This window comes from Pseudomonas sp. R4-35-07 (assembly GCF_003852235.1).
Taxonomy (GTDB): domain Bacteria; phylum Pseudomonadota; class Gammaproteobacteria; order Pseudomonadales; family Pseudomonadaceae; genus Aquipseudomonas.
Window position 1 is genome coordinate 2,851,743 of sequence record NZ_CP027732.1, and the last position, 55,571, is coordinate 2,907,313.

General features: G+C 60.8%; 54 protein-coding genes and 4 pseudogenes (2 of these 58 cut by a window edge). 19 read left to right on the forward strand and 39 right to left on the reverse strand.

Features of this window, described 5'->3' with window-relative positions:
- Window positions 1-98, forward strand: partial view of a PQQ-dependent sugar dehydrogenase gene (locus tag C4J89_RS12990; RefSeq protein ID WP_124407122.1) — the final stretch only. It extends 1,060 nt beyond the left edge of the window; only the last 98 of its 1,158 coding nucleotides appear in the window; the start codon falls outside the window, past its left edge; its stop codon occupies window positions 96-98.
- A gap of 132 nt (window positions 99-230) precedes the next feature.
- Here C4J89_RS12990 and C4J89_RS12995 read toward each other — a convergent pair whose 3' ends face one another.
- Window positions 231-710 (reverse strand): nuclear transport factor 2 family protein, encoded by a 480-nt coding sequence (locus C4J89_RS12995; protein WP_124414637.1) that lies wholly within the window; start codon window positions 708-710, stop codon window positions 231-233.
- Between the two features lie 42 nt (window positions 711-752).
- Window positions 753-1,316, reverse strand: a complete 564-nt coding sequence (locus C4J89_RS13000; RefSeq protein ID WP_124414638.1) for a TetR/AcrR family transcriptional regulator — start codon at window positions 1,314-1,316, stop codon at window positions 753-755.
- Between the two features lie 125 nt (window positions 1,317-1,441).
- Between C4J89_RS13000 and pssA the strand changes: the two genes are divergently transcribed.
- Window positions 1,442-2,785: a CDP-diacylglycerol--serine O-phosphatidyltransferase gene (gene pssA / locus C4J89_RS13005; protein WP_124362748.1), complete on the forward strand. Its 1,344-nt coding sequence runs from the start codon at window positions 1,442-1,444 to the stop codon at window positions 2,783-2,785.
- 182 nt (window positions 2,786-2,967) lie between these two features.
- Here the strand turns inward: pssA and efeO (C4J89_RS13010) are convergent, their stop codons facing one another.
- The 4 genes from efeO (C4J89_RS13010) to efeU are packed head-to-tail and all read right to left on the reverse strand — an operon-like array spanning window position 2,968 to window position 7,189.
- Entirely contained in the window at window positions 2,968-3,786 is an 819-nt protein-coding gene (gene efeO, locus C4J89_RS13010; protein ID WP_124414639.1) for an iron uptake system protein EfeO, read from the reverse strand.
- A gap of 26 nt (window positions 3,787-3,812) precedes the next feature.
- Window positions 3,813-5,117, reverse strand: a complete 1,305-nt coding sequence (gene efeB, locus C4J89_RS13015; protein WP_124414640.1) for an iron uptake transporter deferrochelatase/peroxidase subunit — start codon at window positions 5,115-5,117, stop codon at window positions 3,813-3,815.
- A 13-nt stretch (window positions 5,118-5,130) separates the two neighbouring features.
- The gene (efeO, locus tag C4J89_RS13020) at window positions 5,131-6,333 is read right to left on the reverse strand and encodes an iron uptake system protein EfeO (RefSeq protein WP_124414641.1); all 1,203 of its coding nucleotides are present in this window, start codon (window positions 6,331-6,333) and stop codon (window positions 5,131-5,133) included.
- Between the two features lie 10 nt (window positions 6,334-6,343).
- Window positions 6,344-7,189 carry an iron uptake transporter permease EfeU gene (efeU, locus tag C4J89_RS13025; RefSeq protein ID WP_124414642.1) on the reverse strand — a complete coding sequence of 282 codons (846 nt, stop codon included), beginning with the start codon at window positions 7,187-7,189 and terminating at the stop codon, window positions 6,344-6,346.
- Between the two features lie 168 nt (window positions 7,190-7,357).
- Here efeU and C4J89_RS13030 point away from each other — a divergent pair, with 168 nt between their 5' ends.
- On the forward strand, window positions 7,358-8,374 hold the full coding sequence (locus C4J89_RS13030; protein WP_124362753.1) for an AraC family transcriptional regulator: 1,017 nt from the start codon (window positions 7,358-7,360) through the stop codon (window positions 8,372-8,374).
- Window positions 8,375-8,605: 231 nt separating this feature from the next.
- On the opposite strand, the gene C4J89_RS13040 is transcribed toward C4J89_RS13030, so the two are convergent.
- From C4J89_RS13040 to C4J89_RS13055, 4 genes are all read right to left on the reverse strand, one after another.
- Window positions 8,606-10,021, reverse strand: a complete 1,416-nt coding sequence (locus C4J89_RS13040; protein ID WP_124362754.1) for an efflux transporter outer membrane subunit — start codon at window positions 10,019-10,021, stop codon at window positions 8,606-8,608.
- Window positions 10,018-13,197 (reverse strand): efflux RND transporter permease subunit, encoded by a 3,180-nt coding sequence (locus C4J89_RS13045; protein ID WP_124362755.1) that lies wholly within the window; start codon window positions 13,195-13,197, stop codon window positions 10,018-10,020. The genes C4J89_RS13040 and C4J89_RS13045 overlap by 4 nt, the downstream gene beginning before the upstream one ends.
- 15 nt (window positions 13,198-13,212) lie before the next feature.
- A complete protein-coding gene (mexE, locus tag C4J89_RS13050) occupies window positions 13,213-14,454 on the reverse strand; it encodes a multidrug efflux RND transporter periplasmic adaptor subunit MexE (protein ID WP_124414643.1) in 1,242 nt (413 codons plus the stop codon).
- A gap of 209 nt (window positions 14,455-14,663) precedes the next feature.
- Window positions 14,664-15,539 carry a LysR family transcriptional regulator gene (locus C4J89_RS13055; RefSeq protein ID WP_124414644.1) on the reverse strand — a complete coding sequence of 292 codons (876 nt, stop codon included), beginning with the start codon at window positions 15,537-15,539 and terminating at the stop codon, window positions 14,664-14,666.
- Window positions 15,540-15,679: 140 nt separating this feature from the next.
- On the opposite strand from C4J89_RS13055, the gene C4J89_RS13060 reads away from it, so the two are divergent.
- Window positions 15,680-16,564, forward strand: a complete 885-nt coding sequence (locus tag C4J89_RS13060) for an NmrA/HSCARG family protein (protein ID WP_124414645.1) — start codon at window positions 15,680-15,682, stop codon at window positions 16,562-16,564.
- Here C4J89_RS13060 and C4J89_RS13065 read toward each other — a convergent pair.
- From C4J89_RS13065 to C4J89_RS13080, 4 genes are read right to left on the reverse strand one after another with little or no spacing between them, the layout of a single operon-like run.
- The gene (locus tag C4J89_RS13065; protein WP_124414646.1) at window positions 16,561-17,031 is read right to left on the reverse strand and encodes a response regulator; all 471 of its coding nucleotides are present in this window, start codon (window positions 17,029-17,031) and stop codon (window positions 16,561-16,563) included. The two genes, C4J89_RS13060 and C4J89_RS13065, sit on opposite strands and share 4 nt — an antisense overlap.
- On the reverse strand, window positions 17,028-19,343 hold the full coding sequence (locus C4J89_RS13070; protein ID WP_124414647.1) for an ATP-binding protein: 2,316 nt from the start codon (window positions 19,341-19,343) through the stop codon (window positions 17,028-17,030). The genes C4J89_RS13065 and C4J89_RS13070 overlap by 4 nt, the downstream gene beginning before the upstream one ends.
- Before the next feature lie 10 nt (window positions 19,344-19,353).
- On the reverse strand, window positions 19,354-20,007 hold the full coding sequence (locus tag C4J89_RS13075; RefSeq protein ID WP_124414648.1) for a response regulator transcription factor: 654 nt from the start codon (window positions 20,005-20,007) through the stop codon (window positions 19,354-19,356).
- Window positions 20,004-21,182, reverse strand: coding sequence for a sensor histidine kinase (locus C4J89_RS13080; protein ID WP_124414649.1), 1,179 nt, complete (start codon window positions 21,180-21,182; stop codon window positions 20,004-20,006). Before C4J89_RS13080 ends, C4J89_RS13075 begins: the two co-directional genes overlap by 4 nt.
- Before the next feature lie 166 nt (window positions 21,183-21,348).
- On the opposite strand from C4J89_RS13080, the gene C4J89_RS13085 reads away from it, so the two are divergent.
- The 3 genes from C4J89_RS13085 to C4J89_RS13095 all read left to right on the forward strand — a co-directional run bounded on the left by C4J89_RS13085 (window position 21,349) and on the right by C4J89_RS13095 (window position 23,766).
- Window positions 21,349-21,867 carry an SgcJ/EcaC family oxidoreductase gene (locus C4J89_RS13085; RefSeq protein WP_124362763.1) on the forward strand — a complete coding sequence of 173 codons (519 nt, stop codon included), beginning with the start codon at window positions 21,349-21,351 and terminating at the stop codon, window positions 21,865-21,867.
- A 263-nt stretch (window positions 21,868-22,130) separates the two neighbouring features.
- Window positions 22,131-22,448: a helix-turn-helix domain-containing protein gene (locus C4J89_RS13090; RefSeq protein WP_124366960.1), complete on the forward strand. Its 318-nt coding sequence runs from the start codon at window positions 22,131-22,133 to the stop codon at window positions 22,446-22,448.
- Window positions 22,441-23,766 (forward strand): type II toxin-antitoxin system HipA family toxin, encoded by a 1,326-nt coding sequence (locus C4J89_RS13095; RefSeq protein WP_256681798.1) that lies wholly within the window; start codon window positions 22,441-22,443, stop codon window positions 23,764-23,766. The genes C4J89_RS13090 and C4J89_RS13095 overlap by 8 nt, the downstream gene beginning before the upstream one ends.
- Here the strand turns inward: C4J89_RS13095 and C4J89_RS13100 are convergent.
- The gene (locus C4J89_RS13100; RefSeq protein ID WP_124362766.1) at window positions 23,722-24,282 is read right to left on the reverse strand and encodes a TetR/AcrR family transcriptional regulator; all 561 of its coding nucleotides are present in this window, start codon (window positions 24,280-24,282) and stop codon (window positions 23,722-23,724) included. The two genes, C4J89_RS13095 and C4J89_RS13100, sit on opposite strands and share 45 nt — an antisense overlap.
- 124 nt (window positions 24,283-24,406) lie before the next feature.
- Here C4J89_RS13100 and C4J89_RS13105 point away from each other — a divergent pair, with 124 nt between their 5' ends.
- Window positions 24,407-25,027 (forward strand): DJ-1/PfpI family protein, encoded by a 621-nt coding sequence (locus tag C4J89_RS13105; RefSeq protein WP_124362767.1) that lies wholly within the window; start codon window positions 24,407-24,409, stop codon window positions 25,025-25,027.
- Window positions 25,028-25,068: 41 nt separating this feature from the next.
- Window positions 25,069-25,599: a DUF2867 domain-containing protein gene (locus C4J89_RS13110; RefSeq protein WP_124362768.1), complete on the forward strand. Its 531-nt coding sequence runs from the start codon at window positions 25,069-25,071 to the stop codon at window positions 25,597-25,599.
- Window positions 25,600-25,632: 33 nt separating this feature from the next.
- On the opposite strand, the gene C4J89_RS13115 is transcribed toward C4J89_RS13110, so the two are convergent.
- The 16 genes from C4J89_RS13115 to C4J89_RS13190 form a co-directional block, all read right to left on the reverse strand.
- Window positions 25,633-26,976 carry a TolC family outer membrane protein gene (locus C4J89_RS13115; RefSeq protein ID WP_124414650.1) on the reverse strand — a complete coding sequence of 448 codons (1,344 nt, stop codon included), beginning with the start codon at window positions 26,974-26,976 and terminating at the stop codon, window positions 25,633-25,635.
- 22 nt (window positions 26,977-26,998) lie between these two features.
- Complete coding sequence (locus C4J89_RS13120) at window positions 26,999-28,516, reverse strand: DHA2 family efflux MFS transporter permease subunit (protein ID WP_124414651.1); 1,518 nt, start codon at window positions 28,514-28,516, stop codon at window positions 26,999-27,001.
- Entirely contained in the window at window positions 28,513-29,580 is a 1,068-nt protein-coding gene (locus C4J89_RS13125; protein WP_124414652.1) for an HlyD family secretion protein, read from the reverse strand. Before C4J89_RS13125 ends, C4J89_RS13120 begins: the two co-directional genes overlap by 4 nt.
- A 29-nt stretch (window positions 29,581-29,609) precedes the next feature.
- Window positions 29,610-30,425 (reverse strand): DUF3050 domain-containing protein, encoded by an 816-nt coding sequence (locus tag C4J89_RS13130; protein ID WP_124362772.1) that lies wholly within the window; start codon window positions 30,423-30,425, stop codon window positions 29,610-29,612.
- A gap of 47 nt (window positions 30,426-30,472) precedes the next feature.
- Window positions 30,473-31,357 (reverse strand): fatty acid desaturase, encoded by an 885-nt coding sequence (locus tag C4J89_RS13135; RefSeq protein ID WP_256658969.1) that lies wholly within the window; start codon window positions 31,355-31,357, stop codon window positions 30,473-30,475.
- An 85-nt stretch (window positions 31,358-31,442) separates the two neighbouring features.
- The gene (locus C4J89_RS13140) at window positions 31,443-32,270 is read right to left on the reverse strand and encodes an SDR family oxidoreductase (RefSeq protein ID WP_124362774.1); all 828 of its coding nucleotides are present in this window, start codon (window positions 32,268-32,270) and stop codon (window positions 31,443-31,445) included.
- Window positions 32,267-33,409: an acyl-CoA dehydrogenase family protein gene (locus tag C4J89_RS13145; RefSeq protein WP_124362775.1), complete on the reverse strand. Its 1,143-nt coding sequence runs from the start codon at window positions 33,407-33,409 to the stop codon at window positions 32,267-32,269. Before C4J89_RS13145 ends, C4J89_RS13140 begins: the two co-directional genes overlap by 4 nt.
- A gap of 3 nt (window positions 33,410-33,412) precedes the next feature.
- Window positions 33,413-33,856, reverse strand: coding sequence for a type II toxin-antitoxin system RatA family toxin (locus tag C4J89_RS13150; protein WP_124362776.1), 444 nt, complete (start codon window positions 33,854-33,856; stop codon window positions 33,413-33,415).
- A gap of 14 nt (window positions 33,857-33,870) precedes the next feature.
- A complete protein-coding gene (locus C4J89_RS13155; RefSeq protein WP_124414653.1) occupies window positions 33,871-35,130 on the reverse strand; it encodes an aspartate aminotransferase family protein in 1,260 nt (419 codons plus the stop codon).
- Entirely contained in the window at window positions 35,127-36,191 is a 1,065-nt protein-coding gene (locus C4J89_RS13160) for an SDR family oxidoreductase (protein ID WP_124362778.1), read from the reverse strand. The genes C4J89_RS13155 and C4J89_RS13160 overlap by 4 nt, the downstream gene beginning before the upstream one ends.
- Before the next feature lie 182 nt (window positions 36,192-36,373).
- The gene (locus tag C4J89_RS13165) at window positions 36,374-37,102 is read right to left on the reverse strand and encodes an AraC family transcriptional regulator (RefSeq protein WP_124362779.1); all 729 of its coding nucleotides are present in this window, start codon (window positions 37,100-37,102) and stop codon (window positions 36,374-36,376) included.
- 179 nt (window positions 37,103-37,281) lie between these two features.
- The gene (locus C4J89_RS13170) at window positions 37,282-38,613 is read right to left on the reverse strand and encodes an ABC transporter substrate-binding protein (protein ID WP_124414654.1); all 1,332 of its coding nucleotides are present in this window, start codon (window positions 38,611-38,613) and stop codon (window positions 37,282-37,284) included.
- 28 nt (window positions 38,614-38,641) lie between these two features.
- Window positions 38,642-39,709, reverse strand: a complete 1,068-nt coding sequence (locus tag C4J89_RS13175) for a branched-chain amino acid ABC transporter permease (RefSeq protein ID WP_124414655.1) — start codon at window positions 39,707-39,709, stop codon at window positions 38,642-38,644.
- A 22-nt stretch (window positions 39,710-39,731) separates the two neighbouring features.
- Window positions 39,732-40,613 carry a branched-chain amino acid ABC transporter permease gene (locus tag C4J89_RS13180; protein ID WP_124414656.1) on the reverse strand — a complete coding sequence of 294 codons (882 nt, stop codon included), beginning with the start codon at window positions 40,611-40,613 and terminating at the stop codon, window positions 39,732-39,734.
- 2 nt (window positions 40,614-40,615) lie between these two features.
- Window positions 40,616-41,392, reverse strand: a complete 777-nt coding sequence (locus C4J89_RS13185; protein WP_124362783.1) for an ABC transporter ATP-binding protein — start codon at window positions 41,390-41,392, stop codon at window positions 40,616-40,618.
- Between the two features lie 10 nt (window positions 41,393-41,402).
- Entirely contained in the window at window positions 41,403-42,458 is a 1,056-nt protein-coding gene (locus C4J89_RS13190) for an AMP-binding protein (protein WP_124414657.1), read from the reverse strand.
- A gap of 1,092 nt (window positions 42,459-43,550) precedes the next feature.
- On the opposite strand from C4J89_RS13190, the pseudogene C4J89_RS27445 reads away from it, so the two are divergent.
- The 3 genes and pseudogenes from C4J89_RS27445 to C4J89_RS13200 all read left to right on the forward strand — a co-directional run.
- Window positions 43,551-43,922: pseudogene (locus C4J89_RS27445) on the forward strand (methyl-accepting chemotaxis protein); the annotation flags it as partial.
- Window positions 43,923-44,123: 201 nt separating this feature from the next.
- Window positions 44,124-44,828, forward strand: coding sequence for a methyl-accepting chemotaxis protein (locus C4J89_RS27450; protein ID WP_372238985.1), 705 nt, complete (start codon window positions 44,124-44,126; stop codon window positions 44,826-44,828).
- A 17-nt stretch (window positions 44,829-44,845) separates the two neighbouring features.
- Window positions 44,846-45,766, forward strand: coding sequence for a substrate-binding domain-containing protein (locus C4J89_RS13200; RefSeq protein ID WP_124414659.1), 921 nt, complete (start codon window positions 44,846-44,848; stop codon window positions 45,764-45,766).
- A gap of 149 nt (window positions 45,767-45,915) precedes the next feature.
- Here C4J89_RS13200 and C4J89_RS13205 read toward each other — a convergent pair whose 3' ends face one another.
- A complete protein-coding gene (locus C4J89_RS13205) occupies window positions 45,916-46,269 on the reverse strand; it encodes an MmcQ/YjbR family DNA-binding protein (protein WP_124362787.1) in 354 nt (117 codons plus the stop codon).
- 10 nt (window positions 46,270-46,279) lie between these two features.
- Window positions 46,280-47,170 (reverse strand): AraC family transcriptional regulator, encoded by an 891-nt coding sequence (locus tag C4J89_RS13210; protein WP_124362788.1) that lies wholly within the window; start codon window positions 47,168-47,170, stop codon window positions 46,280-46,282.
- 136 nt (window positions 47,171-47,306) lie between these two features.
- On the opposite strand from C4J89_RS13210, the gene C4J89_RS13215 reads away from it, so the two are divergent.
- The 3 genes and pseudogenes from C4J89_RS13215 to C4J89_RS13225 all read left to right on the forward strand — a co-directional run.
- Window positions 47,307-48,050: an SDR family NAD(P)-dependent oxidoreductase gene (locus C4J89_RS13215; RefSeq protein ID WP_124362789.1), complete on the forward strand. Its 744-nt coding sequence runs from the start codon at window positions 47,307-47,309 to the stop codon at window positions 48,048-48,050.
- Between the two features lie 17 nt (window positions 48,051-48,067).
- Window positions 48,068-48,469 (forward strand): VOC family protein, encoded by a 402-nt coding sequence (locus tag C4J89_RS13220; protein ID WP_124414660.1) that lies wholly within the window; start codon window positions 48,068-48,070, stop codon window positions 48,467-48,469.
- Between the two features lie 21 nt (window positions 48,470-48,490).
- Window positions 48,491-48,610 (forward strand): annotated as a pseudogene (locus C4J89_RS13225) (hypothetical protein); the annotation flags it as partial.
- Window positions 48,611-48,718: 108 nt separating this feature from the next.
- On the opposite strand, the pseudogene C4J89_RS27165 reads toward C4J89_RS13225, so the two are convergent.
- Window positions 48,719-48,823, reverse strand: a pseudogene (locus tag C4J89_RS27165) (hypothetical protein); the annotation flags it as partial.
- A gap of 145 nt (window positions 48,824-48,968) precedes the next feature.
- Window positions 48,969-49,424: pseudogene (locus C4J89_RS13235) on the reverse strand (aromatic alcohol reductase); the annotation flags it as partial.
- Between C4J89_RS13235 and C4J89_RS13240 the strand changes: the two are divergent.
- Complete coding sequence (locus C4J89_RS13240; RefSeq protein ID WP_124416020.1) at window positions 49,411-49,830, forward strand: helix-turn-helix domain-containing protein; 420 nt, start codon at window positions 49,411-49,413, stop codon at window positions 49,828-49,830. The pseudogene C4J89_RS13235 and the gene C4J89_RS13240 overlap by 14 nt on opposite strands.
- A 220-nt stretch (window positions 49,831-50,050) precedes the next feature.
- On the opposite strand, the gene C4J89_RS13245 is transcribed toward C4J89_RS13240, so the two are convergent.
- The 4 genes from C4J89_RS13245 to C4J89_RS13260 all read right to left on the reverse strand — a co-directional run bounded on the left by C4J89_RS13245 (window position 50,051) and on the right by C4J89_RS13260 (window position 53,559).
- A complete protein-coding gene (locus tag C4J89_RS13245; RefSeq protein ID WP_124414661.1) occupies window positions 50,051-50,683 on the reverse strand; it encodes a LysE family translocator in 633 nt (210 codons plus the stop codon).
- 62 nt (window positions 50,684-50,745) lie between these two features.
- On the reverse strand, window positions 50,746-51,573 hold the full coding sequence (locus tag C4J89_RS13250) for a hypothetical protein (RefSeq protein WP_256681799.1): 828 nt from the start codon (window positions 51,571-51,573) through the stop codon (window positions 50,746-50,748).
- Between the two features lie 414 nt (window positions 51,574-51,987).
- The gene (locus tag C4J89_RS13255) at window positions 51,988-52,527 is read right to left on the reverse strand and encodes an AAA family ATPase (RefSeq protein ID WP_124414662.1); all 540 of its coding nucleotides are present in this window, start codon (window positions 52,525-52,527) and stop codon (window positions 51,988-51,990) included.
- Window positions 52,528-52,662: 135 nt separating this feature from the next.
- Window positions 52,663-53,559 carry a LysR family transcriptional regulator gene (locus C4J89_RS13260; protein ID WP_124414663.1) on the reverse strand — a complete coding sequence of 299 codons (897 nt, stop codon included), beginning with the start codon at window positions 53,557-53,559 and terminating at the stop codon, window positions 52,663-52,665.
- 152 nt (window positions 53,560-53,711) lie between these two features.
- Between C4J89_RS13260 and C4J89_RS13265 the strand changes: the two genes are divergently transcribed.
- The 3 genes from C4J89_RS13265 to C4J89_RS13275 form a co-directional block, all read left to right on the forward strand.
- Window positions 53,712-54,365 carry a hydrolase gene (locus C4J89_RS13265; RefSeq protein WP_124414664.1) on the forward strand — a complete coding sequence of 218 codons (654 nt, stop codon included), beginning with the start codon at window positions 53,712-53,714 and terminating at the stop codon, window positions 54,363-54,365.
- A 168-nt stretch (window positions 54,366-54,533) separates the two neighbouring features.
- Window positions 54,534-54,836 (forward strand): helix-turn-helix transcriptional regulator, encoded by a 303-nt coding sequence (locus C4J89_RS13270; RefSeq protein ID WP_101209484.1) that lies wholly within the window; start codon window positions 54,534-54,536, stop codon window positions 54,834-54,836.
- A 62-nt stretch (window positions 54,837-54,898) separates the two neighbouring features.
- Window positions 54,899-55,571: the 5' portion of a zinc-dependent alcohol dehydrogenase family protein gene (locus tag C4J89_RS13275; RefSeq protein WP_124416022.1), read on the forward strand. Its footprint extends 302 nt past the window's final position; 673 of the gene's 975 nt are visible here — the first part of the coding sequence; it begins with the start codon at window positions 54,899-54,901; its stop codon lies beyond the right edge, outside the window.

The window sequence follows — 55,571 nt, forward strand, 5'->3', positions numbered from 1 at the left end:
GGATTCGCGATGTGCGGCAGGGGCCGGATGGCTATCTGTATGTGCTCACGGATGAGGATGATGGGGTGCTGTATCGAGTTGGGCTGAATCAGGACTGAGTAACAGCCGCGCGGATCGTTCCCACGCTCCCGCGTGGGAATGCAGCCCCTGACGCTCCGCGTCACCTGTGTGTATTAGGGACGCGGAGCGTCCCGGGAGGCATTCCCACGCGGAGCGTGGGAACGATCGGGCTACAGACTTAATTCGGACAACCCCGGATGATCATCCGGACGCCGCCCCAGCGGCCAGTGGAACTTGCGTTCACTTTCCTTGATCGGCAAATCGTTGATGCAGGCAAAGCGATTGGTCATCAGGCCGTTTTCGTCAAACTCCCAGTTTTCATTACCGTACGAACGAAACCAGTTACCGGAGTCATCGTGCCACTCATAGGCATAGCGCACGGCGATGCGGTTGCCGGTGAAGGCCCATAGTTCTTTGATCAGTCGGTAATCCAGCTCTTTGGCCCATTTGCGCGTGAGGAAGCCCTTGGCCTCTTCGCGGTTATGGGCGAACTCGGCGCGGTTGCGCCACTGGGTGTCCAATGTGTAAGCCAGCGACACCCGTTGCGGGTCGCGTGAGTTCCAGCCGTCTTCGGCCAGGCGCACTTTTTCAATCGCCGACTCGCGGGTAAAGGGCGGTAGTGGTGGGCGGACTTCTGGGTTAGAGGACATGGAACGGCTCCTGAAAAGTTATGAAAGTGCATCGACAGTAGTTCAAAGCCCCAATAGGGTCCGCGCCATCGCTTGCGCAGTATCGGCAGCCGTTGAATCGCCCATCACCAGGGCAACGGTAATGGCGCCATCGATCAGGATCAGCAGCTGCGCGGCCTGCCGCTTCGGATCGGGGGTGCCATGGGCTTGACACAGTTCAAGCGCGTACTCGAACAGTTTCTGTTTGTGAGCCTTGGCCAGCAGGCGTACCGGGGCTTGCGCGTTGCCGGTTTCGCCACTGGTATTGATAAAGGCGCAGCCGCGAAAATCCGCCGAGTCGAACCAGATTTTCAGCGCGCTGAACAGCGCCAGCAGGCGCTCGCCGCTGTCTTCATGGCGCTCGACTTGCGTGCGCAGCCAGCGCATCCAGCGTTCGTCGCGGCGCTGCAGGGCGGCAATCACCAGTTCATCCTTGTTGCTGAAGTAGCGATAAATGCTTTTTCTCGAGACGCCGGCGGTTTTCACCAGCAAGTCCATGCCGGTGGCGGCGATGCCGTGGCGATAAATCAACTTCTCGGTGACGTCGAGAATAATATCGCGGGTTTCATTAAGAGTCATATCGTTCATGCCTCAGACAGTAGAACGATCGTTCTTCTTGGTCAATGGATATTTTTCCCTGTGCGCCGACGAGACCTGAGCACCCCCATGGTGTAAGCTTTGGGCCTCTTCGGATTCGACCCATTGCGAGCCTTATGCCGTCGTTCTTCAAACGCTCCCTGTTGCCTAAACTGCGCGGTTTCCCGCTGTCCACCGATGCCATCGAGGTGCTGCCCAGCGCCGATGCCTATCGGCGTTGCCTGTTGGAGAAAATCCCCCAGGCCACCCGGCGCATCTACATCGTTGCGTTGTACTTGCAGCAGGATGAGGCGGGGCAGGAGATCTACGACGCGTTGCACGCCGCCAAAGCCGCACGGCCGGCGTTGGACATCGTCGTGGTGGTCGACTGGCTGCGCGCCCAGCGTGGCCTGATCGGCGCCGGTAAGCAGCCGGGCAATAGCGCCTGGTACCAAGCCATGACCCAGGGTCACGCCAGTGAAGTGCCGGTGTACGGCGTGCCGGTGCAAACCCGCGAGCTGTTCGGCGTGCTGCACCTCAAGGGTTTTGTGATCGACGACACGGTGCTGTACAGCGGCGCCAGCCTGAACAACGTGTACTTGCACAAATTCGACAAGTACCGCTTCGACCGTTATCACCTGATCCACAGCCAGGCGCTGGCCGACTCCATGCAGCACCTGGTGGAACATGGCCTGGTCGCGTCCAAGGCGGTGCATCGCCTCGACCTGCCCAACCCGCCCACCACCCGCAGCCTGCGCAATGACATCGGCGACCTGCGCAGCCGCCTCAAGCATGCGGCGTATGACACCAGTGCCGGGCAGTTGCCCAATGGGCACTTGCAGGTCAGCCCCTTACTCGGTGTCGGCAAAAACAACCCGCTCAGCCGGGTGATCCTCGAGCTGATCGCCAGCGCCCAGCAGCAACTGACTATCTGCACGCCGTACTTCAACCTGCCGCTGCCGGTGACGCGCGAGATCAACCGGGCCCTGGCGCGCGGGGTGAAGATCGACATCATCGTCGGCGACAAGACCGCCAACGACTTCTACATTCCGCCCAGCGAACCCTTCAAGGTGATCGCGGCGTTGCCGTATCTGTATGAAATCAGCCTGCGTCGCTTTGCCAAGCGCCATCAGCCGATGATCGACAGCGGCCAGTTGAACCTGCACCTGTGGCACGACGGTGACAACAGCTACCACCTCAAAGGCCTGTGGGTCGACCAGCGCTACACCCTGCTGACCGGCAATAACCTCAACCCCAGGGCTTTCCGGCTCGACCTGGAAAACGCCTTGCTGATCGACGACCCCCAGGGCCAGTGGTTGGCACCGCGTGCGCAAGAGCTTGCGCATATTTTCCAACACACCACGCGCATCGCCGGCTACCAACAACTGCAGACGCTGGTGGATTACCCGGTGGCGGTGGGCAAGTTCCTGCGCCGGGTCAGCCGGGTGCGCATCGAGCGGTTGCTCTACCGGATTCTGTAAAAACACCTGACCAAAAACACTCAGGCGCCGAAAGGGATTCATTGTAGGAGCGAGCTTGCTCGCGAAAAACGTCCAGGCAACGCGTTCATTCTGGATAAGCGCGGGGGCCTGAGTTCTTCGCGAGCAAGCTCGCTCCTACAAAAGGCATTAGCTGACTGGCATTAGGGCCTGGGTGTTCGGGCTTAGTTCAGGCCCAATTTACCGCGCAGCATCGACAGGTCTTCAGCCAAGGTATTGACCGGACCCACCAAGGCCTTGCGGTCGTTATCCTTGACCTTGTCGTAGGTCTGAAAACCGCCGTCCGGGGTCTTGTACTTGGCCAGGATCTTGTCCACGGTGGCGAAGTTCTTGTCGACCTTGGCCAAGAATACCTTGTCTTGTTTCTCGATCTGGCCACGGAACAGGTCAACGATCTTCTTCGCGCCGTCGATGTTGCCCTGGAAGTCGTACAGGTCGGTATGGCTGTAGCGGTCTTCTTCGCCGGAAATCTTGGTGGCGGCAACTTCTTCGAGCAACGCCGCGGCGCCGCCGACAACTTTTTCCGGTGGGAAGGTCAGGCCGTCTACCCGGGTTTTCAGGTCGAGCACGTCGCTGTTGAGCTTGTCGGCGAGGGCGTCGAGACCCTGGGTGGTGTTTTCGGCGAACAGGCTGTATTCGATGCGGTGAAAGCCGGTGAAGTCTTCGGCCTTCACGCCTTTTTCGTGATCGTCGACCCGTGAGTCGATGGAGGCGTCGAGGTCACTGAATAGCTCGGCGATCGGCTCGATGGATTCATAATGCACGCGGGTCGGCGCATAGAGTTTCCGGGCGGTGGCCAGGTCGCCTTTTTTCACGGCGTCGGTGAAGGCCTGGGTTTGGGTGACCAATTCACCGATTTCCTCGGTGACATAAATTTTGTAGTCCGACACCGGACCGACCAGGTCCAGCGGCGCCGTGGCGGCCAAGGCGGACAGTGGCGAAAGGGTCATCAGCAACGACAACGCGAGGGTCGACTTCTTCATGGGACGGTATCCGCTCTGAGTGTGTTTTAGGTAACGGCAGTGGTTCGAGGGTGCGTTGCTGCAAGCAGTGTGCGCCCGATGAAATCGTCGGGCCCCGTGACCCCCGGCAAGGTGAAGAAATAGCCGCCGCCGACGGGCTTGAGGTATTCCTCCAGGGGCTCGCCGTTGAGCCGGGTTTGCACGCTGATAAAGCCTTTCTCCAGGTCAGCCTGGTAACAGATGAACAACAGCCCCATGTCCAGCTGACCGTTTTTATTGACGCCGTTGGAGTAGTTGAACGGCCGCCGCAGGATCAGGTTGGCTTGGGTCTGCGGAGTGCGCGGGTTGGCCAGGCGGATGTGGGCATCGAGCTTGGTCAGCTTGCCTTCCGGGTCCTTGCTGTAGTCCGGGACCTGGGATTCCTTGTGGCCATCCATCGGCGCGCCGGTGGGCTTGATGCGGCCGATGATGCTTTCCTGTTCCTGCAGTGGGGTGCGGTCCCAGCGCTCGACGAAGTTACGGATGATGCGCACGGCCTGGTAGCTGCCGTTGGCCGCCCAGGCCGGTTCGTCACTGCCTGGCTGCACCCACACGATCTGGTCCATGGCCTTGGCGTCGTTGGAATTGGGGTTGGCCGAACCATCGCGAAAGCCCAGGAAGTTACGCGCACTCTGCGCCGGCTCGCCGGGTTTGGCCGGCGCCTGGGGCGGTACGCTGCCTTCCTGTTTCCAGCGCACCAGCAGCAGGTCGGGCAGGTTCTTTACGATGTCGCGCAGGGCGTGGATGTTGGTGTCCGGGGTGTTGGAGCTGAACTGCAGGCTCAGGTCGCCGTGGCACTGCGAAGGTTCCAGCGCATCGTTGGGGAAGCCGACCATGCGCGTCAGGCGCTTGGGCTTGGCCGCGCCGAGGCCGAAGCGTTCATCGAACAACGACTCACCGACCGAGACCGTGATGGTCAGGTTATCCGGTGTCACCACCGGGCCGAGGATGCCGGAGTCGGTGGGCGGCAGTTTCGGGTCGACTTGCGGCACGGTGCCGCCGGTCATCAGGAAGGCGATGCGCTCGTTCAAGGTGCGGAACAGGCGCTCCAGGTCTTCACGGTCACTGGCCAGTACGTCGAATGCCACGAGCATGCCGCAGGCGGGACGCGGGGTGACGATGCCGCTCTGGTGCTTGCCGAAGAACGCGTGGTGGTCTTGGGTCTTGTCACTGCGTGGCGCGGTGGTGACTTGCTCGGCGGCCGCCGCCATGGCCGGACAGGTCAGGGTGCTACCGGCAATCGCGGCGCCGGTGGCGGCCATGCCGAGCAGGACACGGCGGCGTTGGAGGTCAAATTGTGCTGAATCACTCATGTATGCGTTCGTCTCACTGCAGGCCGGAAAGGCCAAGGGCGGGGTCGATTCCATCGAGTGCGGCGGCCAGGGCCTTGGCCTTGTCGGCGATCTGCTTGCGCTGATCGGCGTTCACGCTGTCATAGGTGGCGTAGCCGTTGTCGACCTTGAAGCCTTGGAGTTCGGCATCAAAGGCGGCAAGGGCGCTGTCGACGTTGGGGAGCAGCTCGGCGGCGGACTTGGCCAACAGCGGCCGCATCAGCGCGACGATCTTGTGGGCAACCTCCAGGTTGGCGGCAAAACCGTTGAGGTCGATGTGGCTGTAGCGTTCCTCCTCACCGCTGTTGGCGCGTACATCCGCTAGGCTATTGAGGTTGCGCACCACAATGCTCACCAGTTGCTCCGGTGGCAGGGACTGGGCCAGCAGTTGCTGCTTGAGGGTGCTGACGTCGTTGGCCAACCGTTGCGCGACGGGTGCCAGGCCATCGAGGCTGCGCTGTTGGAACAGGCTGTATTCCAGGCGATGGAAGCCACTGAAGGCCGGGTCCTGTTCGCGCTTTTCAAAATAATCGGCGCGGGCGTTGATCGCGTTGTCCAGCTCGGCCAGGCGTTGCGATGCCGGCGCCAACCGTTGGTAGGCTTCGCGGGCCGGTACATACAGGGCTTGGGCCTGGGCGAGGTCGCCGGCATCGATCGCGTGTTGCAACGCGGTGACCGCCTTCACCAGTGCAGTGCCCTGGCCGCTCAGGTAAACGCGGAATTCCGACAGCGGCCCGATAAACGCCACCATCGACGGCTTGGCCTTGGCCTGGGCCTCGGATTGCGCAGTCGGCGTGACATGCAAGGTGCCGCGGGGATTGCTCAGCAGACCGCAGGTGATCGCGTAGTCGCCGGGCTGCAGATTGGCATTGATCACCTGGCTCAGGCCGGGGGCAATATTTTCCCGCTCTTCGACGACCAGGACGCCATCGAGGATTTCCCATTCCACCGCGCGGTCGGAGCGGTTGATGATGCGAAAACTCGCACGCCCGGCGGGCACCGTCAGGGCGTTGGGCTCGCAAGCGTGGCCGTGGATGGTCACCGCGATCTCATTCTGGTTGGCCTGGCGCTTGCTGGCAGCCAACTGCGCGGCGTAATAGAACAGGCCACCGGCGGCGATCATCACGACCACCGAGCCGGCCACGGCCCAGCGCAGCGCGCGGGACGACGGAGCCGGTTGAGGGGTTGGGTTGGACAAGAGACGGTCCTTACTGGCTGGAGACGGAAGAAGTGGAGGTGACAGGCTTGGCCGAAGGCGACGGCAGGAAGAACATCACCAGCGCCACCACCAGGTAAATCAGATAGGCGCCGAGGGTGCTGACGGTCGGCGCTTCCTGATAACCGAACATACCGGCAAGCACTGAGCCCAGCGGGCTGTCCATGGGCAGCGCGGCGCTGAAATCGAACAGCACGGTCTGCAGGTGATTCCACACGCCCGCTTCGTGCAAGGCTTGCACCGAGTTGGCGAGAATGCCGGCCGCCACCACGAGGATGAACAGGCCGGTCCAGCGGAAAAACGCACCGAGGTTCAGGCGCATGCTGCCGGTGTAGATCAGGAAACCGACGATGATCGCCAGGATCAGGCCGAGCAGGGCGCCGACAGGTGCACCCGGGCCCTCGCTCTGCTGGAACACGGCGAGCAGGAAGAACACCGTTTCCAGCCCTTCGCGGGCCACGGCGAAAAACACCATGGCGATCAGCGCGAAGACTTGGTTTTGGGAGCCGGCCAATGCGTGGTCGAGGGACGCATGCAGCGAATGCTTGATCGAGCGCGCCACCTTGCGCATCCAGAACACCATGGAACTGAGAATGCCCACCGCGACCAGTCCGACGATGCCTTCGAACAATTCCTGCTGTTTCTGCGGGAATTCGGCACTGACCAGTTCCAGCCCGCCGCCCACCAGCAACGCCAGCGCAGCCGCGAGAAATACGCCGATCCACACAGCGGGCATCCACTGGCCGCGCCCGGTCTGTTGCAGGTAGCTGGCGATGATGCCGACGATCAACGCCGCTTCAATGCCTTCGCGCAGCATGATTAAAAAAGGAACGAGCATCGGGCACCAGGGCGTAACTAGATAGGAGGCTAAGTTGTAACATAATGATACTCATTGCCAAACAAGAAATATTGACCTTTGCTGAACGTGGGCTGAACGGTGGTGGCGAAGCGCAACCGCCCTTATCATGCAGGCCACCCGAACCGCAGCCGGATTGCCCAACAGCCCATGTCGGAAAAAGACACCATCTCCATCCACCTCGTGCGCGAAGCCCTGCTGCAGAGCTGTGCGCCGGGCGCGGCCACCGTCGAGGCGTTAAGCAAAGTCGGGATTGACCCGGTGCTGCTGGAACAGCCCGGCGCACGCGTGGCCGCCACCGCCTATGCGCGCTTGTGGCGTTTGCTCGCACGGCGCAGTGATGACGAGTTTTTTGGCATGGACCCGCGCAAGCTTAAAACCGGCAGCCTGGCGTTCCTGTGTCGTGCCGCTATGGCACAACCGAGCCTGGTGGCCGGCCTGGAAACCGGCCTGGATTTTCTTTCACTGATGTTTGAGCGCTTGCCTGCCCAGTTGGTGCGCCAACAAAGCCTGGCGGAAATCGTGTTGCTCGAACCGGAGCCCGAGCCCAAGCGCGCGTTCACCTATTTCACTTACTGGATGATCGTCCACGGCGTCGCCTGCTGGCTGGCGGGGCGGCGCATCCCGATTCTGGCCATCGAATTGCGCTGCGCACGGCCGGACTTTTGTGATGATTACCAAGTGATGTTTTCCGACAACTTGCGCTTTGATCGGCCACGCACCCGCATGATCTTTTCCGCCGAGTGCCTGGACCTGCCGATCAAACGAACCCCACAGGAATTGCAGCGTTTCCTCAGCCACGCGCCGGCCAATATCCTGGTCAAATACCGCGACCCGCAAAGCCTTGCCAGCCGCATCAAGCATGACCTGCGCCACATGCCCCCACACACCTGGCCGGAGACCGACGGCCTTGCCGCCACCCTGTGCATCTCCGCGTCCACCCTGCGCCGCCGCCTGGCAGAGGAAGGCCAGACCTACCAGGGCCTCAAGGACAGCGTACGCAAGGAACTGGCGATTGTGTGGCTGGCTGAGCCGCAGATCAGCTTCGCCCAGATTGCCGAGCGATTGGGGTTTGCCGATACGAGTTCGTTTTATAAGGCGTTTCGTAAGTGGAGCGGGTCGAATCCGGGGCATTATCGGAGTTTGATTCTTAACGACGCAACGTAGAACAATGATCGTTCCCACGCTCTGCGTGGGGATGCCACCCGGGACGCTCCGCGTCCGCTTTCAGCGAAAACTCAGGCACTTGCGCAATGGTGATGCGGAGCGTCACGGGATGCATTGCCACGCGGAGCGTGGGAACGATCAGGACGCTCCAAGCAAAAAAAAGCCCCGCGACCGAATCGATCGCAGGGCTAAAAATTGGCTGGATGCGACCAACCAAAGGAGCTCTTTACATCACTTGGCGGTAGCGACCACCGTGTCCGGCTGCCAGCCACCTCCCAGTGCCTTGTAGATCGCAACGATGCCGCGATACAGATCCACTTCGGCCTGGGCCTGGGAGTCTTCGGCGGCCAGGCGTTCGCGTTGGGCGTCGAGCAGGACCAGGAAGTCCACGGTGCCTTCGCGGTAGCGGATCGCGGCCAGGTCGGCGGCGGCGCGGCTGGATTCGCTTTGGCGGATCAGCGAGACCAGGCGTTGCTGACGCTTGCCGTAGTCACTGAAGGCATTTTCGGATTCTTCCAGGGCCAACAGCACTTGCTGCTCGTAGTTCGCCAGGGCGCCATCGGCTTCGGCGTCCGCACCGCGCAAGCGGGCGCGTACGCTGCCCAGGTCGAAGGCGGCCCAGGTAATGCTTGGGCCAAGGGCCCAGGCATTGGCGGCGGACGAGCCGATCTGCGAGCCGCGCCCGGCGGTGAAGCCGAGGAAGCCGCTGAGGCTGACCCGTGGGAACAGGTCGGCCTTGGCCACGCCGATGCGTGCGGTGGCGGCCGCCAGTTTGCGCTCGGCGCTGAGGATGTCCGGGCGCCGTTGCAGCAGTTGCCCCGGGTCGCCGATCGGCAGCGCCTTGGCAATCGCTGGCAGGTCTTTCGGGCTCAGGTCCACGCTCAGTTTGTCGGGGCGTTGGCCGAGGAGGGTGGCGATGCGGTTACGCTCGCGCACTTGCTCGGCCTGCAGTTGCGGCACGCTGGCTTCCACCGACGCAAGGCGCGCATCGGCGCGTTCCACGTCGAGTTGGTCGCCCACGCCGGCATCGCGCAGGCTGACGGTGATGCCGCGGGAGTCCTGCTGGTTTTTCAGGTTGTCCAGGGCAATGCGTTCACGCAGTTGCGCGCCACGCAGTTGACCGTAGGCATCCACCAGTTCAGCGATCATGGTGACTTGCAGTTGGTACAAGTCAGCCTCAGCGGCCTGCTGGTCGGCGTCGGTGGCTTCCAGGTTGCGCTGGATGCGACCGAACAGGTCCAGTTCCCAGGCCATGTCCAGGCCGAGGTCGTAGCGCTCGGTCTTGACGCGGCGGGTGGTCTGGCCGGGAATCTGGCCCTTGCCCTGGTCACTGCTGACGCGGCTGGTGATGGTCGGCATGGCGTCGTTGCTGGCGTCATCGCGGATCGCACGAGACGCCCGCAGACGGGCAAAGGCGACGCGCAGGTCGCGGTTGCCCTGCAGCGACTGGGTGACCAACTGGTTGAGGGTCGGGTCCTCGAACTGCTGCCACCAGATGCCTTCGAACCTGGCATGGTCATATTGCTTGGCATCGGCGGCGGCCGTGATGTTGGCCGCTTCCGGGGTCTGGGCTTTGTAGTCCGGGCCCACGGCACAGGCGCTCAGCGCCAGTACCAGCAAGCTCGGCAGGAATACTTTCACGCTCATTGCTGTGTCTCCAGCTTCAAGGCCTTGGCCGCTTTGCGTGCTTCGCTGCGCTCCACATAGCGACGGATCAGTACGTAGAACACCGGCGTCAGCAATAGACCGAAGAAGGTCACCCCGATCATCCCGGAGAACACCGCCACGCCCATGGCATGCCGCATCTCGGCACCGGCACCGCTGGACAACACCAGTGGCACCACACCCATGATGAAGGCGAACGAGGTCATCAGGATCGGCCGCAGACGCAAGCGGCAGGCTTCCAGTACCGCAGCGAGCGGGTCGAGGCCTTCCTGCTGTTTATCCTTGGCGAACTCGACGATCAGGATCGCGTTCTTGCAGGCCAGGCCCACCAGTACGATCAGGCCGATCTGGGTGAAGATGTTGTTGTCGCCGCCGGAGATGATCACCCCGGTGATGGCCGACAGCAGCGTCATCGGTACGATCAGGATCACCGCCAGTGGCAGGCTCCAGCTTTCGTACTGGGCGGCCAGTACCAGGAACGCCAGCAGTACGCAGAGCGGGAACACGAACAGCGCGGTGTTGCCCGAGAGGATTTGCTGATAGGTCAGGTCGGTCCACTCGTAGGTCATGCCGTTGGGCAGTTCATCCTTGAGCAGTTTTTCAATCGCGGCCTGGGCCTGGCCGGAGCTGTAGCCCGGTGCGGCGTTGCCGTTGATTTCAGCGGTGATAAAGCCGTTGTAGTGCATCACGCGGTCCGGCCCCGAGGTGTCACTGACCTTGATGAAGGTCGCCAGGGGGATCATCTCGCCTTTGTTGTTACGCACTTTCAGCTGGCCGATCTGGTCGGAGTCCTGGCGGAACTGTTGCTCGGCCTGCACGTTGACCTGGTAGGTACGCCCGAAGCGGTTGAAGTCGTTGGCGTACAACGAACCCAGGTAGACCTGCAGCGTGTCGAAGATGTCGCTGATTGCCACGCCGTGGGTCTTGGCCTTTTCACGGTCGATGGCGGCATCGACTTGCGGCACGTTGACCGTGTAGCTGGTGAACAGGCCGAACAGCTCAGGCACGCCGTGGCTTTTGGTGATGACGTTCTGCACTTCTTTATACAGCTCGTCATAGCCGAGGTTGCCACGGTCTTCGATCTGCAGGCGGAACCCGCCGATCGTGCCCAGGCCTTGTACCGGTGGCGGCGGGAAGATCGCCATATAGGCTTCTTCGATACTGGCGTACTGGCCGTTCAGCGCACCGGCAATCGCACCCGCCGACATGCTCGCGTCTTTACGCTCGTCGAACGGTTTCAGGGTCACGAACACGATGCCGCTGTTCGGGCTGTTGGTGAAACCGTTGATCGAAAGGCCGGGGAACGCAATCGCGCTTTCCACGCCAGGTTGCTTCAGGGCGATGTCCGACATGCGCTTCATCACGCTTTCGGTACGGTCCAGGCTCGCGGCGTCGGGCAGTTGGGCGAAGGCCACCAGGTATTGCTTGTCCTGGGCCGGTACGAAACCGGTCGGCGTGTGGGCAAACCCGAAGAATGTCAGCACCATCAGGCCGGCGTACACGAACAGCGCGATACCCGTGCCGCGAATCACCCGGCGCACGGTACCGACGTAGCCATGGCTGGCCTTTTCGAAAAAGCGGTTGAAGGGACGGAACAGCCAGCCGCCGAAGATTTTGTCGAGGAACCTGGAGAAACGATCCTTCGGTGCGTCGTGGGCGCGCAGCAACACGGCCGCCAGGGCAGGGGACAGCGTCAGCGAGTTGAATGCCGAGATCACCGTCGAGATGGCAATGGTCAAGGCAAACTGTTTGTAGAACTGCCCGGTCAAGCCACTGATAAAGGCGGCCGGAATGAACACCGCACACAGCACCAGCGCCGTGGCGACGATCGGGCCGGTCACTTCGCGCATGGCTTTTTCGGTGGCCGGGAACGGCTCCAGGCCCAGTTCGATATTACGTTCGACGTTCTCCACCACCACGATGGCGTCGTCGACCACGATGCCGATGGCCAGTACCAAGCCGAACAGCGACAAGGCATTGAGTGAGAACCCGAACAGGTGCATCACCGCAAACGTACCGATCAACGACACCGGCACCGCCACCAAGGGAATGATCGAGGCGCGCCAGGTCTGCAGGAACAGGATCACCACCAGCACCACGAGGATCAGCGCTTCGAACAGGGTGTGCACCACCGCTTCGATGGAGCCGCGTACAAAGATCGTCGGGTCATAGGCGATGCGGTAATCCATGCCGGCCGGGAAGCCTTTTTTCAGCTCGGCCATCTTGGCGCGCACATCGTTGGAAATATCGATGGCGTTGGAGCCCGGACGCTGGAAAATCGGAATCGCGACGGCAGGCTGGTTATCGATCAACGAGCGCAGCGCGTATTGGCTGGAGCCCAGCTCGACCCGGGCGATGTCCTTCAGACGGGTGATCTCACCGTTGGCGCCGGCGCGAATCACAATGTTCTCGAACTCCTCCTCGGTGACCAGGCGGCCCTGAGTATTCACCGACAACTGGAAGCTGGTGTCACTCGGCGCCGGCTGGGCGCCCAGGGCACCGGCGGCCACTTGACGGTTCTGTTCGCGGATCGCGTTGACCACATCGGTTGCGGTCAGGTTGCGCGAAGCGGTCTTGTTCGGGTCCAGCCAGACGCGCAGCGAGTAGTCGCCCATGCCGAACAACTGCACGTCGCCGACGCCGCCCAGGCGGGCCAGCTCATCCTTGATATTGAGGATCGCGTAGTTGGACAGGTACAGCATGTCGTAACGCTGATCCGGGGAGGTCAAGTGCACCACCATGGTCAGGTCGGGAGAGGCCTTGTCCACGGTGATACCGATGCGCGTTACTTCCTCAGGCAGTTTTGGCTGAGTTCGCGTTACCCGGTTTTGCACCTGCACCTGCGCGTTGTCCAGGTCGGTGCCCAGGGCGAAGGTGATGGTCAGGGTCAGCTTGCCGTCGGCGGTCGATTGCGAGGACATGTACAACATGTTCTCGACGCCGGTAATGGCTTGCTCCAGCGGAGCCGCCACGGTTTCGCCGATGACTTTAGGGTTGGCGCCGGGGAAGTTGGCGCGTACCACCACGGTCGGCGGCACCACTTCCGGGTACTCACTGATGGGCAGTTGGAACAGCGAGATGGCACCGGCGATCAGGATCAACAGCGACAGCACCGCTGCGAAGATCGGCCGCGAAATGAAGAACTTGGAAAAATTCATCTTGAGTCGTATCCCTTAACCGCGTGGAGTCGCGCTGCTGGCGAGCTTGGGCGCGGGTTTTTCCGGCGCCACTTGCTCCAGGTTGCTGGCTTCAAGCGCTTGTCGTTGTTGGGCCAAGGCGGCGAGGGTTTCCTGGCTGGCCATCGGAATGGTTTCCGGTGCGACCGGCGAACCTGGGCGTGCGCGCTGCAGGCCCTTGACGATAATGGTGTCGTCCTTGTTCAAGCCGCTGCGCACGATGCGCAGGCCTTCGATCTTCGGCCCCAGTTCCACCGCGCGATAGGCGGGCTTGTCGCCTTCCATCACCAGCACGAACTTCTTGCCCAGGTCGGTGCCCACGGCTTCGTCGTTGATCAGCACGGCGGAGTAGGTGCCGCTGCCCACCAGCTTCAAGCGCGCATACAGGCCAGGGGTGTATTCGCCCTTGCTGTTATCGAACACCGCGCGCCCACGGATGGTGCCGGTGGCCGGGTTGACCTGGTTGTCGACGAAGTTCATCTGGCCCAGGTGCGGGTTGCCGGTTTCATTCGACAGGCCCAGGTACACCGGGGTGGTCGCGCCGCGACGGCCTTGGCGGGCCAGCTCGGTGTACTTGAGGAACACACGCTCATCGGCGTCGAAGTAGGCGTAGACCTTGTCGGTGGAGACCACGCTGGTCAGCGCGGTGGTGTCGGCGGTCACCAGGTTGCCGGCGGTGATCTCGGCGCGGCTGACGCGGCCGCTGATCGGCGACGTGACGCGGGTAAAGCTCAAGTTCAACTTGGCCAGGTCCAACTGCGCCTGGATCCCGGCAACAGCGGCGCGGGCTTCCTGGGCGGCGGTGGTGCGCGAGTCGGCCAGTTCGGCGGAGATCGCATTGCTCTGGCGCAGGCGGTCGCCGCGTTGCGCTTCGTTATCGCTGCGGGTGGCGGCGGCTTTCGTTTGCGCAAGCTGGGCTTCGAGGCGGCGTACCTCGGCCTGGAACGGACGTGGATCGATCTGGAACAGCAGGTCGCCTTTCTTGACCAAAGCGCCTTCGGTGAAAGCGACTTGGTCAATCTGGCCCGACACGCGTGGACGAATCTGTACGGTTTCCGGTGCTTCCAGGCGCCCGGTGAATTCATCCCACTCGTTGACCGGCTGCTCAAGTACCTTGGCCACGCTGACTTTCGCCGCTGGCATGGCGGCCGCTTGGTCCGGGGGCTTGCCGCATGCGCTCATCACCACCACGGCCAGGATCGCCAGGGGGAAGCGCAAATGTTTGAGTGACTGTTCCATGAGGTGCATCCGCCAATGTATTGAGATGGGCGGATCATGCGCGGGGAGACGGTATGTCACGAATCGAATGAAGCAAAGGTAACTATCATTCGGAATGATATAAGCGCGCGGACAGCCGACTAGCATGGGGGTTTCGTTAGGGTGCTATCAATGCCCTTGATGGCAATAGTCTATTGCGCAGGCTGCAAGAGACTCACGCGAGAGCGCCGTTATCCCTTCAACACTAACGACATGCCCGAATAGTGGGCGCAGATGAACTCAACAAACGCGCGAACCTTCGGCGCCGCAAGGCGCCTGGATGTATGCAGCACCCACAGCGCGGGTTCCATTCCGTGCACCGTACCCCACTGGACCAACTCACCACGGGCAAGCTGGCTCCCGGCAATGGACTGTGGAATCAGGGCGGCGCCGGCGCCGGCTACAGCTGCATCCCGAACCATCAATAACGAAGAGAACCGTAGCTTCGGGTTGGGCTCCAGCACCAGCTCCCCGCCATCGAGATGCCAGTGGGTGGGCTCGAAACTCGACGTCACGATAGCGGCAACGGGCCGGACCGCGCCGGGCATCGGCTTGAGCACCTCCGGCGCCGCCACCACGATCAGTCGGTCTTTGGCGAAGCAGCGGCCAACCAGGCTGCTGTCCGGGCTGGGGTTGATGCGGATGGCAACGTCAAAGCGTTCCTCTACAAGGTCAACCAGGCGATCCTCGGCGACGACTTCGATCTCCACGTCAGGGTAGGCGGCGCAGAACTCGGCGCCAATGCGCCCCATCGCAAGCTGGGAAAACAGCACCGGGGCAGCCACGCGCAAGCGTCCGCGCGGTGTTGAGATGCCCTCACGAGCCGCCGTCAAGGCTTCGATCACCTCGCCCAGCGGACCTTCCGTGCGCGTCATCAGCACTTCACCGGCTTCGGTGAGTTTCAAGCCGCGTGCGCTGCGCTCGATCAGCCTGACGCCCAGTTGCTCTTCCAGGTCAGCGATGCGGCGCGACAAGGTCGCCTTGGCTATACCGCTCGCACGGCTGGCCTTTCCGAGCCCTTCATTGGTGGCGACGAGGGCAAAATCGATCAGCGCGTTCAGGTTCATGGTGTTCCACTTTTGAAACGAAGTGTCTGGATTTTGGCGTCTGTGCTCCGCCTGCGCAACAGCATATCGTTGAACACATCGCAGCGAGCGTTGCGGATTTCACTCACTAACTTATCTAAACCCACTGCAGGAGTTTCACCATGAGCATTCTGGTTATTGGCGCCACCGGCACGATTGGTTCACTCGTCACCCAAGGCCTTGCCGAGGCGGGCGCCGAGGTCAAGGCCCTGGTTCGCCAGGCGGGCAAGCGCGATTTCCCCAAAGGCGTCACCGAGGTTGTTGCGGACCTTACCGATGTCGTCTCCCTGCGCGCCGCGCTGTCGTCGGTGCGCACGCTGTTCCTGCTCAATGCCGTGACGCCCGACGAGGTCACCCAAGCCCTCATCACCTTGAACCTCGCGCGTGAGGCGGGGATCGAGCGCATCGTTTACCTGTCGGTGATTCATGCCGACACCTTCACCCATGTGCCGCATTTCACCGGCAAGCACACGGTTGAGCGCATGCTCGAAAGCCTCGACATGCCCGCGACGATCCTGCGTCCCGCTTACTTTATGCAAAACGACCTGATGGTCCGGCAGACCATCCAGGACTACGCGGTGTACCCGATGCCCATTGGCTCGGCCGGGGTTTCAATGGTTGATACACGCGACATTGCCGATGTGGCCGTGGCAGAACTGCTGCGACGCGATAAAGCACCTTGCGCGCTTGAGCGCGTAACGCTGGAGTTGGTCGGGCCAACCGCACTGACGGGTGCTTCCGTGGCGAAGATCTGGAGTGCAGCCCTGGGCCGCGAGATCGCCTACGGCGGTGACGATGTGGTGGCCTTCGAAGGGCAATTGGCTGCCTACGGCCCCGCTTGGTTGGCGTACGACATGCGCCTGATGATGGCCGGTATCCAGACGTTCGGCATGCACGCCGCCGAAGGTACCGTGGAACGGTTGGAGGCGATCATCGGGCATCCGTTGCGTGCCTATGAGGACTTCGTGCGTGAAGCGACGGCCGGCTTCGTCAGCCAACCGCACTAGCAGCGCCGTATCGCCGTCGAACCGCAGCGCTGCAGCAGTTCAATCTGTTCCGCCGGCACCAGCGTCCGCAGGGTCTTGTACAGCACCCGGGTTTCCAGCAGGTTCCACACCCGCAGCATGGTCTCCAATGCGTCGAGGGGTTTGCTGATGAAATCCCGGGCGCCCAGGGCCAGGGCGCGCAGGCGCGTGTCGCGGGTTGCGTCGGCGGTGAGTACCAGGATCGGCAGGTATTCGCCTTGAGGGATGCGCCGGTTGAGTTGTTCCAGCACGGCAAAGCCGTCGAACTCCGGCATGTGCAGGTCGAGGATCACCAGGTCCGGCACGAAGCTGTTGAACAACTCCAGGGTGCGCAGCGGCTGGGTGCTGCTCAGCACGTTGGTGAGCCCCTCGCGCGCCAGCAGTTGCTCCACCAGGTCGAGGTTCGGGCGTTGGTCGTCGATGATCAGGATACGCAGGTCGAGGTTCACGCAGGCTCCGGAAAAGCTTGGTCGAGGTGGGCAAGAAACCCAGGCACGTTGATCGGTTTGTTCAATACGGCGGTGGCGCCTGCCTGCAGCAATGCTTGGCGGGTCAGGTCGCTGGCGTCGGCGGTGAGCATCAGCACCGGTGTGTCGCGGCTGATTGGTGACTGGCGCAAGCGTTGCAGCACCTTCAAGCCATCGATGTCGGGCAGCGCCACATCCAGCAGGATCAGCTGTGGCGCATGCTGCGCGGCGAGGTCCAGCCCCAGCTGGCCCTGCATGCTCGACAGCAGGCGAATGCCGGGCCGGCGTTGCAGCAGGGTCTCGATCAGCGCCAGGCTGGAGAGGTTGTGTTCGATGCACAACACCTTGCCTTGGAACGTGCTGGCGACGGGGGCAGGGCGCTTTAATTCGGGCTCGATGCCAGGTGTGGCGCCACTGTGGGCGTGGGCCAAACGCACGAAGGGCAGTTCCAGGGTGAAGCGCGAACCGATGCCGGGCTGGCTCTGCACCTTGAGTTGGCCATCCATGTTTTCCAGCAGGCTTTTACTCAGCGCCAGGCCCAGGCCGCTGCCTTCCACATTCGGGTCGGCCCCCAGGCGTTCGAACGGCTTGAACAGTTGCCCGATGTGATCGGCGGCGATGCCGTTGCCGGTATCGCACACTGACACGCTGATCCGCTGACCGTGAATACTGATCTCAAGGCTCACCTGGCCCTCGCGGCGGTTGTATTTGATCGCATTGGACAGCAGGTTCAGCAGCACCTGGGTCAGGCGTTGGCGGTCGGCGACGATGCCCGTATCCGCCGCCAGTGCCGGCAGCGGCTGGAGCTGCACGCCCGCGTCGGCGGCCATCGGCGACACCAGCGTCAACGCCTCTTGCAGGGCACTCGCCAGCGGGAGCGGTGCGATGTTCAACGCCAGGCTGCCGGCCTCGATCTTGGCGATGTCCAACACTTCGTTGATCAGCGTAAGCAGATGCTGGCCGGCGCGCAGAATGTGCCCGACATTGGCCTGTTGCGTCTTGGGCACGTCCATGTCCAACAACTGTGCGAAGCCCAGGATCGAGTTGAGCGGGGTGCGCAGCTCATGGCTCATGCGCGAGAGGAATTCACTTTTGGCACGGCTGGCGCGTTCGGCTTCCTCGCGGGCGGTGCGCAGGGCGATCTCCGCCGCTCGGCGGTCGGTAATGTCGCGGGTGATCTTGGAGAACCCGCGCAGCGCCCCGGTAGCATCGTGTTGCGCGGTGATCACCACGCTGGCCCAGAACCGCGTGCCGTCCTTGCGGCAGCGCCAGCCTTCTTCGGTGTAATCGCCGTTGCGTGTGGCTTCGCGCAATGCCAGGTCGGGGTGCTGCGGACATTCCTCGGGCAGGTAGAAGAGTGAAAAATGCTGACCGATGATCTCCTGTTCGGTATAGCCCTTGATCCGCTGCGCGCCGTTGTTCCAACTGGTGACATGGCCCGCTGTGTCGAGGGCGAAGATCCCGTAGTCCTTGACCCCGTCGATGATCAGCCGCAGGCGCTCTTCGTTGTCGCGCAATGCGCGTTCGCGTTCGGCCAGCAATAACCCGGCCTCCACCAGGCGGGTGCCCAACTGGCCGATTTCGTCTTTTTCCGGGGGCTGTGGCAGCAGCGGCGAGCCCTGGGCCAGGCGCTGGGCATTGCGCTGCACATTCTGCACCCGGGCCACAATGCCCTTGGACAGAAACAACACCGCGACAATCGCCCCGAACAGCCCGCAGATCGCCGCCAGCCAGGTGGACAGCAACAGTCTTTGGCGGGTATCGGATGCCGCAGCGCTGCGCTCGGCCAGCAGCGAGTCTTCAAGGGTGAGCATGGTGCTGATGTGTTGGCGCAGGGCATCGAGGATGTGTTTGTTGCTGATCAGGATGGCACTGATGGCTTGCGGTGTGGCCTTGCTGTCCTTGAGCATCTGCTCCAGCCCGTCGACCTTGGCCTCGATCAGCGGTTTGATCGCGCTGAGCTGCTCGCGCACGCGTTGATCGCGCACATTGCGGTCGAGCCGGCGCAGGGCTGACTCGATCTGCGGCTTGGCGTTCAGGTAGGTGGGCAGGAAGTCTTCGCGGTGGGTGAGCAGGTAACCGCGCACGCTGGCGGCGGCTTCGGCGAGCAGGGTATGCACGGCCTGGATATCGCCTTGCACGCGTAACACGCGGCGCACATCTTCTTCGGCGCGGGCGGTCTGGCGCTCCGTGGTGTAGATCAGCACCAGGGACAGCAACAGCACCACCAGGGGCAGCGAAATGACCACCAGCGCTTTGCCGCGTAACGGCAGGTCGGCCCAATATTTTTTCATCGGCGTCGCTTCATGGTGGCGTCACCAGGCCCAGGGCGATGCCCCGCACGGCGGCCTGGGTGCGGTCGGCCGCGCCGAGTTTGCCGATCACCCGCTCCACATGGGCCTTGGCCGTGCCGGTGGTGATGCCCAACTGTTCGCCGATGGCCCGGTTGCTCATGCCGTTGGCGACCAGGCCGAGCACCTGGCGCTCCCGTGGGGTCAGTGGCTCGCCGGGAGCGGCGCCGCTGGCCTGGCGTTCGGTCATGCGCCGCAACAGCCGGGCGCTGACCGCCGTGTTAAGCGCTTCGCCGCCGGCGGCCACCAGTTGCAACGCCTGGATCACCTCGGCGCGGCTGGCATCTTTGAGCAGGTAGCCCACTGCACCGGCTTGCATGGCCGCCTCGAGGTACTCGGGGCTGTCGTCCATGGTGAACATCACCACCTTCACCTCCGGCAGGCGTTGTTGCAGCAAGCGGGCGGCGCCCAAACCGTTGAGGCCGGGCATGCGGATGTCGAGGATGACGATGTCTGGCAGCAGTCGCTCACACAGCTCCACCGCTTGCAGGCCATCGCTGGCTTGGCCGACCACCTCAAACTGCGGGTGGCCGGCCAGCAGGGAGACGAAGCCGGTGCGCGTGACTTCATGATCGTCCGCCAACACCAGGCGCAAGACATGGGTCATTGAGGGACTCCGTTCCAGTGGGCTGGCACGCGAGCGTGCAGTCGGGTACCGCCGTCGGTGGCGCTGGCGCAGGTGAAGCTGCCGCCCAGCAGGCTGGCGCGCTCCTGCATGGTGGCGAGGCCCAGGTGCTGGGTGTCATCGAGTGACGGCTCCGACGTGAAGCCCTTGCCATTGTCATCAACCCGCAGCGACGCGTGACCGTCACGCAGTGCCAGGGTCAATTGCACCCGGCTGGCGCGCGCATGCTTGAGCACATTGTTGATGGCTTCCTGGCCGATCCGAAACAAGGCGATCTCCACCTGGCTGGGTAAGCGCGTGTCACAGTGCGCCCGCCAGAGCACGTTGATGCCGGCGTCACGCAGGCGGTCGGCTTCTTTATCGAGGGCTTTGAACAGACCGAAATCATCCAGCACCGTGGGGCGCAGGCCCGCGATCAGTTGCCGGCCCTCGCCGACCGAGTGTTGGGCCAGGGTCAGTATCGCCTGCAGGTCGGCGGCCAATGCGTCCGGCAGCGGCGGGCAACGCCCGGCGAAGCCTTGCAGCCGTTGGTGCAGACCCGCGAGGGTTTGCGCCAGGCCATCGTGCAGGTCGTAGGCCACACGCTTGCGTTCATCCTCCTGGGCGCGGAGCAAGCGGTTGACCAGGTCGGACAGGGTTTTGTCGCGCGTCTTGAGGGTGCTCAGCAGCCGCTCGTTTTCAAGGTGGGCAGCCAGCAAGGTGGCGAGCAGTTGCAGCGATTCGCTGTCCTCATGCTCCGGCGTGCGCAGGCTGACGCTATTGCCCAGCACCAGTACGCCAATGGCAGGGCCGTCGCCGGCGCGCAACGGCACTTGCAACACACTGGGCAAGTCCTCTGATGGCCGTTCCTGCCAACACGGCGTGCGCAGGCTGCGGTCGCCGAGGTCGGCGAGGCTGCTCAATCGCGCCGGGTTGCCATGGCGGGCGCTGGTGTGTGCGATGCCGTCGGCGTCCCACTCCTGCAGCAGCCCGTGGTCCATCGCCAGAAACCCACAGGCCCGCGCGAGTACGCGTTCGCGCATGGCGTCGGGGGCCAGTTCGCGCAATTGCTGCCCGGTATCCACCAACAGGCGCAGGCGCGCCGTACGACTTTCCGACTGGCGGAAATGCGCGCGCATGGCCAAGGCGCTGGCGGGGTCATGGGGGTTGTCATGCACGGATAATGCTCCAGTGGACGGCGGGCGCGAGGGGGATGTATTAAACATCGTTGAACACCTTGGGCGCTATCTGCCAAATGGCATAGGTAAACACCTCCGGTTGGCCGATGGCGGGCGCCGGGGAGGAGGGCAAAGTGGGCTCAACGACGACCACTGGAGTAACGCCATGACATTCAAGATCGCGCCGCTTGCCCTGATATTTGCCCTGAGCGCACCGATTGTTCACGCTGCCGAGACAGCCCCCTATGTCTACCGTGAGGTGGCCCAGGCGCCGGCCAATGTGAAAGACCGCGAGATTGCCGGGCTGTTCGACCGCTGGAACAGCGCCTTGCAGACCGGCAACGTTAAATCGGTAGTGGACCTCTACGCACCGGGCGCCGTGTTGCAGCCGACCGTGTCGAACCAGGTGCGCACCACGCCGGAGCAGATCACCGACTACTTCGACCACTTCCTGATGCTCAAGCCGGTGGGCCAGATCAACTACCGCGAGATCCGCCAACTGGGCAGCAACGTCGCCATGGACAGCGGCGTGTACACCTTCACCCTGACCGAATCGGACGGCAAGGTACGCCAGGTGCAGGCACGCTATACCTTTGTCTATGAGCAGGTGGGCGGGCAGTGGAAAATTCTTAACCATCACTCTTCGGCGATGCCGGAGGTGCAGGCCAAACACGCCGGGAAGTAACCGCTGGAACAAAAATGCCCATGCCTGTGCCGGTGTGGGCTTTTTTGCGTTCAGCGCCGTTGAAGGTCGGGGGTTATACGGCTGTAGCGCACGAATGGCGATTTCCTGCGCCCATTCTGTGCTCTATAAATCCAATAAATCGCGGGTAATCCCATAGTTTCTGAAGTTAACACCCAAAATACTGGATTTACCAAGCTTGTTAGTCACTGTGGTTAATTCTATAGTGGGGAATTAACTGGCAGAGCATGGGCTGGGTACACATTATGTTGGATTTAAGCTTCAGCAAGCCGAGCGAGGTCGTCAAGCGCCTCTGCGATCGCTTGCGCACAGAGCGCCTGGCGCTGGACATGACACAAGCCGACCTGGCCGGACGTGCCGGCATCGGCACCAACACCGTGTCCAACCTTGAAGCCGGGCGCAATGTCGGGTTCGAGAACCTGGTCCGGGTGGCGATGGCCCTTGGCCGGACCAAGGAACTCGAAGGCCTGTTCCTGCCTAAGCTGGACAGCATCGAGGATATTCGACGCTACGAAAACAGCGCCAATCGTCTGCGTACCAAGAGGAAGCCCGGCAATGCTTGAGCAGGTGAATGTCTTCTACGAGGGCTGGGGCGAGCGGTGGCAATGGGGCACGCTGGTGTCCACGACCGCCTTGACCGGTCGCCCATTGATCCTGTTCGAGTACAGCCATCAAGCCAGGCAAAGGGGTTTGGAACTGTCCTCCTATACGCTGCCGTTGGAGGGGGCTCAACTGCGCCGCGACTTTCCAGACCACCAACTGTACTTGCCAGGGCCTGTTTACGACGCGTTGCCGGATGGGTGGGGCATGATGCTGATGGACCGACTGTTCAGGCGTCGCGGGCTCACCACCGCGCGCATCGGCCCACTGGAACGGCTGGCCTACGTCGGCAGCAGCGCGATGGGCGCCATGACGTTCGAGCCCGTGGTACCCGAAGGGCTGGAATCCACTGTCCACATTTCGCTGGAGCAGCTTGCCAGCGAAGTGCACCAAGTGCTCCATGGCGATGGGGGCGAGTTCCTGCAGACGTTGATGCTGGTGGGCGGCTCGCCTCAAGGCGCCAGGCCCAAGGCCCTCGTCTATCGCGATCCGGAAACGGGAAGGTTCACCACCGCCGTCACGCCGGGTTTTGAAGCGTGGTTGATCAAGTTCCCGGCCAAAGAAGAACAGGCCGAGGTGTGCGCCATCGAAATGGTGTATGCCCAATGCCTGCGCCTGTGCGGTATCGAGACCGCTGACACGCAGTATTTCAGTCTGCCCGGTGGGTTGGCAGCGTTTGCCAGCAAGCGATTTGACCGCCGGGACGGCGTGCGCATCCCCATGCAAAGCCTTGCGGCCTTTACGGGGGCCAATTACCGGTCTCCTGGGGTGCTGGACTATGTCAACTTCTTGCGGGCAACGCAGATGTGTACCAATGATGTGCGAGAAATGGCGGTGGCCTTCGAGCGTGCCGTCTTCAATGTTGCGTTCAACAACAGAGACGATCATCCCAAGAATTTTGCCTATGTCATGTCCAAAGGCGGTCAGTGGAGACTGTCCCCGGCTTATGACGTGACCTTCTGCGAGGGGCCAGGCGGTTACCACCAGATGGACGTGATGGGCGAAGCCCTGTCGATTTCTCGCGCACACATGCTCAGGCTTGCCGAGGAAGCCGAGCTGCCCCCGGAGGTTGCAGGCCGAGTGATTGACGGCATTTGTGAGGTAGCGAGCCGGTTTGCAAGCATCGCCGAAGACCTGTACCCACAGGCGATTACCCGAGACACCTTGCGCATGATCCAAGGCCGCATCGATCAGAACGTAGCCCTGCTACAACCCGATCAAAAGGGGACGCTCAGCTCAGGATCGAAGCCGCCACGGAGAAAGAGCCCGTTCAAAAAGTGAAACGGCTCGGTGCAGGAAACGGTTGAAGCGCGCGGCATCACGGCGCAGCCCTGCCTGTTGGCCGCCAATCAGGCACAGATGGGCCATCTGGCCCATCACTTCGGCTTCGCCGGGCCCGTGCACCACGCTGCGGCAAGTGCGTATGGCGAAGTCCAGGCGCCTTGCGTCCACGCGTTGCTGGAACTCGCCCACCAACGGGTCGTGCAGCGACCAGGCGCGGATCGAAATTTCACGCCCGGGTTGTTTCTCAGCGGCAATACTCAAGTAGCGTTTCAAGGTTTCGCCCGCGCCACGACCCTGCGCGGCATAAGCGAGCATGCGCTCCGTGTAGTCTTCCTCCCAGGCGGCCAGCAAGGCGCGGACAAAATCTTCGCGATTGCGGAAATGGTGGTAGAAGGATCCACGGGTCACATTCAGTCGGCGCGACAGACTCTCGGCCGACACGCCAGGATGCCCCACTTGATCGAGCGCCTCAAAACCCGCCGCGATCCAATGGTGCCGCGTTAGTGTGCTCACCCGTTATTCACTCCCTATTTAGCGCCATACAGGCTGTGTATGGTGCGCAAACGATGGATAGGCTACGAACACCCGCATAGATGGCCGCTGCGTTTTGCAGGCCTGCCTGTTCATGGAGTTCGCCTTGAAGAAAATCGTCCTGGTTGCTTTCGACCATTTCACCGATATCGACCTGTTCCTGATGTGGGACATTCTAGGCCGCAATACGGAGGACTGGCACGTGCGAATAGTGGGTGCCAGCCCCATCGTGCGATCAGCGCACGGCTTGCCTGTTTCGGTGCACGGTCCGCTTCGCGAGGCCAATAGCGCAGACGCGGTATTGTTCGTCAGCGGTAAGCAAGGCATACCCGCTGCACTTGCCGCCCCGGATTTCCTGCCGGTGTTTGAACTTGACCCCAAACGCCAGCGCATCGGCGCCATCTGCGCCGGCGCTTTCATTCTTGAACGGCTCGGGCTGCTCAACGGCCTGGCCACGACGCACCCGGATGCACGATCACACCTGCAGGCTCTGGGAATTGAGTGCATGGACCGGCCGCTTGTCTTCCAGGGAAACGTTGCAACCGCTGGCGGATGCCTTTCGGCGCTCTATCTGGTGGGATGGCTGGTGGAGTCCTGGTTCGATGTCGACAAGCGCCGTGCGACGTTGCTCCCGGTACTGCCAACCGGCCAGCAAGCGCTCTATGATGCCTTGATCGGGCTCAGTATTCGGCAAGGAGAAGTGGGCACCTTAACGACATCCCGTTGATCCATGCTCATGCCCCTTAGCACCCAAAAGAGATTCCCCCGATGCCCCGAGAATGCGAGCTCGTTACGTCCGTGCCTGTTCCCTCAAGGTCCAGTATCACCCACCTTTATCAATCGATGCACCTGGCGGACGCTTTTGCGATTCGGCTCCCGGCAGGTACATCCGCTGACGCGGATGTGCTGGTGCGATTCATCCTTTCCCACCAGCCAGCGTGGATCGGCTGGCTCATGACGGTGCGCGACACGATCGTTGCCTGTTTTGGTCTCAAGACCGCCAGGTACCTGGCATCACTGGCTGATCGGGTTGGCGTCTTCAAGGTCTACAGCACCCACCGCACCGAAATTGTGTTGGGCGAAGACGACAAGCACCTGGACTTTCGCATATCGCTCCTGTGTGCGGATGAGGCCGAGCCAGATGGCAGTCGCCAACTGGTTTTTTCAACCGTGGTGCACTGCCACAACCGCCTGGGCCGGGCCTACATCATGGTTATCGCGCCGTTCCACCGCTTGGTTGTCAAGGCCAGCCTGGTTCGGGCGGCGCGCGTCGGTTGGCCGCTGGCTAACCGCCCCTGAGGCCCAGGGCGCAGCGCTCCATTCATCAGCACTTCAGTTCAGCGAACGGCTGACATCACGCAGGCGCACGTCGTTCAGGTTGCCAGTGGAGGCCAACAGGTGCAACTGAGCCATCAGAATGGCATAGCGCTGTTGGACCAGACGTTGCTGGGTATCGGTGACCACCTGTTGGGCGTCCAGCACATCGGTGTTGATACGCGAGCCGGCTTCGAAGCCGTGGGTCACGGCGGCGAGGTTGATCTGGCTGGAGTTCAGCACCTGCTTGAGTGCCCGGTATTGGCTTATGCCGTTCGTGACTTGCAGGTAGGCCTGACGCGCCATCAGCCCGGCGTTGCGGCGCGCCTCTTCCACTTCATCCGCCGCCTTGCTTTGCAGTGCGTGAGCTTCGCGCACGCGGCTGCTGGTGCGACCGCCGCTGTAAAGTGGAACGCTCAACTTGACCCCTACCACGGTCTGGTTATAGCGATTTTGCGGCAATGTGACGTCGTACACATCACCGCCGACCGAAGCGAAGCGGCCATGGGCGGCGATCAGGTCAAGGGTCGGCAAGTGGCCGGCCCGTTCCTTGTCGATGTCCATTTCAGCCAGGCGCTGGGCAATCTGTGCCGACTGCACGGCCAGGTTGCCTTGTTGCGCGGTGCTGTCCCAATCACCTATGGCGGCGGGCATTGGGGCACTGAACTGCGGCTCTTTGCTTGACCACGGGCGCGCCTGTGTGGCGGTCAATTGGGTGAGTGTTTCGTTGGCAATGTCCAATGCGCCACGCGCGCCAATCTGTTCGGCAAATGCCTGGTCATACTTGGCCTGCACCTGTGCGAGCGTGTTGGCGGTGGTGGCGCCATCGGCCAGCAGTCGTTGGCTGCGGTCCAGACGCTCACGCAGCGTTTGCAGTTGTTGCGTGCGTGTATTCAACAGTTCCTGGTTGAGCAGTACATCGAAATAAGCGCGGGCAACGCGCAGCATCAGGTCCTGGCGCGCCTGTTCCGTGTGGACTTCACTGGCGCTGATCAAGAGCTTGCTCTGATCGTGGGCAATCACGTTCTGCCAGCGCAGCAGTGGTTGTGTAAGGACCACCGCGTAGGCGTTGGTGTTATTGCGATTGCGGTGGTAGTCGGATGAATCCTCGGCATCGACCCAGGCCGCGCCGCCGGTGACAGACAGGTCCGGCAGCAGGTCGGCGCGGCTTTGCGGTTCCTTTTCCGCCGTGGCCAATTGCTGGGCCTGTGCAGCGGCGAACTGCATGTCATGGGTCAGCGCCTTTTGGTAGAGGTGATACAGGTCATCTGCCGACACCTGTGCGGGCGCGCAGGTCAGGGCCAGCAAGCACAGGGGCGTGAGCAGTGTGGTGGTGTCGAGACGCAGGCCTGGAATACGCAAGGGGTGTGCTCCACTGAAAAATTTATCGACTGACGAGGCTTCTACGCATCATCAGCACCATTGGAATACCGATGGCCATCACGGCTCCCAAGGTGCCGAACAACATGCTGAACGCCAGCATTTGCCCCTGCTCGCGCGCTTGCAGGTAAGGCATCAGGGCTATGGCTTGCTGATGGCTGGCCAGGCCCAGGGAGAGAAACAACGGGTCGGTCTCCACGCCTGCCCAGCCGCTCGCGACGAGACTGGATTCGGTGACGTGTTCGGAGAGCAGGCGATAACGCTCCCACGAGAATCGCGTGAGCAGCGTGGCGGCGATGGCGATGCCGACACTGCCGCCCAGCTGGCGCATCAGATTCAGGACCCCCGAGGCGCCGGAGATCAATGTCAGCGGCAGGCGGCGCATCGCCAAGTTGGTCAGCGGTACGAAGATCATGCCCAGGCCCAGGCCACGGATCACCAGGGGCCAGTAAAGCGTGTCCGGGTTACTGTCGAGGGTGAACTGGGTGTGCAGGAACATGGCATAGCAGTACATCACGATGCCCAAGGTCACGAACACGCGCTCGTCGATCCTGTTTTCCTGGGACAGCTTGCCGATCACCAGGGTGCTGATGGCGCTGGCCACCGCACCTGGAAAAATCACCAGTCCGCTCTGGTAGGCGCTTTGTGCCAATAAGGTCTGCAGGAACAGCGGCACCATGAACAGGGTGCTGTACAGCCCGAAACCCACGCAAAAGGCACAAATGCATCCCATCAGGAATTCACGGTTCTGAAACAGCGCGACATTGACGATGGGGTTGGTCACCCGCCGTTCCCACCAGAAGAAGCCCACCAGGCTGAAGCTGCTGAGCAACAGGCAGGCGACGGTCCAGTTGGACGCCATCCAGTCCCAATGTTCGCCGCGCTCGAGCAGGATCTGCAGGCTACCGACCCCCAGAGCCAGCAAGCAGAAGCCGCTGTAGTCGACGCTGCTGGGTTTTTGCTCGTTAGGCGAGTCGCTGATACACAGCCAGCACAGCAGCAGGGCCACGGCGCCGATCGGCAGGTTGATCAGGAAGATCCAATGCCACGACAACGTGTCGATCAGGTAGCCGCCGACGGTCGGGCCCAGAGTCGGCCCCATCATCACGCCCACGCCGTACAACGCCATGCCGCTGCTGACCTTTTCCTTGGGGAACACGTCGTAGATGATTGCCTGGGAAATACCCAGCAACCCGCCGCCTGCCAGGCCTTGCAACACCCGGAACGCGACCAGTTGCCACAGTTCGGCCGACAGTGCGCAACCCAGGGATGCCAGCACGAATACTGCAGTTGATACCAGGTAATAGGTACGCCGCCCAAACCACGCCGACAGCCAGCCACTGACCGGCAGAATGACCACGTTGGCCACGACGTAACCGGTGGAGACCCAGGAAATTTCATCGACCGAGGCACCGTAGGTGCCCATCAGGCTGGGAATCGCCACGTTGACGATGGTGACATCCAGCAACTCCATCATCGACACCAGCGTGACGGTGAACGCAATCAGGTAGGGCGACCTCATAGCGTCTGGCTGCCGTTGTGGTGTGTGGCGACTTCAACAAAGGCACTCATGCCCGGGCTCAACAGCGCCTTGTAGTTATCCGGTACACCGGTAAGCACGATGCGCACCTGCACACGCTGAACCACCTTGGTGAAGTTGCCCGTGGCGTTTTCCTGGGGCAGCAAGGAGAATTTCGCCCCGGTGGCCGGTGCCAGGCTTTCGACGACGCCGTCGAAGGTGTGCCCGGGGAACGCATCTACGGTGACCCGGGCATTCTGGCCGACGCGTACGCGGCCCACCTGGGTCTCCTTGAAGTTGGCGGTGATCCACAGCGGGTCGGTTGCAATCAGGCTCATGAGCTTTTGGCCGGCAACCACGAACTGGCCGGGCTCCACCTCTTTTTTCGAGACAATGCTGCGCATCGGCGCGGTCTGGCGGGCGTCGTTCAGCTTGATCCTGGCTTGTTCCATTTCGGCTTGCGCGGCGGCGATCCGGTAGTCCTGCACCTTGAGTTCAGCCTTGTTGGCCAAGGTGCTTTGAGCGGCGGCCTGAGTATTACTGCGCGCCACTTCCTGAGCATGACGAAGGGCGTCGAAACGCGCCTTGGCCACTTCCTGGTCCTGGGTGCTCAGCGCGCCTTGAGCACCCAGGCGACGGGCACGTTGGTAGTCATTGCGCGCCTGCTCAAGGTTGGCACTCGACTGCGCCAGGGCCGCCTGCGCGGCTTCACGCAGGGCAACCGCACCGAGGACCTGGCTGTCCAGCGCACCCGGCCCTCCGGCGCGCCCGGCGGCGGCAAGCAACGCTTGCCATTGTGCTTCGCGCTGCTGCAGCTGGTAGTGATATTCACTGTCGCGGATCTGAAACAGCAAGTCACCGCTTTGTACTGTGACGTTGTCCGTCACCGGCACACTGATCACTACGCCCGATAGCTTGGCCCGCACCGGGATAATCACCCCATCGAGTTCTGCATTGTCGGTACTCACGTAGGTGCTGGAATACTGCCAGCGCTGCCAGCCCAACATCAGCAGCCCGCCCACCACGACGCCGCACAGCGTCAGTTTTACCAGCTTGCCTTTGGTCATGAGGTACTCCCTGTAATTGCGCGTCTGTGTCAAGCAGGCTCAGAAACGGTTTCGACCTCACGCACAGGGCGGTCCGCAGTGGAATGGGCCTTGTCCAGCAGGAACTGGTGCACGCTGTTCCACAGCTCGATCCGTGAATTGATCGCGGTCTTGGCACTCTCGACCATATGCAGGTGTTGCGCGGGTGTGGTGACGATCTCGGCGATGATGCGCTTGGCTGCCGGACCGTGGTCGTCGCCGTCCATTTCGATGTGGCGCTTCAAGTAGTACGTGAGCATCGGTACATCATGTTCACTGACCGACCATTGCGACAGCAGTCGGCCAAACATATCGGGGATGATGTCTTCACGACCAAAGAAAAAGTACGCCAGCACCGCTTCGGTCGTGCCGTGTTGTGCAATGTCGAGGGTTTGGCACATGAACACTTTCGCCGCCGTTGGGATAGCCGGGTCGTTGAGCGCCTTTGCCAGGGGAACCTGGGCCTTGATCGCTGCCAGGAAGCGGCGGAATACCGTGCTGTCGGCACCGATTTCATCCATGGCGGTGAGGTACAGGTCCAAGTGGCTGATAAAACCGCCATTGGGGTGCTCGTCGGTTTCTTCGCCGACCACGATTTCATTGATCAGACGGGCGGCGGTGATGTGTACCGGCGGCACCCAGGGCAACTCCACACAGGTAAGGTCGCGCTGGATGCGCTTGAGCAAGGTCATGAAGTCCCATACGGCGAACACATGAAACTCCATCAGCGTGCGCACGTCTTCGAGGGTGCGGATGTTTGCAAACAGCGGATGGCTGAACAGCTGTTCGCGTTCGGTTTCAATGTGGCTATCGATGTTAAAAGGCATAGGTGCTCCTGCGGCCTGAGGGTTCAGGCGGAAAATCCATGGGGAAATTAAGGGTGTTTGTCGTTCAGCGTGTTTCCACGATAGGGGTGGCGACTGCAGGCGTATCGGAAGGACCGAACGAAGTGCTTTTCAAGCAGGTATTGCCGGCCTGCATACCATCCCGCGTCCAACAGGTGGCGGTGTACCTGGGGCAGTCGCCAGCACGGCACTGCGGGATAAAAATGATGCTCCAGGTGAAAATTCGAGCCGGCGTGCAGCCAGGTGTTGAAGCGCGAAGTGCGTGAGCGCGCTGGCGGCTGTTGATGGCCCGCTTCGAAAGCATGTTCCTGATAGGCATTGACCGCCGAGATCAGGAACGCCACCGCCAGGCTCAAGGAAAACCCCAGAAGCAGCCCGTCGATGCGCCAGATAGCCAGCCCGTAAAGGCTGAGCCATCCAGCCTGGCAGGCAATATTGCAGCGAGCCAGCCGTTGCACCTCGATCGCACTCAGCGGCAGTGGCGAGGGCGTGTTCAGTGGGCCGAAGGCCAGGCGCCAAGTGGCCTGCAGATAGCGCAGGGTGGCGACCAGGCGCGACAGCATGATGCGGCTTGCCAGCGTGTGGTAACGCGAAAAGAGCCGGTAGTCCGGGTCCTTCTCGCTGTTGCTGTAACGATGGTGTTGCCAATGGTCCACGAAATAACCGGTCACACAGAACCCTGGCAGCAACGAACTGGTGGCAATGCCCAAGTAGCAACTGTGCAAGGGGTTCGCACTCAAGTTGAAGTGAAAACCTTCATGCCCAAGGATCGCTTGCAGAAACAACCCATATCCGGCCAATACCACCAACGGCGAGCACACCAGCACCCAAAAAACGGAGGAGGTGCTCACCACCCACACAAACAGTGCGAGAGGTAACAGGTAGAGACTCAAGGCGTAGGCAATGATCAGCAAGGATTCTCCTGATCGGGCCCTGAACAAGGCACGGTCGAGGCGGACCTGGGGTTTGGGATGCGGGTGGCTGGCCATTGGCTACGGCTTACTCGATCAGTTCAGGTTTGAGTGCCAGGTGGCCGCCACGCGTGAGCGTGCGCAGGCGCAGGGCGATAAAAGTATCAATCACGCTTGGCATGCAGCGCGCGGTGTACATGGCCAGCGTGCCCATGAACGTCAGCCCACGGTTGCGCAGGCCATTTTTCTGGCAGGCGCGCACCAGGCCGGCAGCGGCTGCCTCCAGTTTTTCTTCCAGCGACAGCAGGGTCTTGTCACCCCACTTGAACGTCACCAGGCGCTTGACCGACAGGCCCACACGCTGCGCCGGCAAGTGGATTGCAGTGTCAATGAACCCCGGGTACACCGTGACCACGTCGAGTTCGCCGCGGTACTGCATGCGCAACACATCCGAATAAGCGCTCAGTGCACGTTTGCTGGCAGCGTAGGCGGCCACGTAGGGCGCGTTCACCAGCGCGAACAGTGACGACACGTTGACCACTTTGCCGCGTTTGCGCAGCAACCCCGGCAGGAACCCCGAGACCAATTGCCATGGTGCGAACAGATTCACATCGACCGCGCGGGTCACTTCATCGGTAACGCCGGTTTCGCCGCGTTCCAGGGTCAGGATGCCGGCGTTATTGACCAAAATGTCGATGTCACCGAAATCGGTGCTGATGGCACTGATTGCGGCGGCCAGAGCGTGACGGTCGCACAGGTCGACTTGATAAAACGCGTCCAGCAGGCTGCCCTCCTGCGGCGTAAGTATGTCTAGACCAATCACCGTGGCGCCCTGTTGCTTGAGCTTGCTGGCGGTCGCCAAGCCCAGGCCGCGCGCGGTACCGGTGATTACGATGATTTTTCCGAGCAGGTTCATGGGTGCGCTCCGGTCATGCTGAAGGTTGAGTCGGTCAAGTAGGTGTCGAGGTTGGTCGCCATCGAGATCTTTGCCGGGGGATGGAATTGCAGGCCGCGGCAGGCCAGTAAGCCGTTGGAACTCTGGTTGCTGGTGATGAACGCCATCCCCCCCAACATGGCGTGGGCCTGGTCGGAGAGCTGGGCAAGCCGCCGTTCGATGCCGTAGCGCACCAACAGCAGGCGGGCCAGCACATTCGGCAAGTCCTGCGGGTTGCGCTCGATATCCAGGGCTGCGCCTTCCAGTGCACTGATCGCCAATTGCAGGTCGGCTGCCAGATCCACGCGGTGATGGGCTGTCCAGCGTGCGGCGTCGGTCACTGACTCGACCAGACCCGCGCAGGCGCCTACATAAGACGCGCAAATCAGCAGTTCGAACCAGATAAACCCCACGGTCTGCACGTCACCCAGCAGGTGGGTGTAGCCGGCGGAAAACAGCATGCGCTCAGGCACCAGCACGTCGTTCAGGCGCACTTCGATGCTTTCAGCAGCGGCCAGGGCGCTGTTCTGCCAGAAGGCACTGCGGCTGATGCCCGATGCAGTGGCGGGAATCAAAGCGACCATCAGTTCTTCACCCGCCGGGGTTTGGCGGATGTAGCTGGCAGTGAGCAGGTCCATCGACTGGCCGAGGCAGCAGGGCTTTTTGCTGCCGCTGAGCAGTACCCCTTCCGGGGTGTGCACCGCCTGCATGGCCGAATCGAGGATCCCGGCGCCCGAAGTGCCCTCGGCAAAACCCGACGACAGCAGCAGGCGGTTTTGTGCGACGGCGGCCAGCAACAGACCTTCGGCGCCGCCGCCGTTTTGTGTGAGTGCCAACAAGCTCGCCACGGAAAACTGGTGCATGGTGCTGGCCACCGCCAGTGAGGGCGACCGCGCGCCAATGGCGATCTGCACATGCATTGCGTCGAGGATGTCCGCACCCAGCCCGCCTGCTGCGCGGTTGACCAACAAGCCCACCGGACCATGTTGCTTGAACAGGGCGATGACGTCGCTTTGGGGGGCTTCGCGCTCGCCGGCCGGTATCGCCGCCAGACGCTCGTCAAAACCCGGGGCGTAGCGTTGAAGCAGGGCGCGCGAGCGATTCAGCAATGACAGTGACATGGTTCACGCCTTCAAGTAGCTCGCCGGAAACAGGCCGGTGATGATTGAGTGGATGTTTTCCCGAATGGCCTGTGTGGCCACCGGGTCGAGCATGTCCGCAAGCATCGGAAGGCCCAGGTCGAAGCGTGATTCAAAGGTGATGATCGCGTCTTTGCCGTCCGGTAAAACCTGCCAGGTGCCGGAGAAGTGATCGACATCGCCGGCCATTTGCTCGAAATGAATCTCCCGGGTCTGAGCATTGAACGTGTCGCGCTCCTGCCACTTGAGGATGCCGCTGTGGAAGTTGACCTCCCAGGAGGTGAACGAGACCTGGTCGCTGACTTTGTTGATGGTGATGTTACGCACCGATTTACACAGCTCGACGTACTTGCTGAAATCGCTGATCACGGCAAATACTTCATCAGCGCAGGCATGGGGAATGTGGGCCTGCACGTTGACTTCTTGCATGGGGGAAACTCCATTCAAAGGGATGGCATTGAGGTGGTCAGCGCCTGCGCGAAGCCTTCGAGCAACCAGTTGCAATCCTGGGCGGTCAACAGCGGCGATGGCGTGAGCCTCAGCACCCGATGATCATTGAGCGAGTGGCACACAATGATTCGTTGCTCGATAAGGGCCATGACCATGTTTGCTGCGATCGACGCGTCGGCAAATTCAAAGCCGAACAGCAAACCTGCGCTACGCAGCTCGACTCGCTCGGTCCAGCCCCGTTGTTGCAACAGCGCGCTGAAGCGGGCATGCAGGTCCTGCCCAAGCAGCCGGGCACGCGCTACCAGGTCTTCTTGCACCATCACTTGCAGCGTGGCCTGTACCGCCGCCATGGCCAGCGGATTGGCGCCGAAGGTCGAGGTATGAACCGTGGGGTTGCGGTTGAAAGGCGCATAGATCGTAGCGCTGGCAACCATGGCACTCACCGGTACGCAGCCGCCCGACAGGCTTTTACCTACCAGCATGATGTCGGGCACCACCTGCTCATGGTCGCAGCCCCACCAGTAGCCGGTGCGGCCCAGGCCAGACTGGATTTCATCGATAATCAGCACGGCGTCATATTGGTCGCACAGCTCGCGCACACGTTTGAGATAGCCTGGCGGCGGCAGGACCACCCCAGCTTCGGCCTGGATCGGTTCGAGGATCACGCAAGCCTTTTGCGACGATGCCCGCAGTTGCTGCTCCAGTGCCACGCTGTCGCCAAACGGCACAAAGTCGCTGTCGCTGAGCAACCCACTGAACGGCTCGCGGTAGCTTTCGCGGCCGGTGACGGCGAGGGCACCGAGGGTCTTGCCATGGAAGCCGCCGAGAGTTGACAACGTGCGGCGGCAGCCGTTGAGGCGGGCGAGTTTAAGGCCTGCTTCAGTGGCCTCGGCGCCCGAGTTGCAAAAGAACACATACTCCAGATTGCCTGGGCAATGTGCAGCCAGTGCGTGCGCGGCAAAAGCCTGTTGCGGATTGAGCAATAGCTTGCTCGCCAGCGCATTTTTCTGCAGTTGCCGGGCGACCGCTTCCACGACCACCGGATGGCCATGGCCCAGGAAAAACACGCCGTATCCGCCGGCGTCCAAGTACTGGCGGCCTTGCTCGTCATAGATGTAGACGCCACGGCTGGACTGCTCGATCGGCAGGTTCATCAGCGAAGCGAGGCGTGCGTAGCCCGAGTTGACATGCTTGCGCAAATACTGGTCGACCTGTGCGGCGTCGATGGCGGGTTCGGCGACAAGCGGGTTCATGCCGCGCTCGCTTGTGTGGACGGTAACAGCGGCTGCTTGAGCATCCTCGTCAAGGCTCCCAGCTTGGGTGCCAGGTGGTTGAGCGACAGCAGTAACTCACGGCTGACATCGCGCTGGCTGAACGCCGTTTCGCCGAGTAACTGCGGCAAGGACGTGGGCAGCGGCGTGCGCAGGCAGGCATAGCGGCACAGCTGTGTGGCGCGGGTCAGGGCGGCCTGGATATTGCCGCTCAGCGCCGGAAGAAATACCGGGCGGATCAACCGTTCGTAAATGTCCGGCGCCAGGCATCGTGGCCGTGTGAACGGTTGCGCCTGGGCTTGCATGGACTGGCACATCAGGTCCAGCAGACCATCGAGATCAAGGGACTGGGAACCGCTGGTAAGAAAATAGTCTTCGCCGATTAAACGCTGGCGCAGCGCGTTGGTAATGGCCTGTGCCGCGACATCACGGGCGATCAGGTCGACATAGCCGGCAGACGGGCAGGGCACGATGGGCAGCACGCCGGACATCATCAGCCCCATGGTCATATGAAAGCCCTGGAAGTTGGGCATGAACCCGGTCTTCGCATCGCCAATGATGATGGATGGGCGAAAAATCGACACATCGATACCGGCCGAGCGAACCAGGGTTTCGGCTTGGCGCTTGGCGACTTCGTAAGGGGTTTCGGCTTGGACGCCTTCGTAATAGTCGCAGGGATGGGTGAAGGCGGTGCTGATGTGATACAGCGGAACCTTGGCTTGCTTCACAAAGGCCACTACGTTTTCGGTGCCGAGGTAGTTCACCGAAAAAATCTGATCGATATCGCCGTCCAGGCGAGTCACCGCTGCGGCGTGGATCACCCAGTCGACACGCTCAAGCAGCGCTGCATGAACGTCGTCGGCCAGCCCCAGGCGAGGGCTGCAGATATCGCCCGTGAGCACTTCCACCCGGGGATCGCGGATGCGGCTTTTACGCGCCAGGCAGACCAGGTCAAAGTCTTCTGCCAGGCAGTCGATCAGTGACTCACCCAGTACGCCTGAGCCTCCTGTGAGAAGGACGGTTAATTTTTGCTGTGCTGACATGTAGGGCGCTTCCCTGCGGACTCATCGAAACAATTAACGGGGCCATTCGCCGAATCGCAGGCACGGGTGCCCCTAGCGAACACTTTTTATTCACGGTCGGTGGCGCTGAGTGGCTCTGGAGGGAGACGATCAGCGCTTACCGTTTTTGCGAATAAGATGCGATCGATATTGGCGTTTTGATATCAGCGCGTCTTGAACGAAACGCTTGTCTTGCGCAAAACCTCTGCGGCAGTGCGCGGCGTCATACCAATCATGCGGCGCATGATGCGGGCCAGGTGCGCCTGGTCGGAGAAGCCACCTTCGGCGGCGGCGTCCGATAACGTCGAACCGCCGGCCAGGGATTTGGAGGCCTGTTCCAATTTGTTCCAGATGATCCATTGGGAGAGGGACACCCCCATCTGGTGGGTGGCGACGCAGCGCAAGCGTGGGCTGGACAACCCCACCGCATGGGCAGCGCGACTGACGCTACCGGGACCGTCGCGGTCCAGGCGCAGAATATTCAGGGCTTTGTAAAGCCTATGGTCGATCGGCGTGGTAATCGCGAGCAACCGCGAGAGGGCGTCGACAAAGTGCGGGAGGGATGTGGCGCGGCGAAAGCACTCCAGTAATTCGTCACTGGCCAGGGCGATGCCATTGTCTTGCAGCAATGCATTGAGCGCACGGCCCAATGCCGAGTCCGGGCTGACATACACAAACGCCACTGGATGACTGTCGGCCACGGCCCGGTGTTCGACGTTGGGCCCGATGATCACACCGGCTGCGCGGACCAACTGTCCGGGCAACTCCAGGGTGACCGGCTGGCCCAAGCCGATGCACAGTTGGATAGCGACATGGGAGTGGGCGGTGTTTTGATCGGCACGGCCAATGTAGCCGGCCCACGAGTCGCCAAAGGTAACGCTGCCATCCCACATTAAAGGTCTTCCTGACGCACTGGGTGAGTGTTGCACGCGTGCAGGGTAGGCCTTCGCAGGTCTGGATTCAAGTGAGTGGTGCGCTCTAAAGCTTGCCCGCATGTAGCACGGGGACGCAATGGCGCTTGGTGGCACAGCCCTTTTGAAATGGCTGTGTCACCTGCCTTACTGACAGCGCCTCACTGCTCCTGGCTGCAATCACGCGGCGTGATGCCTTTCTCTTTGGCGTACCCGGCTGCGGAGGCTTCGATGATCGGTCGCAGCAGCGCGCGGTCGGCCTGGACCCAGTCGCTGATCAGGTTCCAGCGCTGGCCGTCCCATTGCTGGAAGCGCACGGCGCCGCCGCCCTCGTGGTCGGCGCAGGACAGTTTCAGCGGTTGCACCAGGCCCTTGGCGCCCAGCGCTTGCAGGCGCGCGTCGTCCAGGTTCAGGTGTTCGAAGCCCCAGCGCACTTGCTCACCGGTGAGGGGCTTCTGGCCATATTTTTCCTGGGCCAGGCGCAGGGCTTCGACGTTCAGAATGCCGTTGACCACGCCCAGGTTGTAATACACGGTGCCAAATCGCTTGGGGTCGGCCAGGTTGCCCTTGCCGGCATTCACCACGCTTTGCTCGATGCCTTGCAGCACCGGGAAGTCGGTGCCCGACGGGTGCGTGGTGATCGCGATAAACCCCTTGGCGGCGGCACCGGCCGGCACCACGTCTTCTTCGGAGTTGCTCCAGATATTGCCGATGATGTGATCGGCCGGGTAGCCGACTTTCTGCGCGGATTTGAGCGCCACCGGGTTCATCACGCCCCAGCCGCGCAGGATCACCCAATCGGGCTTGAGGCGGCGAATGTTCAGCCACTGCGATTGCTGCTCGTTGCCGGGGTGCGGCACTTCCAGCAAGGTCAGTTCGAAGCCGGCGTTTTTCGCCAGCGTCTCGAGCACGCCATTGGTTTCCTTGCCGTAGGGCGAGCCGTGGTAGAGCACCGCGATTTTCTTGCCCTTGAGCTTGTCGGCGCCGCCTTCGCGCTGGCCGATGTAGTTGATGATCGCCGAGACTTCCGAATACGGGTTCAGCTGCAGCGGGAACACGTAGGGGAATACGCTGCCGTCGGTGGAGTCGGTGCGGCCATGGTTGATGGTGATCAGCGGCAATTTGTCGGCCGTGGAACGTTCCAGCGTGGCGTAGGCGATGCCCACTGACAGCGGGTTGGTGGCGGCGGCCGGTGCGCCGTTGAGCCCGCCCTTGAGGCGCTCGTAGCATTCGACGCCTTTTTCCACCACGTACTCGGTCTCGCATTCGCTCCAGGTCAGCTTGACGCCGTTCACTCCGCCTTTGGCGTTGATGTATTGCAGGTAGTCGATGAAACCGCCGAAGAAACCGCTGCCGCCAGCGGCGTAAGGGCCGACCCGGTAGCTCTGCAAAGGGAAGTATTGTTCGTTGGCGGCCTGGGCGCCGGCCGTGAGCCCGGTGGTGATCAGGGCCAGGCACAGGGCCAGGCGGCGCAGCGATAAGCGGTGTGTCATGGAGGTCATTCCTGGGGGGTTATTGAGTTCAGTAACGCAGCGGCCAGACCCTGGCCCGTTGACGAAAGCGCTGCCACAGACGGGCCAGCCCCTCCGGTTCCTTGATCAGAAAAACGATGATCAGCGCGCCAAACAGCATCTTCTGGATGTTCTCCAGCTGGCCCGCGTCCATCAGCCCGACGGGCAACAGGGCGAAGAGGTTGCCCAGCAGGATCGGGAACAACACGATGAACGCGGCGCCGAGGATGTTGCCGAGTACGCTGCCCAGGCCGCCGATAATGATGATGAACAGCACCTGGAACGAGCGGCTAAGGTCAAAGCCATGGGGTTCCACCGTGCCCAGGTAGGCGAAGGCCCACAGGGACCCGGCGACGCCCAGGTAGAAGCCGCTGATTGCAAACGCCAGCAGCTTGGCCTTCAACAGCCCAATACCGATGACGGCAGCGGCGGTGTCCATGTCGCGCACGGCCATCCAGTTACGCCCCAGTTCGCTGCGCACCAGGTTTTTACCCAGCCAGAACAGCGCCACCACCACGGCTAGTGTCAGCACGTAGCGGCCGCGCGGTGAGCTGAAATCCAGTCCGCCAATCAGCAGCGGCGGGGAGGTGATCACGCCGGACGCGTTGTCGTTGGTAAACCAGCTGAAGCGGGTGAGTACCCACTCCACCACGAATTGCGCGGCGAGGGTCGCCACCAGCAGGTAGAACCCCTTGATGCGCAGGCTCGGCAAGCCGAAGAACACCGCCACCCCGGCGGCAATCACGCCGCCCAGGGCAAAGCTGACCAGCAGCGGCAGACCGGGTACGCGCAAGTGCAGGTTGTAGGCGGCAAACGCGCCCACGGCCATGAACGCCGCCGAGCCCAGTGAGAGTTGCCCGGCGTAGCCCGTCAGCAGGTTGAGCCCGAGCCCGGCCAGCGACAGCACCAGCAGCGGCACCAGGATCGCGCTGAACCAATAGTCATTGCCCAGCCAAGGCACCGCAAAAAAAGCCAGGCCCAGCAGCAGCCACAGCGCGACGCGGTCCTGACGCAGGCGAAAGGTGCGGCGCTCGGCCGCATAGGAAGTGCTGATTTGACCGGCTTCTTGATACAGCATGCAGGGAGTTCCTCAGGGACAATCAAACCCGTTCGATGGCGCGCTCGCCGAACAGCCCGGCAGGCCGCACCAGCAGGAACAACAACGCCAGGACGTACGGCACCCAGTTTTCAATGCCGCTGCCGATGACCGGGCCTAGGTAGATCTCGGCGACTTTCTCTGCCGCGCCGATGATCAAGCCGCCGACAATCGCGCCGCTGATGGACGAGAACCCGCCGATGATCAGCACCGGCAGCGCCTTGAGCACCACCAGCGAAAGCGAGAACTGCACGCCCAGGCGGGCGCCCCAGAGCAACCCGGCCACCAGGCCGACACACCCTGCCGCCGCCCACACCAGGGCCCAGATGCGGGGCAGGCGGATACCGATGGCCATGGACGCCAGCGGGTCGTCGGCCACCGCGCGCAACGACAGGCCCACCCGCGTCTTGTTGAACAGCAGCGACAGGACGATCACCAGCACGGCTGCGGTGCCGGCGGCAAACAGGTCGAATTGCGAAAGCAGCATGCCGCGGATTTCCAGCGGTTCGTCGGCGATGCCCAAGTCCAGTCCGTGCACCTGTGCGCCCCACAGGAACTGCGCAAACCCTTCGATCATGTAGGACAGCCCAAGGGTGGCCATGAACAGGATGATCGGTGGCCGGTTGACCAGCGGGCGCAGCACGACTTTTTCAATCAGCAGCGCCAGCACCACCATGCTCGCCAGGGTGACCAGGAACGCCCAGGCGAACGGCAAGCCGCGCTCCAACAGGCTGACAAACGTCAGTGCGGCAAACAGCACCATGGCGCCCTGGGCAAAATTGAACACACCGGAGGCCTTGTAGATCAGCACAAAACCAATCGCCACCAGGGCATACATCACACCCGCCAGCAGCCCGCCGATCAGCACCTCGAAGAAAAATTCCATGCTCAGGTACCCAGGTAGGCGGCGATCACATCGGGGTTGGCGCGCACCTGTTGCGGGGTGCCGTCGCCGATCTTGCGGCCATAGTCGAGCACTACCACGTGGTCGCACAGGCCCATGACCACGCCGATGTCGTGTTCGATCAACACCACGGTGGTGCCGAATTCGCGGTTGATGTCGCGGATGAACTGGCTCATCTGCGCCTTCTCCTGGGCGTTCATGCCGGCCATGGGTTCATCCAGCAACAGCAGGGTGGGTTCGGCGGCTAGTGCGCGGGCCAGTTCGACACGTTTTTGCAGGCCATAGGGCAGGGTGCCGACCAGCACATGGCGCCAGGGATGGATCTGCAGAAAGGCAATCACCTTTTCCGCCTGCAAGCGGTGCGCGTCGTCCTCACGCGGTGCCCGGCCCAGGCGCAGCATTTGCTCGAGCCAACTGCTGCGGCGCTTGAGGTTGCGCCCGGTGAGCACGTTATCGAGCACGCTCATGCCCTTGAACAGCGCGATATTCTGGAAGGTCCGCGCAATCCCGCCTTCGGCCGCCTGGTGCGCACGCATGCGTCGGCGGGTCTGGCCCGCGTAGCGAATGCTGCCGCTTTGGGGGTGGTAGACCCCGTTGATGACATTGAGCAGCGAGCTTTTACCGGCGCCGTTGGGGCCGATCAGGCCGCAGATGTCGCCGGCCTTGACCTCAAAGCTGATGGAAGTAATGGCCTTGATGCCTTTGAACGACAGGGAGATGTCATCGAGCCGTAGTAGTACCGCTTCAGTGGATGTGCGCATGGAAGGCTCGTCAGGCAGATTGAGGCAGCAAGTGGTCGCTGGGTTCGTGGCGGGCAGAGGGTTCTTGCCAATGGCCGGGACGGATGCCCAGGGCTGCGAAGAACGCCGCACTGTCCGGATTCAGCGCTGGCCCGACCAGCAAGGGCACGCGCAGGCGGCTCATCCCCAGTACATCCAGCAACGGCCGACGGACCAGCCAGTGCCCCAGCCAGCGGCGCAGGGGGGATGGGCTCGGCTGCATGGCCCAGCGGTACACGCGATGGCTGAACGTCCCCGGCAGCGGCAGGCGTTCACGCACCCACTGCTCCAGGCGTGCATAGGATTCGCGGGTGCCCAGCACCAAGGTCGGGCCCAGCTCGCGCCGGTCGATGTCGCGGGTGGCCAGGGCCTCCGGAAAGTTCAGCCCAAAGCCGGCATGCAGCCAGGGTGCAAGCAGGTAGCGTGCTTGCCCGCTGGCGGCAAACACCCGTGCGGCCAGGGCCTCGTCGTCGGCGCCGAGGTGTTCCCGGTCGACCAGCGCACGGCCGCCCGCGAGCAACTGCGCATGGGTCAGGCGCAGGGTGGTCTCGGCATGAAAGACGAAGGCCGTGGCGTCGGGTTGCGGCGTGTGGGCGGGGGGCGAGGCATCGGTACGCAAGTCGGCATAGTCGATCAAGCCGGCGTCCGGGTACTGGCTCAGGCCACGCCCGTCGAGGAACACCACCACGTCGCGCTCACGCAGTTGTTGCAACGTGTCCAGGTCTTGCACGACCACGAAGCGCGGCCGCAGCACGTCCAACAACGCCTGGTTGTCGCGCTCCGGGTCGAGCAGTGTGACGCTGGCGCCCAACCAGTGCGCCGCCAGCGCCAGCAGCAACGCTTCGGGACGCGCCTGGCTGATGATCAACAGGTCATCGTCACGCCCCAAGCTGCGCTGATGCAAGGCAGCGGCGAGCTGGCTGACCTCGCCAGCCACCTCACTCCAACTGCGCTCATGCCAGATGCCCAGGCGCTTATAGCGCAAGGCGATCGCCGACCTGCGGATGTGGGCTTGACGCAACAGCGCCTGGGGCAGTGTCTGGGGCATGGATGCATCCTTCGGGATAGGTGCAAAGCTGATTGCATGCGCCATGCCAGAGGGATAAATGTTTGTATTTCAAATGGATAGGTAGCGTGCCTGGAGATTGGCGTGTGTTGATTCAGTACAAGCTGTCCAAGCACTGTTGGTGCGTGAACAGTGCTGACGCGAGGCGCGCCCGGCAGGCTGTCGGGAGTGCGCCTCGGTCATCACTCCCGTATTGCAGCGGTTTATTCGCGCTGAGTCGATCTTAAAACCTGCGCCAGTCGCTTTCTCCTTTCAAGTTCCTGGCTGCGCGGCCGATCCAGTCCTTAGCGCTCCGAGCAGTCTCCCTCGAAGTACGCCGACGCTTCAAACCAGCTCCACAACAATAAAAACCTAACGGGGTTAGCCATGACCATTTTACAGCGGGTTATCGGGGGCTTTGCGGTGCTTGTGCTGTTGCTGCTGACCATGGCAGGGGTCAGCTATCAAAGCACGCATTCTATAAGCGAGCGTCTGGGCATCATCACAAGCCAATCGGCACCATTGAGTCGCGCGGCCAGTGAGTTGTACGTGCATATCCTGCGCGCCAACCAGGCGTTGCTGGCCATGCTGATCAGCGCCGATGTCAAACAGATCGACGCCGGCAAGCAAGCGTTCACCGACAGCATTACCCAGTTCAATCGCTTGCTCGACAGCACGGCGGTCTATGTGGTCGACCGCGACGAGTTGAAGGCTGGCCTCGCCCAGCAGCGCCAGTTAGTGACGGCCTACGCCGACCAGGCGCAAACCCTGATGGCCTCGCACCGTGAGCATGTGCAGCAACTCGCGTTGACGCGAGTGCTGCAAGGTTACAGCAGCGCCCAGGGTTCGCAGTTGGCGGGTTACCTGCGCGATTACATTGCTCGGGCCCGCAGTGCCGGCGACGCACAACAGGTGGCGGCGGCTGAAAAACTGCTGTTGGAAGTCAACAAATCCTATGACGGGCTGGCCGCGCATGCGGCGACGCCAGCCATCGACACCTTGCAACGCGTGCTGAACCTGCAGGACGAGGTCATCAGCACGCGCCTTCAGGCGCTGTTGGCCGTTGACCCCAGAGGCGGGCGGATTGCCGCCGTGATGGTCAATCGTCTACTCACCGATCTGACCGGCGCCGACGGCGTGTTCCATGCCTACCTCGCCGAGGCAAAATTGAGTGCGCAGGTTGTGCAGCAACGCACTGCGGTAGAAGTCGCCCTGCAATCCACCCTGGGCAAGATTGGCGAATTTGGCAGCCAGGCCCTTGAGGTCGCCAATCACGCCCGGGACGATGCCAACGCCACCATCGGCACCAGCCGCAGCCTGGTGTTGATCGCCTGTGTACTGGCGGTGCTGGCCGCCGTACTGATCGGCATTTGGGTCGCCTTCAGCCTGCGTCGTCCCCTGGCGGCGTTTCGCGAGGTGCTCAAGCAACTGACGGCCGGCGATATGCGCGTCAGTTTCGATGTCTCGCGCAAGGACGAGTTCGGGGAGCTGGGGGGCTACCTGAATGAACTGACCATTGCGCTGCGCAAAACCTTCCGTGAGCTGATCAGCTCCGCCGATGCCCTGGCGACCACGGCGGACAACAATGCCTTGAGCAGCGAGCAGACCACTCGCGTAGTGGATGAGCAAAAAGACAGGTTGCAGTCGGCGGCCTCGGCCATGACTGAGATGGAAAGTACCGTGGAAGAAGTCGCACGGCGCGCGCAAGACACCCGCAAGGCGGTGGACGACACCAGTGACCTCACCGATCAAGTGCAGGAGCGTGTGGCCGAGACCATCGTCAACATTCGCCTTCAGGCCGAGCAGGTAAACAAAGCCACCGAGGTTACCGACGAACTGCAGAAGTACGGCCACAATATCGAAGGCATTGTGGTTGCCATTCGTACCATCGCCGAACAGACCAACTTGCTCGCACTCAACGCGGCTATCGAGGCCGCGCGTGCGGGCGAACAAGGCCGAGGGTTTGCCGTCGTCGCTGATGAAGTGCGCTCCCTGGCAAGTCGTACCCAGACCTCTACCAGCGAAATCCAGGAAATGATCGGACGGATGCAGGAAAAAATTCATTCCGTGGTCCAGGTGATGAACGAGAGCCAGGTGCAGTCGGGCCAATGCGTGACGCTGGCCTCGGGAGCCGGTGAATTGCTGCACTCGATGAGCGAGGCGGTCGGCACGATTCGCGACATGAACATCCAGATTGCTGCGGCCACCGAGCAGCAGAGCGCCACCGTGGCGGAAACCAGCCGGATGGTCATCCAGATCAATGATTCGGCGCAGCAGACGGCCGAAGGTGCCGAGCAATCGGCCAGCAGCAGCCAACGCTTATCGGCCATGGCCAAAGTGCAGCGTGAACTGCTTCATCAATTCAGCGTTTGACCCTCGGGAGCTAGAAAATGAAAGCATGGTTCAGATGTTTCCTGGGGTCGGCGCTGTTAACCACAGGCCTGGCCCAAGCCTCTACGCCGCTGGTGGGCGTGGCCATGGCCAAATACGACGATAATTTCCAGGCGTTGCTGCGCAATGGCGTGCAGCAAAAGTCGGCGGCGATGGATATCGATATTTTCATGGAGAATGGGCAGGATAATTCCGAATTGCAGCTGCGGCAGTTTCGCAACCTGATCCATTCCAAAGTCGACGCGATCATCGTGGCCGTGGTCGACGGCAAAAGCACGCCGCAGATGATGCAGTTGGCCAGCGAAGCGAATATCCCCCTGGTCTTCGTCAACCGCAATCCCTCGCCCGAAAAGCTCACCGCGCGCGCTGCGTTTGTCGGCTCCAATGAACTGGAGTCAGGCACGTTGCAGATGGAAGAGCTGGCACGCCGGGCCGGCTACAAGGGCAACGTGGTGATTCTGGTCGGCGACCCCGCCAATGCGTCCTCATTGATGCGCACCGAGGACGTGGAAAAAGTCGTCGCCAAGTACCCGGATATGAAAGTCGTGCAGAAAAAAGTCGCCAACTGGGAGCGTAGCCAGGCCGCCACGGTGGTCATGGACTGGGTGAAGCAGGGCGTCGATTTTTCGATTGTCGCGGCCAATAACGACGAAATGGCGATCGGCGCGATCATGGGCTTGGAGAAGGCCGGCAAGCAGGCCAAGGATTACTGGGTAGGGGGCATCGACGGTACGTCGGATGGGCTCAAACTCATGGCGGATGGAAAGATGGCTGTCAGTGTGTTCCAGGATGCTGTAGGGCAGGCGAGTGGAGCGGTTGATGCGGCTGTCCGCCTGGCGCGTGGCGAAAAGCTGGATACACCGATCATCTGGGTGCCGTTCCAGTTGATTACTCCGGAGAATCGTCAGCAGTTCGAGTGACGGGGGATGTGAATCGGCTCAAGGGACGGGCGCGGTTGAACCGGCCCGCCCCTTTGAGCATAGGTAGCCAGCAGCAGTGGGGGAGGCGGGCAGGTAGTGCACTTGCCGACCCAGCCCCAGCTTGGCCACAGCGTCACGCGGGGTCGCTCTCAGCGTGTGAGTTGAAAGCTGTCTTCAATCAGTGAGTGAATTTCTTGCGCGCCGAGTGGGCCGTTCAGCAGGACGGTAATCCAATGCTCTTTATTCATATGATAAGCCGGGTAAATGCCGGGCTTTTTCCTCAAGGAGCCGACCAACTCGGGCTCAACTTTCAAGTCGAGTACGTCAACCCGCGCATCTTGATCAACGCCTATTTTCTCGGCAGGAATTTCCATGAGCAGGGCATACCATTTCTCATTGTCCGAATGTCTGAAGACGGCGTAGTCGGGGAATTTCTCCCATGGGTGATCAGGCTTTGTCTGGTATTTCTTCAGTATGTAATCGATCAATTGCTGGCGGTTCATGTAGTGCTCCTTAGTCTGATAGCGCTCGTTTGCCGAGAATCCTCCCGGCATCTTGTGCAGGAGGCAGTCCAAATGCCCGTGAATAATCCCTGCTGAATTGTGTCGCACTTTCATAGCCGACTTCGAAGGCCGCCGCCATGACGCTCTTGGCGTGGGCCACCATCAGTGTTCTAGCCTGGAGCAGGCGAACCCGTTTTTGATATTGCAAAGGACTCAGGTTGGTGACTGCCTTGAAGTGGCGATGAAACGCCGAGACGCTCATTGATGCTCGTTGCGCCAGGCGCTCCACCCCAATTGGCTCAGCGAAGTCACGGCGGATCCACTGGATCGCCATGTTGACTCGGGCCATCGCCGTATCCGGTGCTGCAATTTCCCGCAGCATCCAGCCATGGGGGCCCTGGAGCACACGAAAGATGATCTCCCGTTCATAAACCGGGGCCAGGGCTGCGATGGCGTCCGGATCGCCCATTAATCGCAACATTCGCACCCAGGCATCCATCAGGTCGGTTGTGACTGGCGCTACGGAGAACCCGAGATTGTTCTCAGGGCGGCTGACAGGTTTGGGCAAGTCTTCAAATAGCGTTGACAATACAGTTGGGTCAAGAGTGAGGCTGACTGCCAAGTAAGGTTCTCCCGATACGCTTGGATGAACAGACCCCACTGCTGGCAAATCAATGGACATGACGAAATAGGTCGCAGGGTCATACTGAAGCGTCCTATCCCCCACGCTCATGCTTTTACTGCCTTGCAGGATCAGGTTGATCATCGGGTCATAGACCGCCGCCAGCATGTGTTCGGGGATCTTGCCCTTGACCATGGCCACGCGTGGGATGCCCGTTTCGGTGCGGCGATTTTCAGCCTTGGCCGCGAGCGACCTGAGTTCATTCAGTTGATTGTCCATGTCGGGATGCTGACGGCAGAACCCTGCGCCTGCAAGCGAAAAGCAGAAACAGGCAGGTTTCGAGTAGAAATGGGTACGACCCTGGCGATCGTGATGAGTACTGTGGGGCCACCTATAAGCCACAGAGGAACATCAAATGAGCGTCATCGTCATTACCGGCGGCAGCCGTGGAATCGGTGCCAGTGCCGCCGAGCAGATTGCTCGGCGCGGTATGGGTGTCATCCTCACCTACAACGCTGATTCCCAGGCTGCCGGCGCAGTCGTGGAACGCATCGAACGCGTCGGTGGCAAGGCTGTCGCTCTCAAGCTCGACGTGTCTGATGTTGGCAGCTTCGTAGCGTTTCGCAAGTCAGTGGTACTGACCTTACAGGACACCTGGAACGCTAACATGCTGGGTGGCCTGGTCAACAATGCCGGGTACGGGCTGTTCAATCCCTTGGCAACTGTCACCGAAACGCAGTTCGATGGCCTGTTCAATGTGCACCTCAAAGGGCCGTTTTTTCTCACTCAAACCCTCCTGCCGCTGTTCGCGGAAAATGCCAGTATCGTCAACCTGACCAGTGCCACTACCCGCGTCGCCACTGCTGGCGTAGCGCCCTATGCTGCCTTCAAGGGCGGGCTCGAGGTGCTCACCCGTTACATGGCCAAAGAATTCGGCGAGCGGCGAATACGGGCCAACGCGGTATCACCCGGCGCCATCCGTACCGAATTGGGCGGGGGGCTGAACGCTGAGTTCGAGGCGAAGCTGGCGGCGCAAACGGCACTCGGCCGGGTCGGCGAGCCGGAAGACGTCGCGCGCGTTATCGCCATGTTGCTGTCAGAGGAGGGCGCCTGGATCAATGCCCAGACCCTCGAAGTAGCCGGCGGCTACAACATCTGAATCACGAGGGTTTTGCCATGCTGGATCATATCTTTTTGTCCGTGAGCGATATCGCACGGTCCATCCGTTTCTACGAAGCTGCCCTGACCCCGTTGGGTATCACCGCGCGCCTGAACTACGACGGCAAGGATGGCCCACCGGGGCATCCTGACCTGAAAGGCTTCGGTGCCAACGGCCGGATGTTTTTCTGGTTGCGTGAGGGCGTTGTGGAAGAGTGCGCGGTACATGTAGGTTTTGTCGCAAGCAGCCAGGCTGAAGTTGATGCCGCCTATACCGCTGCGCTGCATCAGGGGGCGGTCGACAACGGCCCGCCTGGGGCACGCTTGCATTACGATCCCGACTACTACGCGGCCAATGTGCTGGACCCGGATGGGTACAGCCTCGAATTTGTTTTTAAGAAATGGCAGCACATCCAATAAGTACCCTAAGGCTTATCCAGGGTGTCACGATCCGGATCGAGTACGGCACCTGACGGAAATTTTGCCGGTGAATTTGGTGAAAAGCTCATCGCGGGCACTCCGCTGGGTCGCTTCGGTGAGCCGGAAGATATCGCACCCCTCGCCGTGTTTCTGGCATCGCGGCATTCGCACTGGGTGACAGGTGAATCCATCACCCAGGATGCGCTCCGACTGACCGAAAGAATAAATATCGGCGGTGTCTATGAAGTTGATCCCTTGCGCCAGAGCTTGGACGATCAACCTGTTGGCTTCGCCCTGTCCAACCGCGCCGATTGCGGCCCACATACCCGCGTTAGCATTACCTCCGAGCGTCATCGTGCCCAGGCACAGCTCGGATACATACAAGCCCGTACGGCCAAGTCGCTTGTATTGGTGGCCGCCTGCTCGATCTGAGCAAGGTACGTTTACTTTGAGGGATGTGTTGACTCGTCTTCAGCTACTCAACGCGCGTCTGCCAACCTTAACTACGACGCAGATTTGATTGCGCCCATTGTTCTGCGCTGGTCACTGGTAATCCATGTATTGCGTTGAATGTCCTCGCTACATCCCACGCCACACCACAGCCCATAGCAAAAACTGCCCGGTATTTTCGTAAATTATCGTCAGGTTTTTCTGCAAGGTCTGCTAGCAACTGCTGCACGCTAAGCTCTCGGCGCTCGACTTTCCGTTCGATGATGTGCTCAACCAAATCAGCCAAAGCGCCGTAGGTAAGAGTGTCACCAGCGGTGTATACGACCTGATTAATAAGGCGCGGGCTGTGCAGGACAATGGCTGCGGTGAGCGTGCCTATGTCTTCCGGTGTTGTCACCGTAACCATAGTTTCAAAGCTGCCCAACGCATTGACCTGCCCGGCGGTCAGGTCAACGACCCCGAAAGCTGGATCGAATAGAAAGCTGGTGAACATGCCGGTGGTGATACCGAGCGGTCTGGACGCTCAGGAAATCGTGCGTCTTTCACAGGATGCCTGTCGCGCACTTAGCGAGGACGAGGATGGTCTCAAGCGCGATATTCTCAGTCATTCCGGTAACCGATGGTCACTAGGCGTAGTGCATGCGCTGGGTGTGAGTAGCCCCATGCGGCACTCGGAGTTACGCCGCCGATTGCACGGCGTCACTCAACGCATGCTCACTCACACGTTGCGCCAGCTGGAGCGCGACGGGCTGATCTCTCGTCACGATTTTGGCGAGAAGCCCTTGCGTGTCGAATACGCTCTGACCGAACTTGGAATGGGATTATTGGTGCAGATGATTCCTCTATGGGCGTGGGTGATCGAACAGTCAGAGAGGTTTAATGAGGCACGGAGCCGTTATGACAAACGGTAAAGGTCGGATAGGAGGATTTACTGTTAGATAAACAAAGGTCTATCGCTATCTCCCCGTTTGATAATATTCCCAACGATTAGCTTCCCAGTTTGACCCAGCGAAATGGAAGTAAGTCGGTAGTTCACTCGTTTTCCGACGTAGCGGGGGAGTGACATCAATCAGTTGCCTCGCACGAGTGGCAGTCAGTTAATCAGTAAGCGTGACGTCCGGAAATACACACTTAAGTTCGTCTGGCTGTAGCCAGCAAGGCGGCTGCCCCGAGCATCATTCCACCCGTTATGCGATGGATAACCGACAATTTCCGTTCCGAAGGGCGCAGAGATCGAGTGATGCTGCCAGCGAGGGCCCAGCCTATAGCGGCGATAAACTCGACCGCAATGTAGATTGCACTTAAAACGATGAACTGGGCAGTGAAGGAGGCGCCAGCACCAGAAACAATGAATTGGGGAACAAAAGCAGTGAAGAGCAAGATTGCTTTGGGGTTGGTCATGGCAGTCATAAACTCCCGGCGTGCCAAGGAGTAGGCATCGAAAGGCTGGATTAAGCCCGAAGCCCCATCTTCGTTACAATCACGACCTATCATCATTTTTACGCCGAGATAGACAAGATAAAGAACACCGGCCCATTTAAGAATCTGGAAAGCAGGTTCAGACGCCTCTAGCAATGCTCCCAAACCGACAATCACCATCGCGATCATCAATACAAAGGCCATACACCGACCTAACAGGGCGACCACTGTAGGCAGCAAACCCCGCCTGCTGCCATTTGCGAATGCAAGCAGGTTGTTGGCGCCTGGTGAGATGGCAACGATTGCTGCTGCGGGGAGAAACAGAAGGATTTGGGCTAGGGTCATGGTTGGAACCTCGGCATCGGTAATGTTTGATTCTAGCCAGGGTATGCATCCGGCCAAGTCATCTAGTCGCGCTTATTCACTGACCAATGCGCCGTGGAGAGATCAACAGCTTTTTCTAGGACTGCCTGCAACATCTTCTCCGACGATTGTCCCTTGCTGAAGCTCTTCTCTGAATACTCCTCGGTCGATTTATTGATGAGAACGAGCGATCCCGATTGCTCTCTCTGTTCTTGATAAAGTCTTTCGATACTATTCCTGAAGCCATCAGGGTAGGCCGACCTCTCAACAGCAGGCAGATCATCGAAATAGTCCATGATGCCTTTGAATACTTCACTATTGTCGCGTCCATTCGTTATTTTGGCGTACAGCTTTGAGAAGTATGCTTCGTCCTGTTTGTTAAGCTCCCCATAAGCGGCATAGCGCTCGGCATCGGTATAGGTTCCCGTGTCATCATAAACAATCGCGCTTAGGCCGTTTCGCGCCATGCCCTCAAACGGATTAGGAAGATTTTTAGGTGGGACTTGAGAGAGGCCGATGGAGTAATCCAGTGACTTCTGGCCTAACGCCAAACGGTCAGGGTCATCCGTTTTGGGGAGCATGTCTTCCTTGTTGTAATTCCCGCCAGCAATGCGGTGCCCGAAATTATAAATATCCTTTTGCCCTTTTTCATGCATTTCTTTCAAATCGCTTTCTGACATAGATACTTGTCGTTCGCTAGAGCTGCTTAGAATATAAAGTGCCCGTGCAGAGCTGGATATTGAAACAGTTTTCTCTGTACCTGAGGAGAGGTTATCCGAAGAAGAATCAGCAGACGTCTCCGAGCGAACGATCTCTTGCGCAGAGACTTTTGCGGGAGTACCCGCCTGATAAGTTTTAATCGAGATATCCATTATAATATTCCAGAAGTTGGATAATAAAGCATAGCTATTTCCCGCTAGGATGCCTAGGAACCTCCAGACAAGCCCTTAAATGCGCTGAAATACGATCAATGCCGCTTCTGATCTTTGCCTGCTTGGCCGGTCTTCAGGCTCAAACGACAGGGCGGTCACGTCACTTCCAGAGCAACAGCATCAGGCATAAACCGGTGCTCTCACTCTGCCGTCTTGGCCTCGAATACTTGAGATGCTCCACCACCGGATTGTCCTGCTCGAAATTGGCGGATATGGAGCTACTGCTGCGCGATGAAGTGCACCGACAAGCTCAGAGACTGGAGTAGATTTGTGGGGATTTCTCAGGGACAGATTTATTTTTAAGATAATAAATCTGTCTCCTTTTTTGCGTTTTTTGAGTCAATCAACCGTCGTTCAATCTCGCGGGGCCTGGACGGTCGAACTTCCAATGCTCGCGAGAAAAGTTTCGGTATCCCGATTAGACCGCAGGCGAACAACGCGGCAATCTGATGGCGCTGTTGCCACAAGTTGCTTCATCTTTGCTCGCGCTGTTTTTTTCGTCCGCCACATGAATCTAAAAAACTCCGGCAGGTTGGCCAGCAGTTCGGGGCAGTTCTGCGGCAGGTCAGGCCGAGACTGACCACGTTGGAGCAGCGTTCTGCGCAGTACGCGCATGAATCGAAGCGTTGCAGATCGGTCAATCCAAATCAACAGATCTGCGCGTGCCAGCCGGTTATCCCACGTGGCTGAATGGCCACCTTCGAATATCCAGCAATCTCGTGCCTCTACTTCGAGACAAAGCTGCGTCTTCTCGTCCCGGCTTCTTTCGATCCACCCTGGCTGCCAGTGGATAGTGTCGATATGAACAACCGGTAGCCCCGTGCGCTGGCCAAGCTCACGCGCCAAAGTGCTTTTGCCCGCCCCAGGTTGACCAACTATCATCACCCGTTGCATCGAAGCTCCTTCTCGCTATGCAAGTTGATTTTTTGGGGTGGCGATTTTACGTCAATGCCTATCTCGGTCAACAACAAGCGCTCAGCACAGCAGGCAGCTCCTGGCCGAAACCACGCACTCAAACACCCCACCCAATCAAACAGCAACATCTCCCGCAAAATACGGAGATTTCCCGAAATACTCGATCAACAATTCCGCAAAGATCCGGATCTTCTGCGCAGGATGCTGACCGGCCGGGCGGACTAAGTAAGCACCCGCTGGCGGTGGTGGATACCGCGTCATGATCGGCACCAGTGCGCCGGATGCCACGCTGTCATACGTGAGGCAATCGGGCAAGTACGCGACCCCGAGTCCTGCGACTGCGGCGGCGACTAGCGCGATGCCGTTGTCAGCCTTGAAGCGTCCTTGCGGGCGAATGGCGACGATCTTGTCGCCATCCATGAATTGCCAAGCTTCGGTGCTTTGCATCAGAGCTTGATGGGCGGCTATCTCCTCAGGTTTCTCGGGTGAACCATAAGCCTTGATATAGCCCGGACTCGCGACCAGCTTGCCGTTGATCGGGCCGATGCGTCTTGCGATCAGGTTGGAATCCTGAAGGTAGCCGACGCGGATTGCGCAGTCGTAACCTTCGGCGATGAGGTCAACGAAGCGGTCGCTGTAGCAGGTCTGGATCTGAAGTTGCGGGTGTCGCACAGCCATTTCCGCCAGTACGGGGGCGAAGTGAGTCGGGCCAAAAGAAAGCGGCGCGGCCACTCGTAAACGACCCTGCAGCGCTCCGGCAGGCAGGATCGCTTCTCTGGCTGACTCCATTTCTGAGCAGACCCTCGCTGCATAGTCGCGAAAGGTCGCGCCGGCCTCAGTCAGCGCCGCACCGCGAGTCGAGCGTGTCAGCAACTGCACGCCAAGCTGCGCTTCCAATCGCGCCAGCCTGCGACTGACGATTGACTTGGACACGCCCAGCCGGGCTGCGGCAGGCGAAACGCCTCCTGCGTCAGCAACCTCTACGAATGTCTGAAGCTCTTCGATATCCAAACGGTGTTCCTCATTTCGCGACACAGCCAAACACTTGGCAACACTACCGGATTAAGCATCGAAACAGCACAGTGTTGTTCGCAGGCAGCGTCGGCGCTGGCGTATGCCGCTCATTACCAATCCAATTCATAACGACAACACGGGATCTACTAATGACTTTTCGTAACGGCCTTACATCGCTTCTTCGTCCTGAAGATTCGGTACTCGTTCTGATCGACCACCAGCCTTTCCAGCTCACTAATCTGAACAGCCATGAGCCGCAAATGGTGGTCAACAATGCGACGGCGTTGGCGAAGTCAGCCAAGGCGTTCAACGTGCCTACCATCTTGATCAGCGTGATCGCCGAGCGGGGCGGTTTCATCTTTCCGCAAATCCTCGATGTTTTTCCCGGCCAAGAGGTGATTGATCGGACGCTGATCAACACCTGGGAAGACCAGAAGGTGGTGGACGCCGTAAAAGCGACGGGCCGCAAGCAACTGGTTATCGCGGGTCTGTGGACCGAAGTCTGCGTCGCCATGCCGGTGATCCAGGCACTCGGCGAAGGTTGGGATGTAACGGTGATCACTGACGCATCCGGCGCGGTTTCGGTCGAGGCCCATCAAGTGGCGATCCAGCGCATGATTGCGGCGGGTGCCAACATGATGACTTGGCTCGCTCTCGCTGCAGAGTGGCAACGTGACTGGGCTCGGGAAGAAACCGCCGGTGCGCTGACCGATGTGCTGTTGCAGCATGCTGCCGGTAGCGGTATTGCGTATCTGTGGGAGCAGCAGTTGCTCAACGCGCCAGTGCCGACCAGCGCCGGGTGATCTGAGTGGGGGATGAAGAGCTGGCTGATCGATGTCTGACCACAGCCATTGCGAGTCTTCATCTCCTCTCGCAGCAACTGGAGAGGTCTGTTCAGCAGAATGTGAGCCGTCGGTCGCGAAGGGAAATCGGGTATTGATATATCGCTAAATCTCGATATCATCCGAGCTATGGACTTACTCGAAATATTCAAAGCACTCTCAAATCCGGTACGCCTTCAAATCCTGAAAGGCTTGAAGGACCCCGTGAACAATTTCCCTGCGCAGGATGAGGGTGACGTTTTCACGGTGGGTGTCTGCGTCAGCAGTATCCAGGAGGGTATCGGGCTGTCGCAGTCTACGGTGTCGGGTTATCTGGCAACCCTGCAACGAGTGGGCCTGGTCGAAGTCAGGCGCATCGGCCAGTGGACGTACTACAAACGCAATGAAGCAACTATCAGTGCCCTTGCCGAGTTGATCGGGAAAGATCTGTGATTTTTTACCGCGTCATATCGAGATATCTCGATATTCCTTTTTGTCGATACGAGGATTTCAAAATGAAAGCGATGCTACTCAAATCATTTGGCGGCCCGGAATCGTTCGAACTCTGCGACGTACCCAAGCCAGTGCCGGGTGTGGGACAGGTTTTGGTGCGGGTACACGCAACCTCCATCAACCCCTTGGATTTTCAGGTTCGGCGCGGCGATTACGCTGACCTGGTGCCACTGCCGGCGATTACCGGACATGACGTTTCGGGCGTTGTCGAAGAAGTCGGGCCGGGGGTGACGGGCTTCGCTCCGGGGGACGAAGTCTGGTACACCCCGCAAATATTCGGCGGGCCAGGCAGTTATGCCGAGTACCACGTTGCGGCCGAAAGCATCATCGGCCACAAACCGCCATCGCTGAGCCATCTCGAGGCGGCAAGTCTGACTCTGGTTGGCGGTACGGTATGGGAAGCACTGACCGTGCGAGCGGCGCTCAGGGTAGGGGAAAGCATTCTGATACACGGCGGCGCGGGAGGCGTGGGTCATGTAGCGATCCAAGTCGCAAAAGCCATTGGCGCGCGGGTCTTCACCACCGTGCGCGAAGCAAACTTTGAGTTCGCCCGTAGCATGGGTGCCGATGTGCTCATCGACTACAAAAAGGAAGATTACGTCGACGCCATCCTGCGCGAAACCGGCGGCCAAGGCGTGGATGTGGTGTTCGACACCATAGGCGGCGACACCCTGT

What these genes read in the sequence shown, in the direction of transcription:
- C4J89_RS13095 (WP_256681798.1), top strand. Translation starts at nt 22,441, where the DNA reads ATGCTTGAGCAGGTGAATGTCTTCTACGAGGGCTGGGGCGAGCGGTGG.
- C4J89_RS13185 (WP_124362783.1), bottom strand. Translation starts at nt 41,392, where the DNA reads ATGCGCACATCCACTGAAGCGGTACTACTACGGCTCGATGACATCTCC.
- C4J89_RS13250 (WP_256681799.1), bottom strand. Translation starts at nt 51,573, where the DNA reads ATGGATATCTCGATTAAAACTTATCAGGCGGGTACTCCCGCAAAAGTC.
- C4J89_RS13085 (WP_124362763.1), top strand. Translation starts at nt 21,349, where the DNA reads ATGACATTCAAGATCGCGCCGCTTGCCCTGATATTTGCCCTGAGCGCA.
- C4J89_RS13245 (WP_124414661.1), bottom strand. Translation starts at nt 50,683, where the DNA reads ATGACCCTAGCCCAAATCCTTCTGTTTCTCCCCGCAGCAGCAATCGTT.
- C4J89_RS13220 (WP_124414660.1), top strand. Translation starts at nt 48,068, where the DNA reads ATGCTGGATCATATCTTTTTGTCCGTGAGCGATATCGCACGGTCCATC.
- C4J89_RS13120 (WP_124414651.1), bottom strand. Translation starts at nt 28,516, where the DNA reads ATGAGGTCGCCCTACCTGATTGCGTTCACCGTCACGCTGGTGTCGATG.
- C4J89_RS13090 (WP_124366960.1), top strand. Translation starts at nt 22,131, where the DNA reads ATGTTGGATTTAAGCTTCAGCAAGCCGAGCGAGGTCGTCAAGCGCCTC.
- C4J89_RS13075 (WP_124414648.1), bottom strand. Translation starts at nt 20,007, where the DNA reads ATGACCCATGTCTTGCGCCTGGTGTTGGCGGACGATCATGAAGTCACG.
- C4J89_RS13215 (WP_124362789.1), top strand. Translation starts at nt 47,307, where the DNA reads ATGAGCGTCATCGTCATTACCGGCGGCAGCCGTGGAATCGGTGCCAGT.
- C4J89_RS13240 (WP_124416020.1), top strand. Translation starts at nt 49,411, where the DNA reads ATGCCGGTGGTGATACCGAGCGGTCTGGACGCTCAGGAAATCGTGCGT.
- C4J89_RS13000 (WP_124414638.1), bottom strand. Translation starts at nt 1,316, where the DNA reads ATGAACGATATGACTCTTAATGAAACCCGCGATATTATTCTCGACGTC.
- C4J89_RS13140 (WP_124362774.1), bottom strand. Translation starts at nt 32,270, where the DNA reads ATGAACCTGCTCGGAAAAATCATCGTAATCACCGGTACCGCGCGCGGC.
- pssA (WP_124362748.1), top strand. Translation starts at nt 1,442, where the DNA reads ATGCCGTCGTTCTTCAAACGCTCCCTGTTGCCTAAACTGCGCGGTTTC.
- C4J89_RS13255 (WP_124414662.1), bottom strand. Translation starts at nt 52,527, where the DNA reads ATGCAACGGGTGATGATAGTTGGTCAACCTGGGGCGGGCAAAAGCACT.
- C4J89_RS13190 (WP_124414657.1), bottom strand. Translation starts at nt 42,458, where the DNA reads ATGCCCCAGACACTGCCCCAGGCGCTGTTGCGTCAAGCCCACATCCGC.
- C4J89_RS13125 (WP_124414652.1), bottom strand. Translation starts at nt 29,580, where the DNA reads ATGACCAAAGGCAAGCTGGTAAAACTGACGCTGTGCGGCGTCGTGGTG.
- C4J89_RS13175 (WP_124414655.1), bottom strand. Translation starts at nt 39,709, where the DNA reads ATGCTGTATCAAGAAGCCGGTCAAATCAGCACTTCCTATGCGGCCGAG.
- C4J89_RS13070 (WP_124414647.1), bottom strand. Translation starts at nt 19,343, where the DNA reads ATGAAAAAATATTGGGCCGACCTGCCGTTACGCGGCAAAGCGCTGGTG.
- C4J89_RS13265 (WP_124414664.1), top strand. Translation starts at nt 53,712, where the DNA reads ATGACTTTTCGTAACGGCCTTACATCGCTTCTTCGTCCTGAAGATTCG.
- efeB (WP_124414640.1), bottom strand. Translation starts at nt 5,117, where the DNA reads ATGAGTGATTCAGCACAATTTGACCTCCAACGCCGCCGTGTCCTGCTC.
- C4J89_RS13045 (WP_124362755.1), bottom strand. Translation starts at nt 13,197, where the DNA reads ATGAATTTTTCCAAGTTCTTCATTTCGCGGCCGATCTTCGCAGCGGTG.
- C4J89_RS13160 (WP_124362778.1), bottom strand. Translation starts at nt 36,191, where the DNA reads ATGTCAGCACAGCAAAAATTAACCGTCCTTCTCACAGGAGGCTCAGGC.
- C4J89_RS13155 (WP_124414653.1), bottom strand. Translation starts at nt 35,130, where the DNA reads ATGAACCCGCTTGTCGCCGAACCCGCCATCGACGCCGCACAGGTCGAC.
- C4J89_RS13200 (WP_124414659.1), top strand. Translation starts at nt 44,846, where the DNA reads ATGAAAGCATGGTTCAGATGTTTCCTGGGGTCGGCGCTGTTAACCACA.
- C4J89_RS27450 (WP_372238985.1), top strand. Translation starts at nt 44,124, where the DNA reads ATGGAAAGTACCGTGGAAGAAGTCGCACGGCGCGCGCAAGACACCCGC.
- mexE (WP_124414643.1), bottom strand. Translation starts at nt 14,454, where the DNA reads ATGGAACAGTCACTCAAACATTTGCGCTTCCCCCTGGCGATCCTGGCC.
- C4J89_RS13145 (WP_124362775.1), bottom strand. Translation starts at nt 33,409, where the DNA reads ATGTCACTGTCATTGCTGAATCGCTCGCGCGCCCTGCTTCAACGCTAC.
- C4J89_RS13205 (WP_124362787.1), bottom strand. Translation starts at nt 46,269, where the DNA reads ATGAACCGCCAGCAATTGATCGATTACATACTGAAGAAATACCAGACA.
- C4J89_RS13150 (WP_124362776.1), bottom strand. Translation starts at nt 33,856, where the DNA reads ATGCAAGAAGTCAACGTGCAGGCCCACATTCCCCATGCCTGCGCTGAT.
- C4J89_RS13110 (WP_124362768.1), top strand. Translation starts at nt 25,069, where the DNA reads ATGCCCCGAGAATGCGAGCTCGTTACGTCCGTGCCTGTTCCCTCAAGG.
- C4J89_RS13270 (WP_101209484.1), top strand. Translation starts at nt 54,534, where the DNA reads ATGGACTTACTCGAAATATTCAAAGCACTCTCAAATCCGGTACGCCTT.
- C4J89_RS13165 (WP_124362779.1), bottom strand. Translation starts at nt 37,102, where the DNA reads ATGTGGGATGGCAGCGTTACCTTTGGCGACTCGTGGGCCGGCTACATT.
- C4J89_RS13060 (WP_124414645.1), top strand. Translation starts at nt 15,680, where the DNA reads ATGAGCATTCTGGTTATTGGCGCCACCGGCACGATTGGTTCACTCGTC.
- efeO (WP_124414639.1), bottom strand. Translation starts at nt 3,786, where the DNA reads ATGAAGAAGTCGACCCTCGCGTTGTCGTTGCTGATGACCCTTTCGCCA.
- C4J89_RS13130 (WP_124362772.1), bottom strand. Translation starts at nt 30,425, where the DNA reads ATGCCTTTTAACATCGATAGCCACATTGAAACCGAACGCGAACAGCTG.
- C4J89_RS12995 (WP_124414637.1), bottom strand. Translation starts at nt 710, where the DNA reads ATGTCCTCTAACCCAGAAGTCCGCCCACCACTACCGCCCTTTACCCGC.
- C4J89_RS13210 (WP_124362788.1), bottom strand. Translation starts at nt 47,170, where the DNA reads ATGGACAATCAACTGAATGAACTCAGGTCGCTCGCGGCCAAGGCTGAA.
- efeU (WP_124414642.1), bottom strand. Translation starts at nt 7,189, where the DNA reads ATGCTCGTTCCTTTTTTAATCATGCTGCGCGAAGGCATTGAAGCGGCG.
- C4J89_RS13055 (WP_124414644.1), bottom strand. Translation starts at nt 15,539, where the DNA reads ATGAACCTGAACGCGCTGATCGATTTTGCCCTCGTCGCCACCAATGAA.
- C4J89_RS13030 (WP_124362753.1), top strand. Translation starts at nt 7,358, where the DNA reads ATGTCGGAAAAAGACACCATCTCCATCCACCTCGTGCGCGAAGCCCTG.
- C4J89_RS13170 (WP_124414654.1), bottom strand. Translation starts at nt 38,613, where the DNA reads ATGACACACCGCTTATCGCTGCGCCGCCTGGCCCTGTGCCTGGCCCTG.
- C4J89_RS13180 (WP_124414656.1), bottom strand. Translation starts at nt 40,613, where the DNA reads ATGGAATTTTTCTTCGAGGTGCTGATCGGCGGGCTGCTGGCGGGTGTG.
- C4J89_RS13040 (WP_124362754.1), bottom strand. Translation starts at nt 10,021, where the DNA reads ATGAGCGTGAAAGTATTCCTGCCGAGCTTGCTGGTACTGGCGCTGAGC.